Raw genomic sequence first — 57,671 nt, forward strand, 5'->3', positions numbered from 1 at the left:
GCGAGTTGCGTCGGTTAGAGCTGAAAACCGCTGAAATTGCGGGTGCCATTCAAAAGACCTCAACAGAGCTTCGTGGTATTAATTCAGAAATTGAAAAAGCACAACAAGAACTGGAACGCTTACAGGCAGAGCAGCAAAAACAACTCGCCCTGCTTGAAGAGCAAATTGTTTCTGCCTACGTTAATGGCGATAACGACTTCCTGAAAATGCTGCTTAACCAGGGCAGTCCCGCAAAGCTAGAGCGGTTACTCACTTATTATCAGTACATGAATGACGCGCGCGTCGAAGAAATTGAGCAAATCAAGCAGACTCAAGCCGATATTGAACAATTAACAGCAGAACTGACGGATAAAAAAGCTGACGTTGTCTCACTTCGTGAACAGCAGGCAGAGCAACAGCAACAGCTGGAGAGTCAGCAACGAGAACAGGAAGAAACATTAGCAAAACTGCAAGCCGAGCAGCGTAGTGACAAAGCTAAAATAAAACAGCTGGAGCAAAGTCGCGCGCAGTTAGAACAAGTTCTGGCCGCTATTGAGGCGGCTCTTAAGCGTCAGGGCGATGTTCGCTTAGTCGGTTTAAAGCCCATCAAGTCACAGTTAAAATGGCCCAGTGACGGCACAGTCCGTCGCGTTTTTGGCCAGCGCCGCGAAGGCCCGGTTGAATGGAAAGGCGTATTGATAGAAGGCAATAACGGACAGGAAGTACGCTCTATTGCCGATGGCCGCATTGTTTATGCGGACTGGTTGCGCGGTTTTGGTTTAGTCATTGTAGTCGACCATGGTGAAAACTACATGAGCTTATACGGACATAACCAGGCATTGCTTAGAACCGTTGGTGAGAAAGTCAAAAAAGACGAAGAGATAGCACTTATGGGTCAATCCGGCTCTCGCGACAAAGCGTCTCTGTACTTTGAAATTCGTCATCAGGGCAAACCGCAGAACCCAAGTCACTGGATACGTTAATGAAACTCTTTCATGTAATAATCGCACTGGCACTTCTGACTTGCAGCAGCGCACAGGCCGCAAAAATTGCCATTGTCATTGACGATATCGGGAATCACCGAAGTCACCTGGATGCAGCGTTGCTGCCGGGTAAGGTGTCCTTTGCCGTACTACCTTATACGCCTTACGCCCGTTCATTTGCGCTGCGGGCGCACCATCAGCAAAAACAAATTTTACTGCACATGCCAATGGAAGCGGTCGACAACATCTGGTCCGGGCCGGGTGAAATTACCTCAACTATGAGCGCACAACAGATAAAACTGCAATTAACCGATGCCCTGGAGTCTATTCCGTACGTTGCAGGTGTAAATAACCACATGGGCAGCAAGCTAACGCAGTTACCCGTACCTATGCACGCAGTAATGGAAACCCTGTCCTCTCGACAGCTGTTCTTCCTGGACAGCCGCACCTCAGAGTTTAGTGTGGCAGAAGACACCGCCAAATCGGTCGGTGTTAAGTCGAGTCGACGCCATGTATTTCTTGATAACGAAACCGACAAAGCTTATCTCGCCCAACAATTCAAAACTTTGTTACGGCATGCTAGGAAGCACGGCTCTGCCGTTGGTATTGGGCATCCTTACCCAGAAACGTTAGATTTCCTCAAGCAGCATTTACCTCAGTTAGAGGAGCAAGGCATAGAGTTAGTCTTTGCGTCCGAGCTTACTGTTGCACCTAATCGTTCGATGTCGCTTCTTCCAGTGACGTCAGCAAAATAAGCGCTTCTTCGCGGGTATCTTTGCAAATATCGTAGTCCGCCGTAAAAGCTTCACAGACATCTGGACGCTCTGGTTTGCCAAATAGCCGGCACAAATTATTGTCATCGAGTTGAACACAACGAACCCCGGCAGGTTTGCCATTTGGCATACCGGGGATAGGAGAACTAATGGAAGGAGCTATGCAGCAAGCGCCGCAGCCAACGCGGCACTGCATTTAGCTCATAGCGACGCGAAGTTTCTTCATGGCGTTCTGCTCTAACTGGCGAACACGCTCGGCAGAGACTTCATACTTCGCGGCAAGGTCATGTAATGTGGTTTTATCTTCAGACAGCCAGCGTGACTGCACAATGTCCTGACTACGTTCGTCAAGCTCACTCATTGCTGTCAGCAGTTTCTGTTGATTATGAGACTCGTAGTCTTCGGCCTCAACTTCAGCGGCCAAGTCCGAGCGCTTATCTTCCAGGTACATGGCAGGAGAATAAGTGCTGCCTTCTTTTGAGTCATCGTCATCTGAGCTTAGCTCGAAAGCCTGGTCATGGGCGCTCATACGCGCTTCCATTTCCAGCACTTCTTTGGTGCTGACGCCTAACTCTTCAGCAACAGTTTCAACTTCTTTCTGGCTGAACCAACCTAAACGCTTTTTCATTTTGCGCAGGTTAAAGAATAATTTGCGCTGAGCTTTGGTGGTCGCAACTTTTACAACACGCCAGTTACGCAGTACATATTCATGAATTTCTGCTTTAATCCAGTGAACGGCAAAAGAAACCAGACGAACACCGACAGACGGGTTGAAACGCTTCACGGCTTTCATTAAGCCAATGTTACCTTCCTGAATTAAGTCGGCTTGTGGCAGACCGTATCCAGAATAGCTACGGGCGACATGCACCACAAAACGCAGGTGAGACATAATAAGCTCACGCGCTGCATCTAAATCACCTTCTTCATACAGTCGAGTTGCTAAGTCTTTCTCTTTTTCAGCGCTTAGCATAGGAATACGGTTGACTGACTGAATATAACCGTCGAGTCCTCCCCCTTGGGGAACCGATAATGCCATGGTGCTTAATTCAGTGCTCATTTAACAACCTCTAGTAAAAATACCGACAAAATACCGCTTAACCGTCAGTGTCTAAGACCGTTTTTAAGTCTAAAAGTTCCGTTCAGATCATTGGCGATCGGACAAATTAGTATAACTAAGACTATGGCTTTCGCAACTCTAATTTATTCTGGTTCGATACTTTGTATATGACGTCTTACAGCTAAGTAAGAACCTGCCAGACCAAGTCCAATTGCAATAACCCAAATGGCGATTAATTCGCCGAATGTCAGACCGTCTAACTGAAACTGACTATCGTATAAGTTTGTGACGGTTAATACGGCACTTTCAATCCACCAGATCAATAAAAGCGTCACGACCCAGGCGAAAATACCACCTATAAAGCCGTACCAGGCACCGGTATACAAAAATGGACGTTGAATAAACGCATTAGTGGCACCCACCAATTTCATAATGACGATTTCGTCACGCTTCGAGAGTATGTTCAAACGAATGGTGTTACCAACTATCAGAACCACTGATAAACACAGCACTAAGGCTAACGCACCTAAGGTGTCTTCAATTAAGTCGAGTATTGCCTGCAACCGGTTGAGCCATTCAATATCCAGTTTGGCATGCTCTACTTCACGCTTATTCTGGAATTCCAGCAATAACGCCTCGGCCTGCTGAGCGGCTCGGTAGTTTTCGGCCGGTATCACGACCAACACATCGGGCAACGGGTTATTCGACAGATAATCGAGCGTTTCGCCAAAGCCGGACTGCTCTTTAAACTGCTCCAGCCCTTCGTCCTTGGGTACCCAGCGTACCGATTCGACTTTATCAGACAGGCTCGTCTGAGTTTTGAAAGTTTCAATTTCCGAGGTTTTTAGCTCTTTTTTCAAAAACAGCGTAATTTCGGACGCTTGCTGCCAACTGTCAGTAATACTACTGGTGTTTTTGACTAAGACATACAGCGACGACGGCAGCGTTAAGCTTAGACCCAACACGGCCATGGTCATTAACGACGCGAAAGGGTTACGCCACAGCTCACCGAGGCTGGCAACTGCTTGTTGAACATGATGTACCGGCACCATAATAGCGCGCCGCCACCAGGGTAAACGTCCGCGATTACTCGCTCCTTTTTCAACGCTGCGGTTGCGAAATAACAAACTCATAGCTCGTTATCCTCCAAACCGTCGTTTATCATGCGTCCGTCTTTCAATGTCAACGTTCTGTAGCGCAGTCGCGCAATGAGGCCTAAGTCGTGCGTTGCAATAAGCACCGCAACACCCACTTTATTGAATTCCTCAAACAAACGGATAATTTCCATCGACAGCTTAGGGTCGAGGTTACCGGTGGGCTCATCGGCAAGTAGCAATGGCGGTTTCGTGACAATGGCGCGGGCAATTCCAACGCGTTGCTGTTCACCGCCGGACAGCATTTGTGGGTAATGCTTCACTTTGTCGGCTAAGCCAACTTTTTCCAGTGCTGCCAGTACCCGCTTGCGCGCTTCCTGAACGCTGTAGCCTTCAATAATAAGCGGTAAGGCAACATTATCGAAAACCGTTTTATCCATTAGCAGACGATGGTCCTGAAAAATCATGCCAATGTCCCGGCGCACATAAGGCACCTGTGACGGCTTAATTTTTCGTAAGTCATGCCCGTTAATAAGCACGCGACCCGCTGTTGGTCGTTCCATCAAACTAATGAGCTTCAGTAACGTACTTTTCCCCGCCCCCGAGTGACCGGTTAAAAAAGCCATTTCTCCGGGCTTTACGTGGAAGTCGACATGGCTCAGTGCCTGATGACCTCCCGGGTACGTTTTACTGACTTGCTCAAAGCGGATCATGTTAGTTCACCGTTGTGGTTTCTGATGCTTCTACATTACGGTCAAATAACGCCGCAATAAAGTCCTTCGCTACAAATGGGCGTAAATCTTCCAAACTTTCGCCGACACCAATATAGCGAATTGGAATGGCAAACTGGTCAGCAACGGCAAATATAACACCACCTTTGGCGGTACCGTCGAGCTTCGTCATGACAATACCAGACACCCCAACCGCTTCAGTAAACAACTTGGCCTGGCTAATGGCGTTTTGTCCCGTGCCCGCGTCCAGTGTCAGCATAACTTCATGTGGCGCTTCCGGGTCGAGCTTTTTCATCACCCGAACTAACTTTTTAAGCTCTTCCATTAAGTTCGCTTTGTTCTGCAAACGCCCTGCTGTATCTGCAATAAGCACGTCGGTGCCCCGAGCTTTCGCGGCTTCTAAAGCGTCATACAAAACAGAGGCGCTGTCAGCACCGGTATGCTGAGCAATAACGGGGATGTTATTACGCTCTCCCCACACTTCTAATTGCTCGACTGCGGCCGCACGGAAAGTATCGCCGGCTGCCAGCATGACTGACTTACCTTCGGCTTTGAATTGTTTTGCTAACTTACCAATGGTGGTGGTTTTACCCACGCCGTTTACGCCCGTCATAAGAATGACGTATGGCGAGTCAGATTTCGGAATTTCTAGTGGTCTGTCGACAGGCTTTAAAATGTCAGCTAGCTGTTCTTGCAGCAATTCGTAAAGTGCTTCAGCGTCTTTCAATTGCTTGCGGTCAGCTTGCTGTGTCAAGTTGTCGATGATTTTTGTCGTGGTTGCGACACCTAAGTCAGCCATCAGAAGCTGAGTTTCCAACTCTTCGAACAAGTCATCATCGATTTTCTTACCACGGAATACGCCGATAAGGCCAGAACCAATGGAACCAGATGTCTTACGCAGCCCTTGCGTTAAGCGCGCCCAAAAGCCTTTCTTCTCACCTTTTTCCTGAGTTTTTGTGTCGACAGGCTCTGCTTTCGGAGTCTCGGCTTCCGCTGATTCTTTCTCAGGCTCTACTTCTGTTTGCTGCGCTTCATCGGACGCTTCCGGCTCGGCTTGCTGCTCACCGTCAGACGACTCTTGCTCGTCAACAACGGCTTCGTCTTGTACCTTTTCTTCTTCAGACTCTTTTTTATCACGCTTCTTTTTAAACAGCGAAAACATCGACATATAGGTTTCCTTGGAACTGACACGCAGGAATCGTTAAACTTATGGCTTTAGTTTACCATGCTGTTTAGAAACTGACGACGGTCTGAATAAAGGAACTCATTGTGGCCAGAAAGCGTGCAGGAAAGACCCGCCCCTCTCAAACAACCGGCGACTACCGCATTATCGGCGGACAATGGCGCGGGCGACGCTTGCCCATAGCCGACAGTCCCGGATTAAGGCCGACCACGGACCGTGTGCGTGAAACCCTGTTTAACTGGCTGCAGTGGGATATTGCCGACGCTAAGGTATTGGATTTATTTGCCGGCAGTGGCAGCTTAGGGTTTGAAGCGGCGTCACGGGGGGCGGCTCAGATCACGCTTATCGAGGCTGAGAATAAAGTCAGCAAACAATTACAAGACAATGTGTCACTGTTGCACACTAAGGGTATGGAAGTCGTTACTGCGAATGCTCTCGATTGGCTGAAAAAGCCCAGCGACAGCCGCTATGACATTGTGTTTATTGATCCCCCATTTCGTCAGGGGCTCGCTACGTCAGCTATAACTCTGCTCAATGAGCAATCATGGCTGGCACCCGACAATCAGGTGTATTTGGAAACTGAAAAAGACTATGACTTGGCATTGCCCGCAGGTTGGCAGCTTTTAAAAGAGAAGACACATGGGCAAGTGTGTTTTCGTTTACTGACAAAGGACATCGAATGAAAGTTATCATTATTGCCGGCAAAGTCGTGTTTGCCGTAATTTGGCTAGGCTTGTTTGCTATTTTAGGCGGCGCTACTGGTGAGCTGAGCAGTCAGTCCATAGGGCTTTTAAGTGTGTTGCTGGCAGTTCTGGTGATTATGCACTTGCTGCTTCTGGGCGTTTTCGTTGGCACTATGAAGCAGCATTTACCCTGGAAAAAAGGCGACAGTTGGCAAATTCTCGCGTTTGGTATTTTCGCCTGGTTGTCTATTCTTCAGCGTCCAAAGCAAGACCAAGGTTAGACACGCCCTCGTCACTGAGCATCATTTTTAGCTGTTTCACTAGCGCGCTATTTACTGCAGGCTGTTGCTCCAGAAAATTGAGCATGGCCTGCTGAATGGCGATTTCGTACTCCATCAGCTCGTGGTTATCGACGTGCTCTTTTAAGTTTTCAGTACCCACGTCCTCAGCGTCGTTTAATTCAATAAATTTCGCCACACTCGCCTGGGATATTTTTGCAACGTCCAGAAAGTTGCTGGCATTATCGTCCAGTAAGCCCTGGAGTAAGGTACTTATTGCCGTACAGGCGTCCATCGCTGGGTACACACCCAACATGTCATGCCCATGCTCGCTCGGGGTTTGTTCGTCGACCTTTTCCTGCCAACGGGCAAAATTCACTTTGGTTTTCTTCGGATTTACTACCCAGTCCCAACACGCATTGAGCGAGCCGTGCAGCGGTTTACTGTCACCAAAGCCTGTGAGGTGGTGGAAAAAGTCATAGTTGGGCACCATACGTTCGCACAAATAAAGCGCCAGAACAATTTGCTGATCACAAGGCAGCTCGCGAATACGTTGGAACGTATTAAGTTGACTCACGTTGAAACTCCGAAAGTGCGGTCGCTGAAGCGTTTAAGTTGCGAAGATTTGGCTGTCGTCGTTAAAGGTTTTGAACTCCAGCGCATTACCGCAGTAATCGTAGAAGAACATAGTCCCCTGCTCGCCGGGTTTACCTTTAAAACGAATATAAGGTTCAATAACAAACTCGATACCCGCAGCTTTAACTCGCTCAGCCAATGCTTCCCAGTCGTTGCGCAATAGTACCACGCCAAAGTGAGGAACGGGAACTGAATGACCGTCAACGCCGCTATGGTTTTTCATGCCTGCAACGTCGGGTGCTACGTGAGTGACAAATTGGTGACCGAAGAAGTTCCAGTCTATCCAGTCGTCGCTGCTACGACCCTGAGGAAGCCCAAGCACATCGCCGTAAAACGCTCGGGCATTGTCCAACGAACTAACAGGAATGGCTAAATGAAAAGGTCGTACGTTGGTGGTGTCTGACATACTGCTAACTTGCCTTACCGGTTAGTGACTGAGTTTTGCCGCCGCAACTGTATCGGGAGACCGGCGCCACATTCTGACACCAATCGACAATACCAGTAACGCCCAATTTAATGGTGGAATGAAACCGGCGGTAAGCACGGCTAACAAATTCCAAAGAGGCTTTTTCTGGTGTTGGCCCACTAATACGTAAAACAACAATGCGGCTACGAGTCCCTGGAGTACCATTAGGCTCAATAGCATAAGTCTTTCCTTCTCGTTGTGTATGTAACGCTTTTTGCGTTTTTTCTTATTTATCGCCGATGTTTTTCCGGCTGAGATAACTCTACTGAATTATGACGAAAGTGTAAAATTTTGTATAAATTGTTGAATTAAAACGCAAAAAACCGGCTCGAGAGCCGGTTTTATTTATTAAAAGTTATACTTTTAATCGTTCGTGGCGATTAAAATGCGTTGAGCGCCTTGTCTAAATCGGCTTTCAGATCATCCAGATCTTCAATACCAACCGATACGCGAACAAAGTTATCTAAAATGCCTAACTTCTCGCGGTTTTCTTTCGGCACTGACGCATGCGTCATAATAGCCGGGTGTTCAATAAGCGACTCAACGCCACCTAAGCTTTCCGCCAAGGCGAACACTTCTACCGACTCCAAGAATTTGCGCGCCGCTTCTAAATCGCCTTTCAGCAAAATAGAAATCATGCCGCCAAAGCCCTGCATTTGCTTTTTAGCCAGCTCATGCTGCGGGTGGCTTTCAAGCCCCGGGTAAATCACTTTTTCCACTTTCGGATGTTGTTCAAGCCACTTGGCCAGTTCCATTGCCGCTTCGTTGTGGTGACGCATACGCAATGCCAGCGTTTTCACTCCTCGCAACGCCAGGTAAGAGTCAAACGGACCGGCAATAGCACCTGCAGAGTTCTGTAAGAACAGCATGCGCTCAACCAGGTCGTCATTGTCGCCAACAACCGCGATACCGCCGACCATATCAGAGTGACCGTTAAGGTATTTGGTAGCCGAGTGCATCACCATATCTGCGCCCATTTCCAGCGGACGCTGGTTAAATGGCGTAGCGAAGGTGTTGTCCACCACCACAATAATATCCGGATTCTTTTTCTTCGCCAGTTTAACAATGGCTTCAATATCAACCAGCTTCAGCATCGGGTTGCTTGGCGTTTCCACCCAAATCATGCGGGTGTTGTCCTGAATGCTGGCTTCCACTGCGTTTAAATCGGCTAAGTCGACATAAGAGAACTTCAGACCAGCAGAGCGACCACGCACTTTATCGAATAAACGAAAGCTGCCACCGTATAAATCGTCCATAGCAACGATGTGATCGCCGCTGTCTAATAACTCCAGAATGGTCGAGGTTGCTGCCATACCTGACGCAAAAGCCAGACCTTGCTTGCCACCTTCCAAAGAGGCAACAGAACGCTCCCAGGCAAAGCGCGTTGGGTTATGTGAACGAGAATATTCAAAACCTTTGTGCTGACCCGGGCTTTCCTGTGCGTAGGTTGAGCTGGTGAAAATTGGCGGCATAACCGCGCCTGTTAACGGCTCAGGAGACTGCCCGCCATGAATGGCGCGCGTCGCGAATTTCATTGTTTTTTCATTTGCCATGATTCAGGTTCCTTAATTTACAGCAAGGGTTACAGCAAGTTTTGAGAACGCATCCAATCGTCGTTGAACAGCTTGGACAGGTAACGGTTACCCGTATCGCAAGCTAGCGTTACAACGCGTTTAGGTTCGGTTTGTTGTTGGCAATAGCGCAGCGCCGCGGCAATTAAGTAGCCACTTGAAGAGCCCACCATAACACCTTCTTTTTCCAGTAACTTACGCGCGGTTGTCAGACCTTCTTTGTCCGATATAGCAAATGCGGTGTTCGCCAATTTGATGTCACAAATTTTCGGTACAAAGTCTTCACCAATGCCTTCTGCCAGCCAGCTGCCAGCTTCCACTTCTTCGTTGCGGTTCACAAGCGGCTCCAGAATAGAGCCTTCCGGGTCAGCCAGTACCAGATCAACATTGCTGTTTTGCTCACGCAAATAACGGCCAATGCCAGTCAACGTGCCGCCCGAGCCGACACCACAAACAAAGGCGTCTAACTTGCCATCCATTTGCTGCCAAATTTCAGGACCGGTGGTTTTATAATGAGCATCGACGTTTGCCGGGTTCTCAAACTGGTTCACATAGTAGTAACCGTTTTCTTCCGCCATGCGCGCTGCCATGTCCTGATAATATTCTGGGTGGCCTTTTTGCACGTCAGAGCGCGTTTGCACGACTTCGGCGCCCATCGCGCGCAGATTGTTGACTTTCTCCTGGCTCATTTTGTCGGGCATCACAATTTTTAACGGATAACCTTTGCTGGCCGCTACCAGCGCCAACCCAAGTCCGGTATTGCCAGCCGTCGCTTCGATGATGGTATCGCCGGCTTTTAATTTACCGTCGCGCTCAGCAGCGTTTATCATCTCCACCGCGATACGATCTTTTATCGAGCCACCCGGGTTTTGTAGCTCTAATTTTAAATACAACTCACACGGGCCGGTGTCTAAATTATTCACACGCACTAGTGGCGTGTTGCCAATCATTTCCAAAACGTTATCGAAAACTTTCATATGCGGTCGCTTTTTTATTGAGTGTCTGTTTGAATTGTGCTCATTATCCCTATACTTGGCTTGCATAACAACCACAGGCTTAGAATGCTTTGCTTGAGGTTATAACGAATAGACTAATGGAGAGACAGAGTGAAGCGCCTCGATTTACGCAGTGATACCGTAACCCAGCCGACATCCGCAATGCGGGAGGCTATGGCTAATGCCCCGGTTGGTGACGATGTCTATGGAGAAGATCCGTCTATCAATGCACTCGAACGACGGGTTGCTGAAATGCTGGGCAAAGAATCGGCATTACTCTGCGCCTCGGGAACACAAAGTAACTTATGTGGTTTGCTGGCACACTGCCGTAACGGCGAAGAATATATTGTTGGTCAGGAGTACCATACTTATCGTTATGAGGGCGGCGGAGCTGCCGTTGTCGGCGGTATCGTGCCACAACCACTGGAAGTACAGGCAACGGGGACGCTGGATCTAGACTTATTAGTTAGTCGCATCAAACCCGACGACCCGCACTTTCCAATCACGCGGTTATTGGCATTTGAGAATACCCATGCCGGTCAGGTCATCGACCAGGACTACTTGAATAAGGCGCGCCGCATCGCTGATCAACATGGCTTGTCGATGCACTTAGACGGCGCTCGCTTGGTTAACGCAGTGGTAGCGTCCGATCGTAGCTTTAGTGAACTTGCTGCGCCATTCGATAGTGTCTCAATCTGTTGTTCTAAAGGTCTTTGTGCACCAGTTGGGTCGCTACTGGTCGGATCGAACGCATTGATAGCAAAGGCAAGACGCTGGCGCAAAATGTTGGGCGGAGGTATGCGTCAGGCGGGCGTTATCGCAGCTGCTATTGACCATGCGCTGGATAATCACATTGAACGTATTAAGGTCGACCATGATAATGCTGCCTGGCTTGCGGCAGCTCTCGCGGAAATTGGCCAGGCTCACGACTTTTCGGTGCGGCCGGTGCAAACCAACATGGTTTATCTTGATTTGCCCTCTGCAGAAGTCGGCGCTTCATTACAACGCTATATGGCCGCAGAAAATATCATTGTGCCGGCCGGCAAGACGCTGCGATTAGTAACACATATGGATGTCGAACGCGCCGAACTAGAAAAATTCGTGACACATTTGCAAAAATTTTACGCAAACAATTAGGTCAAGCACGCTGCTATTTGCTAAGCTAATTGAGTGAATAGCCATTGTAGCTATTGCCAAAGAGGAATTAACAACATGAGTTACGCAAATAAAACCCTAATTGCATCTGTGGGCGCTGCTATGGCGCTGGGTGCATCCTTACCCGCAACCAGTGCGGAAAATCCTTTTGCTTCCACAGAGTTAACCTCCGGCTATGCGTTTACCGCACAGCAAGAGGGTAAGTGTGGCGAAGGCAAGTGCGGTGAAGCCATGATGTCCGACAAAGCAAAAGAAAAAATGGCGGAAAAAGCCAAAGAAGGAAAATGCGGCGAAGGTAAGTGCGGTGAAGCCATGATGTCTGACAAAGCAAAAGAAAAAATGGCGGAAAAAGCCAAAGAAGGAAAATGCGGTGAAGGTAAGTGCGGTGAAGCCATGATGGCTGACAAAGCAAAGGAAAAAATGTCAGATAAAGCCAAAGAAGCAAAAGAGAAGTCCAAAGAAGGCAAGTGCGGTGCCGCTTAACAGCGATACTGTTGGTTTAGGCTATCGTCGTTCGATGTATCAGGAGCTGATCCAGTGTGATCAGTTCCCCTTCGACTTTCTCGAGATTGCGCCCGAAAACTGGATGAACAGTGGACCGCGCTTACAACACCAATTAAGGGCGCTACGTGAGCGCGTGCCGTTCACTACGCATGGCCTATCGTTATCTATCGGCGGTTTCGCGCCGCTCGATCTTCCTTTTTTGAGGCGCCTGAAAGCCTTTCTGGATGATTACGACATAGAACTGTATTCCGAACACTTAAGCTACTGTTCGGACGAGGGGCATTTGTACGACCTTATGCCAATCCCGTTTACAGCCGATGCAATCGGACACGTGAGCGAGCGTATCCGCACCGTCAGCGACGTATTGGAACGCCCTTTGGTGCTTGAAAATGTCTCTTTTTATGCGATGCCCGACGGAGATATGAACGAGCTTGAGTTTATTAATGCGGTATTGGCTGAAGCCGACTGTGATTTGTTGCTAGACGTAAACAATGTGTATGTTAACAGCATCAACCATCGCTATGACCCGGTTCAGTTTATTACTGGACTGCCCGCTGAACGGATACGCTATATGCATATTGCCGGACACTATCAGCAGCAAGCGGATTTAATTATAGATACCCATGGCGCCGATGTTATCGATCCGGTCTGGCAATTATTAAAGACCAGTTATCAATACGCTGGATGTCATCCGACGTTGCTTGAGCGCGATTTTAATATTCCATCGCTTGATACGCTTAGCAACGAACTTGCAACTATTCGCAAGACGCAGGCAACGCAGCATGCCATCGTTTCGTAATATCCAGCAACAGTTTACTGCCGCGGTCAGAAACCCAAGTGACCATAACACGCTTGGTATTGAACCACGACGGATGAGCGTGTACCAGGAACTGGTTTTTAATAATCTCATCAATTTTACCCGGTCCGCTTTTCCAGTCGCATGCTCAATTATGAGTAGTGATTGGTGGCAGCATGCTGTGCGCCAGTTTCTAATTCACCACCGCAGCCAGTCCCCTTATTTTAATGAGATTGCCGCCGAGTTTTTGTCTTTTCTAAGAGAAAGTGACGCAGTTACCACCACCGAGCCCGACTTTCTGCTCGAACTGATGCATTACGAATGGGTAGAGTTGGCACTAGACAACATTCCACAAGATACCTTAGCGGTGCGACAACAGCTTAGCGATGACCTTGTTAATGGTAAACCGGTGTTATCCGACGCCGCCTGGCTGTTAAGTTACGAATACCCGGTGCATGAGATCAGTATTGAACGGCAGCCCACTTTGCAGGAAAAAAAGGATACACTGGTACTGGTTTATCGTAAGCCTGATCTGAGCATCGGTTTTCGTCTCATGACCCCCATATTTGGTCTGCTTTGGCAGCAATTACAGCAAAAAGACATTAGTTCAGGGCAGGATGCCATCGAGCAATTGGCCATGCAGCTTGGTATAAACGCTGATACCAGCTTCCATCACCACGCACAGCAAGCGCTACAGGAACTGTTCGAATGGGGCGCCATTTTGGGTGCTCATAACGAACGCACTTGATCAATTAGCTGATCCAATGCTCTATAGCCCATCGCTTCGGCTAAATGAGGTTTTTGCACCTTTTTCTGATTATCCAGATCGGCAATACTGCGTGCCAACCGCAATGTTCGGTGATACGCCCGGTGCGACAGTTTTAGTTTTTCAATCGCAGTGATAAGAAACTCGTGGTCAGCGTCAGTTAGCATACAATGAGACACAACTTCGCTTGCTTTTAGCTCGCTGTTAAGACATCCCTGGCGTCGATATTGCTGCTGCCTTGCTGCAATAACCCGTTGCTTCATTTGTTCGCTAGTCTCTCCCGTAACCTGAGTTCCATCTAACCGCAGGCTCGATGTTTCGCGGGGTACCGCCACCTGAATGTCGATACGATCTAACAATGGACCCGACAGCTTATTTAGGTATTTGAGAATTTGGTCGGGTGTAGAGCGGCAATTAGCTAACGAGCCATCGAACTGACCACAGGGGGAAGGGTTCAATGCGCAAACAAGTTGGAAGTTTGCGGGGAATTTAACGTTATGACCCGCACGACTAATCGTAATTTCACCGCTTTCCAATGGTTCGCGCAGACAATCCAATACGTGCCGGCTAAACTCGGGTAACTCGTCAAGGAAAAGCAGCGACCGATTCGCTAATGATATTTCTCCGGGGCAAACAGAATTACCGGTACCCCCACCCACTAAAGCAGCCGCAGTGCACGTATGGTGTGGGCTTCTCACTTCACGCTGAGTTAATGCCTCTGTCCCGTGGTAGTCAAAAGACACCGATTTAACCGCGGCTATTTCCATCGCCTCTTTCTCAGTCAATGACGGCAATAGCCCACTCAAGCGTTGTGCCAGCATGGTTTTGCCTGTGCCTGGCGGACCCACGAATAGCAAATGGTGCTTACCCGCAGCGGACAATAACAAAGCCCGTTTTGCCTGCTCCTGCCCGACTACATCGGCTAAATCGCCTTCATCACTTTCCGCCTGACACGCCCAGTCGACTGGTTTGGACTCTCGAAGCGGCTGATGTTCATGCAAATGCTCATACACACTGACCAAGTCAGCAGCTAACCAACTTTTTTGCTCACGAACTAATCCCGCTTCCTGCTGATTAGCAATTGGGACAAACGCCTGACGCTTTTTCTCACGACAGGCTAACAGTGCAGGAATGAGCCCGTTCACAGCTCGCAGTTCACCAGTTAAAGCTAGCTCTCCATAAAACTCTGCCTGCTCTAAAATGGTATCGGGTATTTGACCTGACGCAGCCAATATACCCACAGCTATGGCCAAATCATAACGAGCCCCTGTTTTGGGTATATCGGCCGGAGCTAAATTCACCGTAATCCGTGTGGCCGGCGGGTATTCAAACCCCGCATTCATCAAGGCGGTTTTGACCCGGTCGCGTGCTTCCTTAACCGTGGTTGCAGGCATACCAACCATAGTAAACCCAGGCATCCCCCGGGCAAGATCCACTTCAACCCGAATTTCCGGCGCATGAATACCTATCAGTGCCCTCGTATAGACTCGCGCTAACGCCATGTGTCTCTCCCTGACTAAACAACGGCGTTACTATAAGTACAAGCTGCGCTGCTGTCTGTAAGCCAAGACCGCCAAGCGTTGACCGACATCGCGCCTTTCCTCTCTTGATTTTACCCCCACTTCTGTCATCATCTTGCCCTAATTAAGAACAAACCGAATAACCAAAGGTCACCAACAACATGTTCCACCAACTGAATCAACAGTGTCGAAAAGGTCGGTATATAGCACCATTGCTATTACTGGTGTTTGCGCTGTGTTGGGGACAAAACCTTGGTTGGCTGGAAGGCTGCCCTAAGCATCAGGGCGCGCCAGCGGCTGAACAGATAGTGGGAAGCCATGCGGACTCAGGCACAAAACACGAAAATGCCAAGGCCGACTGTGACAAAACGGCGCATTTATTACAGCAATTTCAGTCCGACATAACCTACGCGGCACTGTCTTTCTTTATTCTTTTAACTTTGGTGTTGAAAGCTACAGCTCAAAAGCAGGTAGCCCCACCACTTTTTCTCTTTCCCTGTAAAAGGCGACCCCACGCCGTATTTTGTTGTTTTATGGAGTAGCGCTTCCAACGGGTTTTCATCGTTGGAATACTAACTTCAGGAGTAATGTATGAATAAAATTTTACCGTTGTGGCTGCTATCGCTTATTGCTGCGTTGCTGCTTTACAGCGCGCAAAGCCTCGCAGAAACGCCGTCTACCGGTTGGCTGAGTCATGAAGATCATCCGCCGGTATCGGTGAAGCTGGAACTGACCGGCCACTATGAGGCTGAGCGCAACCTACTACCCGCCCTGCTGCATGTTGAGCTGGATGAGGGCTGGAAAACCTACTGGCGCTCGCCGGGGGAAGGCGGCATACCGCCAACCTTTGACTGGTCTGAGTCATCCAATATTGACGATATTGAGTGGCGCTGGGCGGTGCCCTCCCGCTACAGCATTCAGGGTATCGATACCGTGGGGTATCAGGGGTCGTTGCCCTTTCCATTAATGATCCAGCTAAGCCCGGATGCCAGGCAGGCACGCATTAGCGGTACACTGACGATGTCGTCCTGTACCACCGTTTGTGTGTTAACGGACTACCCAATTGACTTGCAAGTTGACCTGGACACCCTGACCGTCGACAGTGATCGTGCCTTTGCCTTTAACCAGGCCATGGGCAAGGTGCCTCGTGAATACGACAGCAATAACGTGAAGCAGGCTATTTGGTCCGACGCCAACCAGCGTGTTCAACTGACCATAGAACGTGACAGCGGCTGGCAAAACCCACAGCTGTTTATACACAGCAACGACGAAGCTCTGGCCGACGCAGAGTTTTCATCACCGAATATTCAGGTGGAAGGAAATACGCTCACGGCGAATATTGAGGTTAGCCACTGGCTGGAACTGCCGGACCTAAGCGGCGCTGAGCTCATAGCAACAGTCAGTGATGAAAAGTTTGCCGCTGAATATAAGGTTCAACTAACCGCAGGCACTATTTCGAATAACACACCGCCGCTGTGGGCCATTTTACTTATGGCGTTAGCGGGTGGGCTTATTTTGAACATTATGCCCTGCGTGTTGCCGGTATTAGGTCTGAAAGTTCAAAGCCTGATGCTGTCTGGTGCACAGCAGCCGAAGGTCGTGCGTAAGCAGTTTTTTGCATCGTCACTGGGTATTATCAGCTCGTTTCTGGTCATTGCCCTGGGGCTTATGGCACTGCGCTGGTCAGGCGGTTCTGTCGGCTGGGGTATTCAATTTCAGAACCCTTACTTCATTGCCGCATTAGTCGCTATTACCTGGGTATTCGCACTGAACTTAATGGGTGCCTTTGAGTTTAAATTGCCGTCTTCTTTGAGTACCAGTGCCGCAACCGCTGGCGATGACAGCTATAAAGGGCATTTCCTGCAAGGCATGCTGGCCACCGTATTGGCAACACCTTGTACAGCGCCTTTTTTAGGTACCGCGGTAGCCTTTGCATTAGCTGCTGAGTCATCGGTTATTCTGCTGATTTTTACCGCTCTTGGGGTTGGCATGGCGCTGCCCTGGTTACTTATAGCCGTGTTCCCGAATACCGCTAAGTTACTGCCCAAACCCGGTCGCTGGATGCACTGGGTGAAACCCGTTTTCGCCATTATGATGCTGGCAACCACGGTCTGGCTGACAACCTTGCTGAAAAACTTTATCAGCAACGAGTTATTCCTGGCGCTAACCGTCGGTTTATCGGTTCTGACATTGGTGATTATTGGCAAAGTGCATGGCCGCAAGGCGCTGTTTTTATCTATTGGCGGCTTTCTAGTTTTAGCTGCCGTTGTCGGTACGACGTTAATTCTTACCGCGGACCGTTGGGTCAACAAACTACCGCAGGACCACCAATGGCAGCCACTAACCCAGCAGCGTATTGATGAAGCCGTTGCCAGTGGCCAAACCGTGTTTGTGGATGTGACCGCAGACTGGTGTGTGACCTGCCAGGCCAATAAAGTCGGCGTATTACTGCAAGACCCGGTATTTACAGCCTTAGGTCAGGAACATGTCACCCGCCTGCGCGGCGACTGGACCAAAGCCAACGAGAGCATCACGCAATACTTAAAGGCCAACAATACCTTTGGTGTGCCCTTTAACAAAGTCTACGGACCCGGCGTTCCTGACGGCATAACGCTGCCCGTAGTGCTCAGTAAAGACAAAGTCATGGACGCGCTGGAGGATGCTCGTGAGCAATAACAAAGCGAAACCGTCGTGGGCAAAGCGGATACGAACCGCAGCGCTTTATATTGTGCTGTTCTCGGCAGTGGCGTTCGTGGTCGATGCCTTTCGTAATAGTGACGTGCCGGAGTCTGTTCCGGCGGAACTGTCGTCACTAACGGACATAAACGGCGAGCAATACAACTTACGCGAGATGAGCAAGGACAGCCCGGTTGTGCTGTATTTCTGGGCAACCTGGTGCCCTGTTTGCCCGGCGGTCTCGCCGACGGTTGATTACATTGGCAACCACTACCCGACCATTAGCGTGGCATTGCGCTCCGGCGACAACGACAAACTCACGCGCTACGCGCAGGCGAAAGGGTATGAATTTCCTATTGTTAACGACAACCTCAACCGCGTATCAAACGGCTGGCAGGTATCTGCCACGCCAACCATCATCATTATTGAAAACGGTGACATTGTTTCAGCGACAACCGGAGTCACAACGCCTCCGGGTTTGTTTATTCGCCTTTGGTTTCACCAGTTTTTTTGAAGTAACTCATTTTTAAGTAGGAAAGTTGTATGAATTTTATCTATAAAACGTTTTTCATCGTTGCTTTTATCTTTAGCAGCAACGTATTTGCGCAAGATTTAAACCCACAACAAGAAGAAGACTTGGAGAAAGTCGAACAGCTATTGCGTGAAAACCCGCAGCTAATTCCAAACATTCACCGAGGCTTACAGCGCTTTTTAGAACAGCAAAGTGAGCAAAAAAACGCCTTCGCTAACCATCAGGAGTGGCTGTATCAGTCGGCGGCACATCCAATTTTAGGTGACCAAGATGCGCCGCATAAAATAATTGTGTTTACCGATTACAACTGTCCGTTTTGCAAAAAGTTAGAGCCCGGCCTGCATAAGCTGGTTGAGGAATACCCGTCTATTCAGGTTGTGAACATTTTTGTGCCTTTACGCCAACAACAGGTTGATGGGCTCAAAACCAATTCCGCACTTTATGGGCTGAATCTGTGGCGCAATGACCCTAAGGCATTCTTTGAAGCCCACAACTTAATGATGAAAAAGTCAGGCATGCACACCGCCGATTCACTGCAAAGCGTTGCGCAAGTCACGGGTACCGAGGCCTTTTTGTCACCGTCCAGCGAAAGCGAAGCGGTTATTCGCAAAAATATGTCGGCGTTTCGCGACTTGGGCTTTCGCGGCACACCGACCATTATCATTGGTCAGCAGGTAACGCCCGGTTACATCCCTTATGACAAGCTGGAAGAAATAGCGACAACACAGTTCGATCTGAATTAATCAGTGTCGTTTTATCACTAGCCTTGTGTGAAACCTCAAGGAGAAAGGGTTAACCATCTGAAATTAACTCTGCTATAATTCATGCGCATGGTTAATGCGCATGAATTACGCATTTTTAATAACAGGTGATAAAATGGCTGCTTACACAACCTCATCTGCTTCAAAGAAGCCGACAAATGTCAGTATTAACGCTGAACTTCTAGCAAAAGCAAAGTCGCTTGATATCAATTTATCGGCGACACTTGAATCTGCATTGAAGGAACAAATTCGTTTGAAAGAACAAGCGCATTGGCTGAAGGAAAACTCTGACGCAATGGAAGCGTATAACCAATTTGTAGAGCGCAACGGAACATTCAGCGAGAGCGTGCGAAAATTCTGATGGCTCAATTCACCGTCTACGCTAATAACAATACAGCGACACGCACAACCTACCCCTATCTTATTGATGTGCAGAGTGACCTGCTGTCAGCCTTATCGACAACCTTAGTGATACCTTTGATACCCGCTGCGCTGGCTGAATCCTTTCAACTAACCAAGCTGAACCCGGATGTTACCGTTGAGGGAAAGACATTCGCATTGATGACACAAGATATGGCCAGTATTTCAAGAACTCAGCTTACTCACGTGGTCGACGACTTATCCCACGACAGAGATAGAATCACCGCAGCTATTGATCTGCTATTTTTTGGAATATAACGAAGACTAAGCTTTACCAATAGTTCTCAGAGGTCACATTACCGGGCTTACGGCGGGTGTTTTTGGCAAGCCCTAACTCAGCCAGCGCGGCGCGTGACTCTTTTATCATGTCGGGGTTACCACAGAGCATGACTTGTGCGCGGCTATCTAGCGGTGTGCCGAGTGCATCGCTTAATTGACCTGAACCAATCAGTTCAGGAATGCGAGCAGAAAAAGCCCCCGGAATGTTTTCACGGGTTATAACCGGCTGATAGCCCAACTGGCCGGGGTATTCTTGTTGCCACTGCTCTATTTGTCCCTGATAAACCAGGTCTTCTGCCACACGAACACCGTGTACCAGATTAATGCGTTTGAATCGTTCCCACGGCTTTTCGGTTCTTAGCATAGAAATAAACGGGCCAATGCCGGTTCCCGTAGAAAGCATCCACAAGCTGTCGCCGTCCGGCACTTCGTCCAGTGTAAAAAAGCCACCGGCGGGCTGGGTGATGTCGACACTGTCGCCCGGCTGCAACTGAGCTAGCTTGGTGCTGACCTCGCCGCCTTCCACTTCGGCTATGACAAAATCCAGTATGGCTTCGCCCGGCGCACTGGCCAGTGAGTAGGCACGCAATAGCTGCTCGCCACCCACATTCAGGCCTAAACGGACAAACTGTCCCGCCTTAAAATCAAACGGCTCGGCCACAATTCTCAAACTGAAAACACCAGCACTCCAACGGTAATTCTCGACAACTTTTCCACTAATCCATTGGATCATACGTCTGACTTAGTCCTTGTTTTGGTTTTTGGTCGCTTCCAGTTCTTTTTCTAACAGCTCAACGCGCTCACGCAGGCGCAGTAACATTTGCTGCTGTACGTCCAGCTCTTCGCGGGTGACTAAATCCAGTTTAGACAGCTGTGACTGCAGTGTTTGTTTAACACGTTGCTCCATATTACCGGCCAGTTCTTTAACACCGGCTGGCATACTGTCGTTAATTTGGCGAGCAATATTCTCTATTGTTTTGTTGTCCATAAATCTCTCTTTGTGTAAATCGTTGCTTATTCATTTAGCTTAGCAGGAGATTCAGGTAAAATCCGAGCTTCTTATCGGCTTTTTCACGAATCAGGAACTCCGCGGCGCCCATGCTGAACGATCGCCAGAACCAGGCTGTACATTATACTCAAGGACCTTTATTGGTACTGGCCGGTGCCGGTAGCGGTAAAACTCGTGTTATTACCGAGAAAATTGCCTACCTTATTCGTCAGCAAATTTACACGGCACGCCAAATTGGCGCGGTGACTTTTACCAATAAAGCCGCCAAAGAAATGAAAGAGCGTATTGCGCAAACCTTGCCGAAAGCGCAGCTGCGCGGTTTAACCGTGTGTACCTTTCATACTCTGGGGCTGAATATTATTCGGCGCGAGCTCAGCACTCTGGGGTTTAAGCCCGGTTTTTCATTGTTTGACGACCAGGACACCTACGCCCTGCTTAACGCCCTGACTGAAGATGTATTTGAGGGCGATAAAGCGCTGATTCAAGCCTGTCAGCATCAGATAGGACACTGGAAGAACGCCATGCTCTCGCCCGAGCAGGCTTTGCAGAAAGCTGGGAACGATCAGGAAAATGCCTTTGCTCAGGTTTATCAGCAATACCAAAATAACCTGAGCGCCTGTAATGCCGTCGACTTTGATGACCTTATTCGTCTGCCGACCTTATTGCTGGCGACCAACGAAAACGCCCGCGCGCGCTGGCAGAAAAAGTTTCAGTACCTATTGGTGGACGAGTATCAGGATACCAACACCAGTCAGTACCAGCTGGTTAAATTACTGGTGGGCGAGCGTGCCGGTTTTACCGTAGTGGGTGACGACGACCAGTCCATTTATTCTTGGCGGGGAGCGCAGCCAAAGAACCTGGCACTATTAAAACAGGACTTTCCGCAGCTGGAAGTGGTGAAACTGGAACAGAATTATCGGTCCCACGGACGCATTCTGAAGGCAGCCAACATTCTTATTGAAAATAACCCACACGTCTTTGAGAAAAAGTTGTTTTCTGAGATGGAATACGGCGAGCCGCTGAGTGTTATCTTTGGCCGAAATGAAGAGCACGAAGCAGAGCGTGTGGTGGCCGAGATTGTGAAGCACCGTTTTTTACGTAAAACGCCGTATCACCATTTTGCCATTTTATACCGGGGTAACCATCAGTCTCGCTTGTTTGAGAAGGCCCTGATGAACAACCGCATTCCGTATAAAATTACCGGTGGTCAGTCATTCTTTGCTCGGGCTGAAGTGAAAGACATTATGGCTTACCTGCGGTTGTTGGTGAATCCATCCGACGACACCGCCTTTCTGCGTATTATTAACACGCCGCGCCGTGGCATTGGTCCGCAAACCGTGGAACGTATTGGTCGTTTGTCGCAGGAATTAGGCTGCAGCTTATTTGAAGCCTGCCAGTCACCGCATTTAAAAACGCAGCTCAGCACCGGTATTTTTCAGCATGTAGACGTGTTCCGTAATATGATAGATACCCTCGCCCGTCAGGCTGATCATCAGGAAAGTGCGGGAGATGCCGTACGGCAACTGCTGAGCGATATCGGCTACGAGGACTGGTTGTTTGAACAAAGTCCCAGTGCCAAAGCCGCTGAGATGCGCGTTAAAAACGTGTACGAGCTGCATCGCTGGGTATCCGATATGCTAAAAGGCGATGCCGAACATGAGCCTATGGAACTGCATCAGGTCGTCAGCCGTTTATCTCTGCGCGATATGATGTCCCGTAACGAAGACGACGAGCAGTTTGAGCAGGTACAGTTAATGACCCTGCATGCATCCAAAGGACTGGAGTTTCCTTACGTGTTTTTGGTGGGTATGGAAGAAGGCTTACTGCCGCATCAAAGCAGTATTGATGAAAACAATATTGAAGAAGAGCGTCGGCTGGCTTATGTGGGCATAACCCGGGCACAGCATAAGTTAGTCTTCACTATGGCGAAAGAGCGCCGCCAGTTTGGGGAAAAGCTTGAGCCGCAGCCCAGTCGTTTCCTGCTAGAGCTCCCTCAGGATGACTTAGAGTGGGAACACCGCAAGCAGAAATCAGATGAAGAGCGGGAAGAACAAAGAAGTCAGGGGCTGGAAATGCTAAAGAATGCGCTGAAGAAGTCTTAAGCGCAGACGAAGTTACTGCCGTCGTCTTTTTTCAGTTCCACTTCATAGTTAGCATTAATATAACTGCCCTGGCCTATGACAACCCCCTGTTCTTCGACATCCTGCTTTTGACCTTCGGTTTCTAAGCCGTCAGCATAAACCTGAATATCAAGCTCGTGGCAAAGCGTCACAATATGTTTAAGCATGGCCTGCGCACGCGAATTGCTACCCAGGCGTGCTATGTAGTGATGGTCCAGTTTTAAAATACTGAACGGGAAGTTATATAAGAACTGTAATGGCCCTGAGCCGCTGCCAAAGTTATCTATTGCCAACGTAAAGCCAAACTCGGATAAACGCCTCAGGCTGGCCAGCACACGGCGACCGTCCTGCACTAATGAGGTTTCATCAAACTCCAACGCCACCTGCTCTGGTTTAACACCGTTATCCAGAACAATGTTAACCAGCTCGTTCAAATGACTTGTTTTAAGCAAATGACGCACGGACAAATTCACATGCAGCAAAACGTCTTGCGGAAGACCTTTGTTCGCAACCCACTGACACGCGGTTTTGAGTGCATAACGGTCGAGCTTCACAATAAGCCCGGTGCGCTCTGCAAGCGGTAGCAGTTCACTGCTGTCGAATGAATAACGCGGGTCTTGCCACTCAATACGCGCTTCAATACCTCTGACCTCGCCTGTATCGAGTTGCATAATAGGCTGATAATTTACCGCAAAGTCTTGCTCAACTTTCGCATGTCGCAACGCCGTTTCTTTTCTGACGCTATCCACCAGAGACTCGTGCATACTGTCATCGAATAGTACATAGCGGCCACGGCCCATGCCTTTGGCTTGATACATAGCGGCATCAGCGTCACGCAGCAGACGCTCCGCAGAATCTGTTTTTTCCAGGCATTCAGCGATACCAATACTGGCACCGGAATAGTGCTCTTGTCCGTTAAGCTGAAACGGCTCGTTCATCTGCTGAATAATGCGCTTCGCGACGTCTTTTGCGTCTTCAATAGTGGTAATGGTATCCAGTAAAATCACGAACTCATCACCACCTAAACGAGCAACCATATCATTGTCTCTGACACAGCTACCAATACGCTTACTGACTTCCAACAGGAACTCGTCACCCGCTGAGTGGCCCAGGGTATCGTTGATGTTTTTAAAGCGATCTAAGTCGACAAACAACACCGCAAAATGGTGCTCAGGATGCCGGCGCTTATGAACAACCGCTTGCTTCAGTCGCTCGTTGAATAAAATTCTGTTCGGCAGGCCGGTTAAATTGTCATGGTGCGCAGCGTGGAACAGGTTCGACTCAGTTTTCTTGCGTCGTTCAATTTCCGAGACTAGCTCTTCGGTGCGCTCTGCGACTTTCTTTTCAAGGAATTGGTTTACGCGTTGTATTTCTTCAGCCGAGCGTTTGCGGTCAATTGCCACTGCAACATGCTGTGATACAAAGTTCAGCAGTTCCAGGTCGTCACTATGGTACAAAAACTCACCATCGTAGGTTTGCACCGCAATAACACCAAACACCTGCCCGTTCATCATTAACGGACTACCCAGCCATTGCTTGGCCAGCTTCATGCCACCATAACCAAGCTCAATTTCGTTGGCCTTAAGCAACTGCTGACGTTTGCCTGAATCAATAAAAGCAGGTTCCCGCTTTTTAATGACGTACTCGGTTAAGCCTTTACCCACCCGCCTTTTCTCTGCTTTATTACCGGTTTCATCAACGTGGTAAGGGAAGTGAATGAATTTCTTATCGTCAGACAGTAGCGCAACATAGAAGTTATCGGCGTGAATGAGTTTGCCAATTTGTCGGTGCAGCTGCCGGTAAAACGCACCCATGTCGTCTGACGTATTGGTTAATTCCGAAATGGCAAAAAGTACCGAGGTCTGCTGCTCCGCGCGTTCGCGAATGGTAATTTCGCTCATCAGACTTTCGTTAACGTGGCGTAGCTCAGCCGTTTGATGCTCAATTTCACTTTGCATTAAGTCGCGTTGCTTCAAACGTTCGAGCGCATTAACAACATGCTGAGACACGAACATTAATAAATCCTCGTCGGCACTGTCATAACGCACGTCTTCGTTGTAGCTTTGCACAACCATAATGCCGATGGTGGCTTCACCATGTTTAAGCGGTACACCCAGCCAGTCTTTATGCTCCGCACCGAGCCCTTCAATTTCACCTTGTTCAATTAAACGCTGATAGACCTCTGGCGGGCAGCGCAGTGACTGACCTTTCCTTAGCACATAACCAGTTAGACCTTTGCTTAGCTGGTCAATAGGTACTTGTTCAAACAGGGTGTCCTGGTCCACTTCATCGACAAAGTAAACAAAGTCGACAGTTTCGTCTTTCGCGTCATACAAACTGATGTAGAAATTACGCGCATACATCAGCTCGCCAATAATTTCATGCAGGGAACGGTAGAAATTATCCATCTCGCGCGCAGAAGCCGCCAGTTCCGAAATACGAAACAGCGCCTTTTGAACCACTTCAGCGGATCGGTATTTTTGGGTCAGGCCTTTAAGCCTATCAACGACCTTTTGTAAGCGCTCATTTTCAGTCTGTAATTGCTGAATTTGCGCATTACTTACCTTTCCTTTTGTCATTTCTGCTTACCTTTAAGCACGACTCTCCCTGCCAAGTACACTTAATCAACAGATGTTAACTTTTTTAACAGGTAAGTAGTATAGACAGTAGTCAGACGTTTGGAAAGATTTTGCTAAAAAATTTGAATATTTTAGGAAGAAATACTAAGAGGTTCACGTCAATTGACGTTAAAAGGGCCGCTGAATGCGGCCCTTTATAACATTTATAAGAAATTTAATGCTACTTAAATGTCTTTAATCATGTAATCGATAGCGGCCTGAATCTCTTCTTCAGAACAGTCGCTACAAGTGCCTTTTGGCGGCATTGCATTGAAACCTTCAACGGCGTGTTTCAATACTGTGTCCATACCTTGCGCCAGACGCTCTTCCCAGTCTGCTGCATTGTTAATTTTCGGTGCACCCATAACACCACTGGTATGACAGGCAGTACAGAACTTATCATACACCTGCTGACCTGAGCGCGGGCCGCTGCTTTCTTCCGCAGCACTGCTCTCACCAGCCACATAATGTTTACCAATAGGCTTAATGCGCTCAGCAATCGCTTCGCGAGACATGTCATCTTGCACAGACGCTGCACTGACAGACAGCGTAAACAACAAAGATAAAGTACCTAAAACACTTTTTACAAAGAATGAATTCATAACTCTCACTGGTTTCTCCTAAAATGGCTGGTGTTCTTGCACGCCCAGTTAGTGGATGCGATTATAACCACAAATGCGCAAAGGATAAACACTTGGCTGAAATTGCCCGAAAAATTGCTCTTCTGGATCTGGATGCTTTCTTCGCATCGGCAGAAGAATTGCGTAACCCAGCGCTTAAACACCGCCCGTTTGCGGTCGGTGGCGGCGGCGAGCGGGGTGTGGTTGCCACAGCGAATTACCTGGCACGTCAATACGGCGTTCGCAGTGCCATGCCCGGCAGTCAGGCACGAAAACTGTGTCCTCAACTGACCTTCGTCAAACCCGATGGTGCGTATTACCGGGAATTGTCCAATCAAGTGCTCGATGTTCTTTATAAAGTAACACACCGGGTAGAGCCAGCCTCTATTGACGAATTCTATTTAGACCTTACTCACAACGAACTGTACCGCGGCAGTGCAACATTAACCATGAGTGCAGTAAGAGAGCGGATACAGTCATTAGGAATAACCGGCTCGGCAGGCATCTCCAATCAAAAAATGGTCGCAAAAATCGCTAGTGAAGAACGCAAACCGGATGGTCAGTTTGTCGTACCTCCTGACGACGTATTGAGTTACATAGCCAAACTTAATCTCAAGCAAATACCCGGCGTTGGCCCTAAGAGTCAGCAAGTACTTACTAACTATGGCTTAATGACAGGTAAGGACATTCAGAGCATAGAACTGCAACAACTTCAGGAGATACTCGGCGAAAAAGCGGGTTATGTTTTGTTTGAGCGCTGCCATGGTCGCGACAAGCGGGAAGTAGTTACTGAACGTATCCGCAAAAGCGTTGGTGTGGAGCAGACATTAACGTCTGACATGAAGCTAGAGTCCACCGCACAAACTTACGTTCAGGAAAACTTACTGCCAAAACTTCGTGAACGCATGAAAGTAAAACACTGGCGCGAACAACCCATACGAAGCCAGACGCTAAAACTGAAGTTCTCAGACTTTACTCAAACGACAGTATCAAGAAGCACTCAGTTTGTGTCACCCAGTTTGTTTTATGAGTTGCTGAGCGAAGCCTGGCAACGGGGGAAAGGGAAAGGGGTAAGACTGTTAGGGATCAGTGCTGCATTACCTGATCCCAGTGAACAGCTGCAACTTGAGCTCGAGCTCGATTAGTCGTCTTTAACGGTAATGGTGATTTTCTTAGACACTACCGCAGGGTCATGTGGTACGTGGTTTTTGTCACCCAGGATAAGCTGCAAAGTATGCTCGCCCGGCTCCAAGGTCACCATAGTTTCTGTTTGGCCGCCACCAAAGTGGATAACGTCACCACCCATAGGTTTGTCCATAGCTGGCAGTTCATCTTTATCGATTAATAAATGGTGATGCCCGGTATGCTTAACATCAACACCCGCTGGAGCAACTCCCATACCGTTCAAGCCAAATTTCACTTTAAAGGTTTTGCCAACCACTTCACCGTCTTGGGGTGAAATAATATAAGCCTGTGCATTCGCTGACGCTTCCGTTCTTTCCATTTGAGCGGCTTCAGCGGTTGCCAGTACCGGCGTACCTATAAGCGCAACTGCGCCAATCATCCAAGCCTTCTTCATATAAAACTCCGTTATTTGAGATGTATCAATTCAGTTTAAACTGTGTCACCAATTCTTCCAAGCGTTCAAATGCACGGCTTAACTCGCCACACGCTTGCTGGGTATTATCCAGATTAGCAACACTTTGCTCGTTCATACTACTGATATCCATAATGTCTTTATCGAGCGTTTGGATCACTGAGGTTTGCTGCTCCGTTGCCGACGCAACCGAGTGGTTCACCTCGTCAATTTGCGAAATAATGGCGTCAATTTCACTCATGTGCTCAGCAGACTCCTCAGCACTTTGTACACAAGCGTCACTAATTTCACGACTTTCTTCAATGACGCTTACTGCTGACTTGGTACCCTGCCGCACTTTCTCAATCATGTTCTCTACTTCAGCCGCTGAGTCTGAGGTCCGTTGTGCCAGGTTTCGAACTTCGTCCGCGACAACCGCGAAGCCTCTGCCCGCTTCACCCGCTCGTGCAGCTTCAATCGCCGCGTTAAGTGCCAGCAAGTTTGTTTGCTCGGTAATGCCTTTAATCACTTCAATAATCTGACCAATGTTTTGCGTGTCTTCGTCGAGTTTCCCAATCGCCTGCCCTGATGCGTCCATTCGTTCAGACAAGTGCTGAATTTGCTGACGATTGTGTTGCAACGCCTGTTGAGCCGCAGTGGTTTTTTCACTACCGGTGCTAGCCTGCGCAGACGCCTTCGCCGCACTGTCGGCAATTTCAGTTGCACTCGCGCCAAGCTCGTTGATGGCCGTAGCCACAGAGTTCGCTTTGTTCGCTTGCTCATGACCTATGTGCATCGAATCGTCGCTGGCCTTAGTCATACTCTGAATGTTTTGCTCAACCTGCTTCGCAGCGTTTGTCACTTCTTGTAAGGCATTTTGAATACGCTCAATAAACTCATTCATCCGTTGTGAGACAACACCAAATTCGTCATCAGATTCCACTGGCAATCGCTGCGTTAAATCGCCTTCACCGCGGGCAATATCAGTTACCGCTTCATTCAGTCGGTTAAGTGGTTTTAGTAGCAGTCGTAATAGCCAGCTCATGGACACAACAACCGCGACAATACCCAGCACTAGATACACAATAGCTGTCCAACCAAAGGTAGACACATCGGCATAAGCTTTCGTGCGGTCAATGACGACTCCTAAATACCAGTCGACGCCTTGAATGCCTTTAATTTTATGGAAAGACACCAAGCTGTCCTGATCATCGACCTCGTATTCTTTAAAAGTCGGGGAAAACGACACCGAACTGTCTATGTAGTCATTCAGAGAAGTTTCTATGCGGTCATTGTTCGGATGAACCAGAATATTCCGGCTGTCGCTGACCAGAAACGCCTGCCCCATTCCCATAAAATCAATGTCATTAATAATGGCGGAAATATCGTCCAGCATCATGTCGCCACCGGCAACACCCACTAAACGACCATTGCGTTCCATTGGGACTACGGCAGTAATAGTAAGCTCATTAGTGGTTACATCAATATAGGGGGTAGTGTAAGTCGGCTGTCCCTCATCGACCGCCAGCTGATACCAGGGGCGTGTGCGGGCATCGTAGTCGTCAGGCAAGTCAATGTTGGTGTCATCGAGCAAGAAGGTCCCGTCAATTAACCCGTAATACACGTTTTTAAAATTGCCTGCCGCTTTTGACTGTTGCACACGCTCCAGTGCACGCTCGGTTGAATCAGCGGTTTTATAAGCATCGGCAGTGGCCTGCACGATACTCATGCGGTCGTTAAACCATTGTGAGATATTGTTCGACACCGAGTCCGACAATGCCTGCATTTGCTGCTGAAGCTCCGTCCGAGTTTGCGTCGACATTTGCAAAAAATTAGTCAAGGTAAAAATACCTAAGACCAACACCAGTATCGCCGATGCAGCGACAATGACTTTTTGAGTGAACTTCAGTTTCTTCAGCATGATTTTTAATCGCTTTTTATTATAAGTTTTGCTTAGCCAACCTGAATATCGGTTTCAGGGAAACGTATGTGTCGTTTACGCGGCGTCGCTAAAAAATAGGCCAATGTCAGTGGCCCAACACGGCCGGCAAACATTAAAAATACTAATACTACCTGACTTGCGGCAGTAACATCGGCAGTAATGCCACGAGAAAGTCCCACTGTTGCCGACGCAGATAAAACTTCAAAGGTTATATCTATAAACGGCAGCGGATTCAAAATCATTAGGATAAATATGCCAAGGAACATTAAAGTGAGCGTAACTAAGGTCACCGCCAGCGCTTTCATCACAATTTCCTGTGGCACAGTTCGGTTCAACAAAGTCACGTGTTCGCGGCGTCTTAAAAAAGCGTAGGTTGCCACTAACAGCACAATAAAGGTGCCTAACTTAATACCGCCCGCAGTACTCATTGAGCCGCCTCCAATCAGCATGAGCAATAGCGTGAATACGGCACTGGCTTCTGTCATAGCGCCGGTATCAACCGTATTAAAACCTGCCGAACGGGGGGTTGTTGCCTGGAACCAGGCCGCCATTGCCTGATCCCCAATACTCAAATTAGCAAAGGTGGCCGGGTTGTTCATTTCTAACAACCAAATAATGGCCACAGAGAGCACATTAATAATTAGCGTGGCGATTAAAATCGCGCGGGTATACACCGAAAAGTCATGCCAACGCCGCTTCTCCGCAATGTTAGTAATAACCGAGAAGCCCAAGCCACCAATGACAAATAAAATGCTGACAATAAGGTTCACTGGAATACTGCTAGCGTAATCGACTAAACCATTAGGCGAGAGCACAAAGCCGGCGCTGTTAAAGGCAGAAATGGCATAAAATACCGCTTCCGATAAGGCGTCTACAAAGCCTTTATCACCCCACCAGGTGAGTGTTAAACCCACTACGGCAACGGCCTCAACCGTCAGTGCCAAAGACACCACTGCTTTAGCCGTACGACCAATATTGGCAAGACTGGTTTGATGCATGGCTTCTTTAGCCATTAACTGATGCTGAAGTCCGACATGGCCACCAAGCGACATAGCGGCCAACACCGCGAAGGTCATAAAACCTAAGCCGCCCGCCTGTATCAACACAGCCAACACAGTCAGCCCAAATACGCTGTACGTTGCGCCGGTATCCACTACCACCAACCCGGTTACAGTTACGGCCGACGTTGCAGTAAACAGGCTTTCCAACCAAGTGATAGGCTGCTCCGTGGCTCCCGGAATTTTCAGCAACAAAGTACCCAATAGAATCAGGCAGGCAAAGCCTCCTGACAAAATGACCGGCGGGCTGGCTTTAAAAGCCCGACGCTTGCGCCGGCCGGGCTTTCTGTATAACCAAGCTAACGAGGGAACCCACTGTTTCATGAAGGCTCTTTCAGTTTAGGTGCAATGGACTTCAGAGCTTTTAAACTACCTGCCATTACCAAAGTTTCATTACCTTCCAACTCCATATCCATTGACGGATTAGTTGTCACCTCATCACGCTTTTTCAGCAGCAACATGTGAAAAAATTCAGAGTCTTCAGAGGAAACATCGCGCAATTTTTTACCTTTTAAATACTCACCAATACTGATTTCCACACAAAACCAGTTATGCCCAAGCGACATGTATTCATTCACCATGGGGTAATTCAGTGACTGCGCTACACGAATGCCCATTTCCTCTTCCGGATGAATAATGCGGCTTACGCCCAGTTTGGAGAGAATCTGATGGTGTGACTTAGACGTGGCTTTGGCCCAAATTTCTTTTACACCAATGCTTTTCAGGTGCAAAACACAGAGTAAGCTGGCTTGAAGATCTTCGCCAATAGCCACTAAGACGACTTCGCAATTGGCTAAATCGAGCTCTTGTAGTGCTTTTTCATCGGTCACATCGGCTATGGCCGAATGCGTCAGCACTTCCGCCATGGCTTCAACAGCTTTTTCATCTGAGTCGACACCAATGACGTGGTGTCCAAGGTCTAAAAGCTCCATTGAAGTCCGGGCGCCGAAACGCCCTAAACCAATAACGCCAAATTCAGCCATAGTTCTACTCCTATTGCGCTTTCGCTGGTGCCAAAAATAGCGCATTCATTAATAAGGTATTCAAGCCATCCATGTATGCGCGATAGGTTGGCTCCTGGGTAAAGCTAATCACCATACCTTTTCCGCTGGGTTGCCATATTAGCAACGGCTTATAAGGTAGCTGCTTAGCAATATCATCCCATAAGAAACCGCTTGCCAACATAGTGTCTGCGTCGGCAAACCAGGCAATGTTGCGACCATGGTTAATGTCGATAGGGGTCAGCACGTCGTTGCCATTATAAATGCTAACAACCTGCGGTTTTACACCAGCACTTAACCAATGGTCTGTATCGACTTGCGCATTTAACAACGCCCCCGGCACCCAGTCTGGATCAGCGCCGTGCGGTTTTATTTCCGTTAAGAATTGTTCGCGGCTTTCAATTACCTTGCCGTCAATTTTCAGCTCTTCCGCTGGCTTTTCCACACCTTCTTCCGGCACTTTGCGCTCCAGTTTGGTATTTAACAGCCCTGCGTCAACCGCCCAGGCCGATGCACCACCTAAGGTCAATAGTACACCGCCGTCTGACACCCACTGCTTCAGTTTTTCAATAGTGCCATCGGTAAACACGCCGTCATACCCGCCTTCCGGTAAAATCAGTACATCTAAGCCGTCCAGGTCATTCTGAATAAGCTGCATAGTGCGAATGGCCGTAACTGGATAGCCCATTTGACGTTCAATCACAAAGCGGGTGTGGCCAGCGCTATACGCACTCACCGGTTCGTCCCAGGCAATGGCAATGTTCGGCGCTTCTAACTGACTGACATTATGAGAGCCAAAGTTTGGACCTTCAGTCATCCAGCTCGTATCCACACCTTCCACTGTCGCGCCGGACTCTTCCGCCAATTTTTTCAGGGTTTGTGGCAGAGTCTGACTGTTGTCTGCAACCGTAAGAATCAGTGAACCACTTGGGAACTGGCCCGCTTTTTCATGAGTAAATGCTAATTCACTTTGGCGTACACTCAGGCCTTTGCGAAGCGCAGAGGTTAAGAAGCGCCCCGCGTTCATGTCCCCCCAGCGCACTAAAAAGGCAACGTCTGCATCCGGGTTAATCACTTTACCCGGTGTAATGCGACCTTCTTCAACCATAGCGGTTCTCACGTCAGGCAAGTCGTCACAGCTGTGGCTGTCCACGTTAAACATCAATGGCAACGACCAGCCAGTTACGTCATAAATTTGGTCTGGCAGGTTGTTCTTACGGCGTTGCTCCTGCTCTTTTAAGAAGTCGTCCGCCATGTCGACTTGTTCGTCCATCAGTGTGCGAATAAGACGATGCGACGGTTGTGCCATATCAACGATACAAGCCCCCGGTTGGTAGTCAACGTCGCAAACTTCAAAGGCCTGCTCAGCCTGCTTCACTTCGACCCCCTGTTCAACCAGCAAAGACGCTAGTTTACGTGCGCCAGCCGGGTCATCTGTTGCCGGTAAAATCAACGATCGAACATCGCCGTCTTCACCCGCTTCAACAGCGGACTTACGATAATTCCAGAATTTCTGTAGTAACGCTTCACGACGTTCTGACACTGTTTGAATGGTCGAAATAGACGCAATAAAGTGCTGCTGAACCCCGTCGGCATAGGTCAGTACGTCACCGTCTTTACGGTTAAACAAATGCCCGCGAGCCGACGCCATTTCGTACGTCATTGCCACCGAACCATAATAGAGCGGCCAGCTGGCACCGTAGCCCGGGTAAAACGCATCGAAAATTTCGCGCGTGAAGTAGTCGAACCCCTTTTTGTCGAACCACTGGCCGTTATTTTTGCCTATCCAGTTCAGACTTTCGCGCTGAGACTCTGTAATTAACGGGTTATAAGGACGGGCTTCCGGCGTAAAGTAGTAGGTCGAATCACCGCCCATTTCATGCAGGTCTACAAACACCAACGGGTAGTATTTCAGCAAGGCATCAATTTGACCGCTAATTTCTGGTTGCGTCAGAGCAATCCAGTCTCGGTTCATATCGAATAAATAATGGTTTGTGCGCCCGTTTGGCCAGGGCTCGTTATGTTCCGCACTGCGGCGATCACCCGAATGTTCCATGCCAACACTCATGTAGTAGCGGTCAACAAAACGTGCTCGTCCGTCCGGATTTTGCAGTGGGTCAATAAAGACCATGGTGTTGTCTAACCAGCGCTGCGTTTGCTCGCGTTGGTCATGCAACAAATGATACGCCGTCATCATAGAGGCTTCCGGCGACGAAATTTCATTGCCATGAACACCATACGACAGCCAAATACTACCCGGCAGTTCGTTAATTAGCTTTTCTGCTTCACTTCGGCTGGTCTTGCGCGGATCCGCGAGTGACTGCATACCCTGCATAAAGCCGTCAAAGTCGGCAATATTTTCTTCGCTGGAAATAATCGCATAATACAATGTGCGACCTTCCCAGCTTTCGCCGTACTCCAAAAGCTTCACCTGCTTAGGGTACGCCGCTTTCAGCGCCTCAAAATAGCGACTCATATCCGCCGGGCTGGTTATTTTGGTGCCGAGTGGATACCCAAGCACCTGCTCTACCGTCACTTCAGAATCGGCATAGTTAGCTTCAGGTAGTAGTGAGCTTTCTCCAGCCAGTTGCTGAGCTTGTGAGGGAAAAACAAACCAAGAAGCGGCTACAAGAGCCGCAATTTTGAGACTGCGCATGGTCATTCCTGTTGTTCAATACACTTTTTAATAGTGTTTAGGGTTTCTTTTTATGTTCCCCTAATGTAAAAGCTTGAACAAGGGAAGTGAAGCTCAATTTAGGCGCTATGAATAAAAAGACTCAATTAACCACGCTGCTGGCGGCTATAGCCACAATGTTAGTGTTGGCCGGATGCCAAATAACACCTAATAACGTAAAACGCGTGATCAATTCCGGCGTGCTTAGCGGTAACGACCCAACCGCCGTAGTGGAATCTATGGCACGTGAACGTTTGCAAAGCTACCGCAACAACCCACAACTGCTTATTACCGACATTGAGGACTTACGCGAGGCTTTGAGCAACCTGCGTGCCGTTGCTGAGGCCATATGGGGTGACGAGGAAGACACGGTTCCCAGCGCGAAAAAGTACGTTAAATACAGCGATAACTTTCATGCTAAAGCTGTGGTCGACTTTGAGCAGGGGTTACTCACTGTTGCGACTCTACATGACAGCGCCACCAAAACTCAGACCCGACAAAAGCTGCAAGCGGCAATCGTGCGTACATTACTAACACCGTCAGATTTAACAGCAGTCGATATATTTACGGCCAAAGAGTCACAGGCCTCGGGCAAACCATTTTTAAGCGGGCAAGTCGTCGACCATGATGGTGTCGTGGTTGAATACCAATGGCGAGCGAATCGTTTTGCGGAATATTTAGTAAAGAATAAGCTTCGGGTTCGTCAGGCCAAGGAGACAGATGTTTACGAGGTAACAATCCCACTTGTCGACGAGCATAAGTCACTACGCAAGCACCAATATTCAGACTACGTTATAGCCGCTGCTAACCGGTATAACATTGAGCCTGAACTGATTTACGCCATTATTGAAACGGAAAGCAGTTTTAACCCTTATGCGGTAAGTCATGCAAATGCCTATGGTTTAATGCAAGTTGTCCCCTCTACCGCCGGTCGTGACGTGTTCGAGCGTATTCGAAAAATACCAGGACAGCCCACTTCTCAACAACTGTTTGATCCTGCACAAAATATCGACATTGGCAGCGCGTACCTGCATATATTAAAAACTCAGTATTTAAAGGGTGTTTCAGACCCGAGTAGCCGAGAGTATGCTATTGTTTCAGCCTACAACGGCGGCGCCGGTAATGTATTAAAAACATTTTCCAGCAACCGCAACCAAGCTTTACAAATAATAAACCGAAGCCAGCCCGGGCTTGTGTACCGGGACTTAACATCGAAACACCCGTTGGCAGAAAGTCGTCGTTATTTAGAAAAAGTAATGTACTTTAAGCAGGGCTACTGATTACCCCTAAACATGCATATTTAATCGGAAAAGAAGTAATGACCCGAGAGCTATTCATTAAGATACTTTGGCGATCACTTGCTGCATTTTTTGTTTTGCTGGGGTTAATTGGAATCGCGTTGCCGGTTATGCCGACTGTTCCGTTTCTCATTGCTGCGCTGTGGGCGGCAAGTAAAGGCTGGCCAAGACTCGAGTCATGGTTAATCAACCACCCTAAGTACGGCCCGGATATTCAGGTATGGCGGGAGTATCGCGTCATTAAACGACGCTCTAAAGTCTATGCCCTAATCATGATGGCTTGTGGTTATATAGTCCTGTGGCTATTTATTCCTCAAGTCGCAAGTTGGCTAAAAGTAACCGTAGGGCTCATTTTACTTACCGTCGGAAGTTGGTTAGCTAGTCGCCCAGAGTCCCCACCTAAAACAAAAACTAATTCTCCTTAAATTAATAAAAGGAATAACTTTGATCTAAGTCACCTGCTTCGGAACTGTATAAGTGGCGCAGTGTTAAGATACACAGAGGTTAGTCTGAATTTGAGGTTCATATGTCAGTTATTAAGTGGGACAAAAAATTAATTGCTAAATACAATATTAATGGCCCCAGATACACATCGTATCCAACGGCATTAATGTTGTCTGAACAGTTTTCTCAAGATCGCATTGCCAATGCACTGAAAACCGCCGGCGATGAGCTGTGCTTATACCTGCACTTACCTTTTTGCCATAAACTCTGCTATTACTGCGGCTGCAACAAGGTCATTACCCGCCATCAGCATAAAGCGGACAAATATTTAGACTACCTCGCACAAGAGATGGCGATGTATCAGCCATTAGTTAAAGACAAGAAAATTCGTCAAATTCACTTGGGTGGGGGAACGCCCACCTTTTTGACCGAAGAACAGCTGACACGACTGATGGACTTGGTTCATCAGCACTTTACCTTTGCCGAAAACCCAGAGGTGAGCATTGAGATAGACCCGCGCAGCTGCAGCGATGAAAAACTACGTCACTTGCGCGAACTCGGCTTTAACCGTGTTAGTTATGGCGTACAAGATTTTGATAGAAAAGTACAAATTGCCATTAACCGCGTGCAGGATGTCGACTTTATTGCACATCAGTTAAAACTCAGCAAAGAGCTGGGCTTTGACTCAATTAACCTCGACTTAATTTATGGCCTGCCGTACCAGCGTCCGGAAACCTTTAAGAAGTCGATAGAGCAAGTCATTGAAATGGATCCCGATCGCATTTCCGTATTCAGCTACGCGCATTTACCACAGCGCTTCGCCGGGCAGAAGAAAATACCGGAAGAGTCCATTCCACAGCCGTCAGTTAAGTTGAGCTTGCTCGAACAAGCCATTACTCAGCTCAACGACGCCGGCTATCAGTTTATTGGCATGGACCACTTTGCGAAAAAAGGCGACGGCTTAGCCATTGCCCAACGCGAAGGTCGCTTACAGCGTAACTTCCAGGGTTACACCACAGACGGTCAGGACGCATTACTAGGCTTAGGCGTGTCCTCTATTAGCCAGGTTAACGGTGTGCTATGGCAGCATGAAAAAGAGCTGCCGGCTTACTACAAAATGATAGATAGCGGACAAAAGCCCATTGTTAAAGGCATGGCATTAACCGACGAAGACAAAGTGCGTGCAGCACTTATTTCACAAGTCATCTGCCACTTTGAGCTCGATATAGAAGCCTTTAAAGCCGAGTGGAATATCGACGATTTCTGGGCACACTTTGCTGAAGCCATACCGTTGCTAAAACCCTTTATTGAAGACGGCTTAGTCGACGTGTCCGACAAAAAACTCCGCGTCACAGAATTAGGCCGCCTCTGGGTCCGCAGCATTTGCGCCTGTTTCGACGAATATCTGGACCACGGCCAGAATAGGTACTCCAAAGTGGTTTAGCGGACAGCAGGGAAACGCTCTCTCCGGGCCGGGTATCTGTTACCAGAGAGACGCCGTTAACCCATCCGTGGGGGGCTTGCGTGGCGCCATCCTTGGCGCCACACACTCTCTGATAACAGATACCCAACCCGTCGACGCTTTTTCCCCTCCTAAATATTGAAGGTTGCTTCGTTCAGCCACAAGTGCAGCAATATACTGGCTATGTAGCCTAGTGCAATAACGGGTGTCCATTTTAGGTGTGAGGCAAAGGTGTAGTAGCCGCGCGCCTGACCCATTAAGGCAACACCGGCGGCGGAACCAATGGAGAGCAAGCTACCACCGGTACCTGCAGTTAGAGTAATGAGCAGCCACTGCCCGTGTGACATGTCGGGTTCCATAGAAAGCACAGCGAACATAACAGGAATATTATCGATAACCGCTGACACTACCCCCAAAATACTGTTTGCCAGGGTGGCGCTCATTCCGCCATATAATGATTCAGACAACAAGCTTAAGTAGCCCATAAAACCTAAACCGCCAACGCAAAGCACAATGCCGTAGAAGAACAGCAAGGTATCCCACTCGGCTCGAGAGACACGACTGAATACGTCAAAAGGTACTACCCCACCTAGTTGCTCCAGGCGCTTTTGGTCGCCTTCTCGCTCCGCCATAGCACGTTTACGCGCTAGTGAGCCTGGTAAGGTCATACGCAGGAAGTAGCCGAAGAACTGTAAGTAGCCCAGACCCATCATCATGCCCAATACCGGTGGCAAATGCAGCCAAATATGGCAGATAACGGCGGTTGCTACGGTCAGTAAAAATAATGAAGTAATACGCAGTGCGCCACGCTTCAACTCAACTTCTGTATGCAGTGTGCTGGGTTTCTTGTTTTCAATAAAGAAACTCATCACAAGCGCTGGTATTAAGTAGTTAGCCACTGACGGCAGGAACAGCCTCAAGAACTCGGTAAAAGTAACCTGTCCGGCTTGCCAAACCATAAGCGTGGTAATGTCACCAAAGGGACTGAACGCGCCACCTGCGTTGGCGGCAATGACAATACTGACACAACATAAAGCGACGAATTTTTTGTCGTCTTGCGCCACTTTCATAACCACGGCACACATCAATAATGCGGTTGTCAGGTTGTCGGCAACGGGCGAAATAAAGAAGGCTAAAATGCCCGTTATCCAAAACAATTTGCGGTAGCTGAAGCCTTTTTTCAAAAGCCAGGCACGCAAGGCGTCGAATAGGCGCCGCTCTTCCATCGCATTGATATAAGTCATCGCCACTAGCAAGAAGAGCATCAGCTCAGCGAATTCCAGCAGGTTATGGCGAAACGCCGACTCGGCTAAAGCAGCATGCTCGCCTGTATAAACAACACCAATGAGAATCCAGATAAGACCGGCGGCGACCAGCACCGGCTTGGATTTTCTCATGTGAAGTTTTTCTTCGCCCATTACCAGAATGTATGCGAGAGCGAAAATAATCAGGGCGGCGTAGCCAACGGTGGAGGAGGTTAAATCGATACGGTCAGCAGAGGGCTCTGCTGCCAGTACTGATACCGAAAATAACAGGGAAATGACGGTAAGCAGTAATTTTGTCATGGCGCTTATTGAGCGCAAGCTATGCCGGACTACATAACTTGCACCAACTCTCCTTGTCGGTTAATGGTTAAAAAGTGTTTGATCATGCCAGTCTGAACTTGAAATGCGAACGGAGAATACCACAAAACCACTTTTTTACAGCATTAAAAAAGTGGAAGTTAAATTTTCTCTTTGTAGGTAGATATGTCAAGTTACCTACCTTATGTCACTGGCTATTACGTGAGTTGGTAAACTTGCTCTGTCACCGGGTTATCTTCGGGCTTCTCGCCATTGACGATACCTTCGTCGGCCTCTAACTGCTCAATGCTAAAACGCTGACCAAAACCGGATTCCACTTCGCCTTCACTGACAGAAAACGGTGGTCCTTCCCGATAACCGGCAGGATACTGCAACGTTATCAATAGCCCCTGAGCGCGTTCAGGCAACTGCTCGCTTAACTGCTTCACATAGCGGGTACGCATTTCCGGCGGTAACGCCACCATGGCAGCGCGGTCATACCAAGCGTCAACGTCAGTCATGTCGGCTCCGGTTAGCTCAAAAAAGTCTCCCACCCAAATGACCAGTTCATCCAGTGCGTACTCCTTAAACTTACCTTTTTGCGTCACTGTCGGCGTTAACTCGTTGTCACTGAAAAACTGCTGTACCGCAATATCGCTCAGCTCTATACCGAACACCCGGTAACCGTTGTCTAATAACCACAGCATATCGTTTGATTTACCGCACAGCGGCACAAATACCGTCGCACCCGGCCTGGCGACTTTCTTAAAATAGCGCCGCAGCATCTCGTGAGCTTCCGGGCGGTGAAAGCCAATTTGCTGATTTTCCCATCGTTCATGCCAAAAGCTGGCTTCCATGGTGACTCCTTAAATCAAAAACGATTACTACCAATAAAAAAGCACCCACGAAGGGTGCCTTTAAATACATTAAAAATCCAGTAGTACTGAGCCCTACTGTAACAGCGGCGACCCGGTACTGACAAAATCAAAACCTTTAATGTCCGCTTCTTATTCTAAGGCTCAACGCTCAAAATCAGCTACTGCTAACCCTCAGCTAAGATAAGCGAACCAAATTTACCAATTATTGTTTCAAGACCCACTGTTGCTATATCATTGAACTGTTAGTAACAGAACGCTGGTTATTTATGCTGAGCAATGCGTCAATTATCAATGTCTTTCGAATATCTCTTGCGATTATTGTGGTTGCCGCCAGCGCATCCTCTTTATCTGCTTTCTGTCTGCTAGAAAGTTCAGCGAAAGATACCAAGCTTATTAATACTACTACCGCCATACGCACTAACACCCATAAGTTCACCACCGAGTTTATAAGTAACCAAAAAGAACAAGCTCAAGCGACCGCAGAAAAGATTCAACGGCTTTGGGGGAGTCCCGCTCTGAGATCTCTTACATTAGAGGCCGATGCAGAGATTAAGAATTACGCAGCTCGTATAAATCGGGAATGGCAAAGCATTGTTGAGGAAGTTCAAAACAGAGGTTTTACTCAACTATCTAGTAGCGACCTACAACGAATTGACTCATACGTCGACGACCTAAACGAGCTTATAAAGGTTCTGCAGGCTCAGACAGAACAAAGAATACTCACTGTGCGCATTGCTTTAGTGCTGGCGTCGCTTGTTATTGCCCTGGTGGTCTTTTTTCTATTAACCGTACTGAAGCGCAAAATTGATGAGCCGCTCACGCACTTAATGTCTGTTTCTAAGCAGTTAGGTCGCGGTGACTTTACCGCCAAATCTAAGCTTAATAATAACGATGAAATTGGTCAGCTGGCACAAACGCTGAATGAAATGTCAGACACCGCCAGCTACTTTTACGGCGGTCTGGAACGCCGTGTCAAACAGCAGACCGAAGAACTTTCTCGTAAAAACAAAGTATTGTCGTTCTTGTATGACACCGCCCGCTCTATCATCGAATACGGTTACGATTACAGCAATTATCAGGAAGTTGTTGAAAGGCTTTACGAAGTGGGCGAAGTTGAAGACATTGAGCTGTGTCTGCTGACCGAAGAAGGTAACCGCCCGTTCTTGCAATTGCAGCCACGCCCAAATTCTCATGAGCCCTGTGAAGCTGGCGACTGCGCTACCTGTATAAAAGCCGGCCCGGGCGCGTCGGTTATTGAGGACAAAATGGTCTATCGCTTTGTGTTAAAACGGGAAGATCAAAACTACGGCGTATTAATAGTACGCTGTGACCCAACAGAACCACTGGCGACTTGGCAGCAACAGCTTATGAGCTCAACCGCCGACCAACTGGCCTTGTCGCAAAGTCTCAAGTCAGAAGAAGAGCAAGTGCGCCGTCTGGCACTGATGCACGAACGTACCGTTATTGCGCGTGAGCTCCATGACTCGCTAGCGCAGGCATTGTCGTACTTAAAAATTCAGGTAACACGGCTGCACAAAGCCATCGATAAAGACGACCGTGACACCATAGACGACGTAAGCAACGAACTGCGTGAAGGCCTGAACGCAGCCTACCGCCAGTTGCGTGAACTGCTGACTACCTTCCGCCTGAAAGTCGACGGCTCTGGCCTATACAACGCGCTGCAAACCACAGTGAAACAGTTCTCAGAACAAAGCGACATGGCCATTAACTTGGATTATCGCTTAAACAATATTCCACTAGCACCGCACGAAGAAATTCACCTGCTACAGATTATTCGTGAAGCCAGCCAAAACGCCATAAACCACAGCGAAGGCAGCGAAGTCAGCATTACCCTGTCGCAACCAAGCGGACAAGACGTTGAGCTAAGCATTCGCGACAACGGCATTGGCCTGCCTGAAAATGCCGAGAAAATTAACCACTACGGCCTGGCAATTATGCAAGAGCGCAGCCGCAACCTGGGCGGCGACATTCGTCTGAATCGATTGGAAGAAGGTGGCACCGAAGTGTTCTTTACCTTTACCCCGGATTATTTGTTGCAGTAAAGGGCTGCTTTAAAATCACCAACCAAGTGACGGAACCACTGTACTTTACAAAAGTCCAAATGAGTTCCAGCTTTCTCTCGCAAGGTAATTAAAAAGGAATTTATCGTGCTAAAAAGGAACCGTTACATTGTTGTCGCTTTATTATGCATTCTCATCCCTCTACTAGAAACTTTAGGAGAAGGCACTCTTTGGGGGTTACATTACGAATCGCCCAGAGCAATGGATACACTCGGCGATATCGTTCGCTTAGTTAAATTATTGAGCGTCGTTGCTGGCCTTTATTTGCTGGTTAAAAATCGCTCTATAATTGCTGAGGCTTTCCATTCAAAAGTATTAAAAATCACATTCTTCAGTGTTTTTTATTTACTTTCATGGGTTCAAATTCCTACGCTCCTATTGGGGAATTTATTCTTTGGAATAATGGCTCCGAAGGATTACATCCACTATGAACAGAGCGCGGGTCAAGATTCATTTTACGTATACACCGCTGACCCCGGTGCTATGGGGACGGCTTATCACCACGTGTATTTAAAATGCCCACTCCCCTTTAACCGATACGAATTAATCAAGGTAGGAAAAACACGTTGGCTTAAAGTTTTTGATATAAAGCGAGGCGACAACAGCGTAGCTTTGATCTCGAAAGGTACCACTGATGGGTCTCATAAGGTTTATCGCTTATCGATGGAGAATGTAAGTTGCGGGGAATAATGTCAGATAAGGTTTTCCAATGACAAACAGTATTGAGATTTACCAAGCTAATGACGGCAAACTCGGGCGAGGTTCAGCGTGTGCAAAACTTGTACGCACTGCTGAGCGGTGAAACCATCTGGCTAACGCAAGATCGAATGGCGGTAGTTTTTGGGTTAGCGTTCCCGCTATACCCAAGCATTTAAAGAATATTTTTGAGAGTGGCGAACTAAAGCCAGAAGTGGTTATTTCCATTTTGGAAACAACCACTGAACCCCTTACCAGTAAAAGGCAAGTTACAAGCGTTGAGCGACTTTGCTCTTTCAAACAGCGAGTGGACTCGCTTTGTTGAGACTTATGTCGATAAACCAAGCGATGGCATTAGCGACGGTAGAGCATTTTATTTTGCTAAAACCTCTCAAGCACTAAAAAATGACACGGTTCCAAATTAAACACCTTGCTTTATTTTCGAATATTGCGAATAATAAAGATAATTAAAAAGAGGGTACTGCCATGAAAGACTATCAACATAACTTGCCAACAGAATCAGATTCGGCGCTTGCCAAGCTATGCGGACAAGAATTGGCAGCTGTCTTGGAAACAAAAGGTTCAGCTCAGTCGCTGACCATCAATTCGTCCAGCGGCGAAGCTAAGCAAATCGAAATTCCGGTATCGGCATTACGGTTAATGGTCGATGTGTTAACTGAGTTAGGTGAAGGGAATGCCGTCAAGCTAATGCCTATTCACATGGAGCTGACAACCCAAGAAGCTGCTGACTTACTCAATATATCTCGACCCACCTTGATAAAGCTTCTCGATGAGCAAGCAATTCCGTATCATCGAGTCGGTAATCGACGAAAGGTTAAATTCACTGATATTCGTGCGTATCAGGATAAGCTGCGAGAAGAGCGCCTTAAAAGCCTTGATGAGCTGTCTCAACTTGATCAAGAGTTGAGGCTGGGTTACGAATGAGTTCAAATTACACCGTAATATTTGATGCAAATGAAGAGGCTTTCGTAACCCCAAAATGCGTCCTAGACTGATGGTACAAGTCATTAGTTTAAAACGCATTTATGGGACAAGTTTCAGGCATCCGTTTTGCGCTGACAGGCGCCACACTTATTGCCATAAGCTTTGGGCTGGCTCGTTTCGCCTTTGGTTTGTTTGTCCCGCAAATACGTGCTGACCTAGAAATTAGCGCTAACACAATTGGTGTTATCGCCGCACTCCCCCTTATCAGTTTCGTTTTTATCAGTTTAGTGGCTCCGTTAGTCACCAAGTATTTTGGTGCGCGTAACACGACAGTGCTATCTGCTTTGTTTGGTGTTTTCGGTCTGGCTTTAGTGAGTCAGTTAAGCTCGACAATGGTGGCGTTTATTAAAGTTGTCCTTATTTGCCTTCGCCATGGGCTTTATAGCCTCAGCTTATTGGACGTTTGGGCCGGACTTAGTCACCAATTTGGGCTCTCTGTCGTCTCAGCAAAGTGGTTGGTTATGGTTGGCCCTAGGTATTGCCTGTTTGGGTGGTGCTATTGTCAGTGACTTAGCCGACAGAAATAACCCGGCGATAACCCACGCGTTAATGCTAATGATGCTGACAACCAGTTTAACTCTATTAGCCGCCAGCCCAAGCCAGATCTATCTTGCTGTGTTTTCAGCATTGATTTTCGGCTTGGCTTACATGAGCCTAACCGGGTTGTACTTAATGACAGGCATTCGTTTATTACCCGGACGCCTTTCAATGGGACCAGTGTTGCCCTTTGTGGCCTGTGCTCTCGGTCAGGCAGCAGGGTCCCCCATTATTGGCTTATTAGTTGGTGAATTTGGCTACGCCGAAAGCTTTTCTATTTTTGCGGCAGTGGGCGTTTTTATTGCCCTTATATCGCCTTTCTACCCCGGCCATAATGAACATGAGGGTGAAGTTCCTGAAGAAGAGACAGGTCTCCAGGCAGCGTACGATAATCAGCTGCAAGATGAAGAAGGCGAACCTTTAGAAAATGCGAGTACTGAACAGTGATAGTGCCAGCTGTCTTACCATAGTAAAAGAAAGTCTTGTACTATTTGGGAGCTTTCAGATAAGTCTTCCAATGCTCTCGCTTATACTCAGGGGACATCTCGAAAAATAAGTTCAAAAGACTAATATACCCTGCTCCAAAGATGACCAAAATAGACAATTAGAATTGTTTGCAGTGAATTTTCACGCGACCTATGCCAAACTAGCAACAGTTTGTTATTTAGGGAGAAAATAATGACAACCGAAGCCGCGAGTATCATGCTGGTGGACGACCACCCACTGTTACGGAAGGGCCTTAAACAACTGATTGCGATGGAAGACGACATGAAAGTTGTCGCTGAGGCAAGCAGTGGCCTCGATGCATTGAAGCTCGCCGAAGAATATGACCCTGACTTGATTGTTCTCGATTTAAACATGCAAGGTATGGATGGTATTCAAACGCTCAAAAGGCTACGTGACAAAGGCGTTAGTTCTCGTATTATTATACTGACGGTTAGCGACGCGGACGATGATGTAGTAGCGGCTATAACAAATGGCGCCGACGGCTACCTGTTAAAAGATATGGAGCCAGAGCTCTTACTTGAACAAATACACCGAGCGGTAACGGGGAAGATGGTACTAAGCGAGGCCATTACTGAAATTTTAGCCACCGCTTTACGACAGCCAAAATCAGTAAACTCGCCGCTAAGCTCGTTGACTAATCGCGAATACGAAATTTTAAGCCTGATTGCTCAAGGCATGAGCAACAAGATGATAGCTCGGGAGTTGGATATTTCAGACGGTACAGTGAAGGTACACGTTAAGCACTTACTGAAAAAACTCGGGCTGCGCTCTCGTGTCGAAGCAGCAGTTTGGATGGTTAACCAACAAGACCAATAAGAAAAAGTAATACCCTGATTCCCCCAGCCATAGATTTTGATTCATATCAAATTGAGCGCCCGTGAAATTTGCTAACCTTTGCCGCCAATTTGGTCATACAGGTGTTTTATGTCTGCGTCAGCCGCTAATTTCCGCCCTGAACTGCTTTGCCCTGCCGGTAGCCCCGAAGCTATGCGTATGGCCTTTGCCTATGGTGCGGATGCCGTTTATGCCGGCGAGCCACGCTACAGCCTGCGTGTGCGAAACAACTCTTTCACGCTGGACAATTTAGGCGACTGCATTGAAGAAGCCCACGAACGGGGTAAGCGTTTCTATGTGGTCGTAAACATTGCTCCGCACAATACAAAATTAACGCGCTTTGTCGAACACATGCGCACTATTGTCGACATGCAGCCCGATGCGTTAATTGTATCGGACCCCGGTGTGGTGATGTTGCTGCAGGAGCACTTCCCCGAGCAGCCGCTGCACTTGTCCGTTCAGGCCAACACCATTAACTGGGCGGCGCTGAAGTTCTGGCAAAAGCAAGGCATTGAGCGGGTCATTCTGTCACGCGAACTGGGTTTAAAAGAAATTGCCGAAATGCGCCAGCAGGTGCCCGACATTGAAGTCGAAGTGTTCGTACACGGCGCTCTTTGTATGGCGTATTCCGGCCGCTGTCTGCTATCGGGCTACATGAATAAGCGCGACCCGAACCAAGGCGCCTGCACCAATGCCTGTCGCTGGGGCTATGAAGTGCACGAAGCCAAAGAAAATGCCGTCGGGCAGTACGACCCGGTGCTACTTGGTGATCCGAAACGTCCGCAGGACTTAATGTTGCTTGATGAAGACCAACACGGCTCTTACATCATGAATTCAAAGGACTTGCGCGCCGTTGAATACGTTAATGATTTGGTGCAAATGGGTGTGCATTCGCTGAAAATCGAAGGTCGAACTAAGTCCGACTATTACATTGCCCGCACCGCCCAGGTATACCGTCAAGCCATTGATGATGCGGTTGCCGGTAAGCCCTTTGACCCAACGTTGCTGAACGACTTAGAAGGTATGGCCAATCGCGGTTTTACCGCTGGTTTTTTGCAACGCCATACACCGCACGACTTACAAAACTACGAACGCTCACATAGCGAAGGGCAACACTTATTAGTTGGTCAGCTTTGTGATGCGCACGGTGACGGTCGTTACCAAGTGTCCGTAAAAAATGGTTTTGCCATTGGCGACGAACTTCTGTTGATGACACCGAACGGTAATCATCGCTTTCAACTGGCGGATATGACCTCAACACGAGACGAAGCCATGATTCGCGCGCCCGGTTCTGGTTATACCGTGGTGTTAAACACCCCAGTCACCATTGATGAAAAAGACATCCCCTACTGTTTCTTGGTCAAAGAAAACCTTGCGAGGAAGGCGGCATGATCAAAATAAACGACGGTTGCATTAACTGCGATATGTGTGAGCCCGAATGCCCTACAGAAGCCATTGCGATGGGCGACGACATTTACGAAATAAATCAGTACAAGTGTGTTGAATGCGAGGGGTATTACGACACGCCTAACTGTTATGCGGTTTGCCCGGTAGAGGCAGTCGATATTTTATAAGCAAAGGGGTACGTCCCCCCTCTCTTTAGAGGTACATAAATCAATTGGAGGGTTTTGTATAGTGAGCCAGGTCAATAATACAGTCGATGAGATGACTATGCGTACTCCAATTCAATGTAATCAATGCAGCATGCAATCTATTTGTGTACCTGCGGGGCTTATTCCCAGCGATGTCGAAATTCTCGATAAAAGCAGCCGCGAGCCGCACTTATACAATAAACGCAGTGTGGTGTTTAGCGAAGGCGAAGCGCTGAACTCCGTTTTTGCGATAAAGAGCGGCTCGGTGAAGTGCTACACCATAGACAGCAATGGCAAGCAGCAAATTACCAGCTTCCACATGGTGGGCGACATTGTCGGGCTTGAGTCTCTTGCCAATGGCAACGCCAGCACTTATTGCGAAACACTGGAAACCTCCATGCTTTGCGAAATTAAGCTGGGCAAGCTGTTTGCACAAGAGTTGCCTAAAGTGGAAGGTAACCTAATGCGCCTAATGAGCCGGCGCCTGGGTAATAACAGCAAGCATTACTTAAACATTGTGAACACCAGCGCCGAGCAAAAAGTGGTGTCGTTTTTACTTTCAATAAGCACGCACATGCAGCAACATGGTCTGTCTCGCAGTGAATTCCGACTGCCCATGACACGTACCGACATTGCCAACTATCTGGGTTTGGCAGTTGAAACGGTCAGCCGTATATTTACTGCATTGAAAGAGCAAGAGCTCATTCAAACCAAACAGTCCATTTTAACAATTAATGATTTAAGCGCATTGGAGCGTCGCGTCGCTTAAGCGCTAAGCAGGAGGTTACATGTCATCCGCTGGGTTTAACTGGTCCGATCCACTCAACTGGCAAAACGCACTCATTGATGAAGAGAAAATGATTCAGGAAAGTGCGCATCAGTACGCGCAAGAAAAGCTAATGCCGCGTGTACTGGAAGCCAACCGAAACGAAAATTTTGATCGCGACATAATGAGCGAGCTGGGTGAGATGGGTCTTTTGGGCTCGACGTTACCGGAAGAATACGGCGGCAGCGGTGTAAACCACGTTAGCTACGGCCTTATTGCCCGCGAAATTGAGCGCGTTGACAGCGGCTACCGCAGTGCCATGAGTGTGCAGTCTTCCCTAGTCATGCACCCTATTTATACCTTTGGTACTGAAGCACAACGTAAAAAGTATTTGCCGAAGCTAGCCAGCGGCGAATGGGTCGGCTGCTTTGGTCTGACCGAGCCTGACTCGGGCTCTGACCCTGCCAGTATGCGTACGGTCGCGAAGCGCACTGACAACGGTTATGTGCTGTCCGGCTCGAAAATGTGGATAACCAACTCGCCTATCGCAGACGTATTTGTGGTGTGGGCAAAGCTGGACGGAGACATTCGCGGTTTTGTGCTGGAAAAAGGCATGAAAGGTCTGAGCGCTCCTAAAATTGACGGAAAATTCTCATTACGTGCGTCTATCACCGGCGAAATTGTTATGGATGGTGTTGAAGTCTCTGAAGACCATATTTTCCCGGAAGTGAAAGGCTTGAAAGGTCCGTTTAGCTGTCTCAACAAAGCGCGTTACGGCATTGCCTGGGGTTCGCTGGGTGCCGCGGAGTTCTGCTGGCACGCTGCACGTCAATACACGTTAGAACGCAGTCAATTTGGCCGCCCACTGGCAGCAAACCAGTTAATACAGAAAAAACTGGCGGACATGCAAACGGAAATTAGCTTAGGTCTATTGGGCTGTCTGCAAGCCGGCCGTGAGCTCGATAACGGCACCTTAAACCCAACTGCCATTTCACTGATTAAGCGCAACAGCTGTGGTAAAGCACTGGATATTGCTCGCCAGTCTCGCGATATGCACGGCGGTAACGGTATTGCCGACGAGTATCATGTTATTCGTCATGTCATGAACTTAGAGGCTGTAAATACCTACGAAGGTACCCACGACATTCACGCATTAATTCTCGGTCGGGCTCAAACCGACATCCCTGCATTTTAAAAACGCATCCCCAGTAATTAGCCTGGGGCTGTAAGTTCCTATAAAAGTTAGTGAATGCCTTTGCCGTTTAAGTGGCTTTTGTACGCCATATCGCTTTTCATAATATGGTTCATTAGCCACGCTTTCACAAAGTCCAACAGCTCATCAATCACGTCTTCATGGTTATCGACGCGGTGTTTAAAGCGCATAACATCTTGCACCAGCTCCTTGTGCTTCACTTTGTGGTTTTCTAAATCCGGATAGCCGTTTCGCTCCATGAGCAGCTCTTCGTAATTAAAGTGCGTGGCCGTGTAGTTGATTAACGAGTCCACCAAGCGTTGCAGGGCGTGTTGGTCGCCGTCACGCAACTTCAGTCGATACAGCTCGTTAGCAATATAAATTAGGCGCTGATGCTGACGGTTAATTTCTTCAATGCCCACGTCGAGCTTAGACGACCATTCGATGAGCACATCCTGCTCTTGCAGACGTTTTTCAATAACTGCATTTTCAATGTAGTAACGGTCACCCAGCGACTTAATTTCGCCGCCCAGGGTGGTTAATTGCGCGGAGCTTTCCAACGCCTCCTGAGAGCGCTCATCTATCACTTTCGCGCTTTCTGACAGCGAGTTAACGTTTTCCTGAATGTTCATGGTGACGGCGGACTGCTCTTCGGCCGCAGAAGCAATTTGCGTATTCAGATCGTTAATCACACCCACGTTTTCGACAATGTCGGTCAGTGACATCGACGCTTTATTCGCGTGCTCAACGTTCTCGCCAGCCAGCGCTTTGTTCCGCTCCATGGTATGAACGGCGTTCTCGGTGTTACTTTCCAAACGCCCAATAACGCTCTGAATTTCACCCGTCGATGCCTGCACGCGCTGCGCCAGTTGGCGAACTTCATCAGCAACCACTGCAAAGCCTCTGCCCGACTCGCCGGCACGCGCCGCCTCAATAGCTGCGTTCAGTGCTAACAAGTTGGTCTGGTCGGCAATATCGTTAATAGTCAGAAGAATTTTCGAAATGGCCTGGCTGTCTTCCGATAAGGTTTTTATGACCTGTTGAGACTCAGACACTTCCTGCTCAAGCCGCTGAATAGCCTCGACCATAGTATTGACCACCTGCTGACCGTTTTGCGCAGAGGTCATGGTATTGTCGGCCTCGGTGGCAGCTCGTTGTGTCGACTCGGACACTTCGCTAATGGCGGCAGTCATTTGCTCTACCGCTGCCGCCGCGCTTTGCATTTGCGCCGCCTGTTCTTTCGCTCGCTCCGCTAGGGCTTTTATCGCCTGGTAGTTGCCGTCACCCAGGTGATCCATACCGTCGCTGGACTTACGAATAGCATCAACCGAGTAGCTGGTTTCTATGGCAACGGAATTCAGATAGTCGGTAATTTTAGACAGCTCATCTTTACCCTCGGCAACGCCCAGGCTGTTCAAATCACCGTTGGCTAATTGTTTGGCCATGTTGATGTTAGCCGCTATGGCCCGGTAAATGCCTAAATACAAACTCGTAAACAGCAACAATTGCAGCAGCAACACAAGCGCCAGCAGAATAATATTTTTCCAGATAACGCTGTCCAGTTTCGCCAGGCGTGCGTCAAGGCGTTGCTTATACACCGGAATAACGGCATCGTAAAAACCCAGCAAGGTGCCTATGGCTGCCGACCCTTCACGGAAAAAGTCGTCAGCCGGCATGGTGCGCTGCGCTAAGAGCTCGGCGGCAGAGTCACTGAACATTGATAACTGCTGCTCAGCCGCCTTAGCATGACTCATTAAGGTCTCGTCGTTACTATTGTCGGTAAGCGCTTCAACCGCCTGAACGAATTGTTCCACTTCACTTGCAAGGACGTAGCTTAAGGTCATGACCTGCTGCTGCGAGGCAGTACCAGAAGTGTTCAACCACTGGGCTCCCAGGCCTCGTAACTGTCCGCTTAGCTCAACCAGCTGCGGTAATGACTCGGTGCTTAAACGCGCCAGTTGCAGACTGACCAAGTCGTCTTCCAATAACAGTTTGGCGTCAGTGCTGAGTTGTTTTAACGCTTGGTGCAGCTGTGCAATAAGCTGCGAATGTGAGTCAAACTTACCGGTAGATCCTTTCAACTGCTGCCAGCTGCGTTTAAACGCACTAACTCGGCTTTCAGATAGGCTTTCATAGCGGCTGGCTAAATCCGCTAACGTGTTTAAATGTTTATCAACGTGCTGTGCAGAACGCTGTATTTCTGTCGAAAAAGCACGGCGCTGCTCTGCCGTTCCAGTCATACCCCGGTGCTTGGCGACATGTTCGAACAAGCCTTTAAACTCAGGCCAGTACATCGCCACTTGCTGCTTTTCTTCCAGCGCATCGCTTTTATTAAGGGAGTCACTTACGGTCAGTGCGCTTAGTACAATAACCGGTAAAAATAACAGAAACCCAATAAGGCTGAACTTTTGGCGAAAGCTCAGCACATTAAACAACTTTTGAATCGGTCGCGTTAGCCTATCCAACCACTTCATAACCACTCCACTTCATGTGAATATATTGAGCGACAAACTCGCTATTGTGCCTAATCATCGGCATTAGTCACATGAAATATAGGGTTATAACTTAATAGGTAACGGTTAGTTGATCTCGGTCAAAAAAGTACGTCAGTTTAATAAATAACCGTACTTTCTAAGACCATTTCGGTCATGTCGTTAAAAGCGGTTTGACGTTCCAGCGCTGACAGACCTCGCCCGGTTTGCAGCTCGTCGGACACGGTCATTACAGCCAACGCCTGACGCTTATGAACCGCAGCAGCGGCATATAAGGCTGCCGCTTCCATATCTAAAGCTAAGGCCCCCATTGCTTCGGCTTTTTGGTTCAGTTTTTTATCCGGGTGATAAAAACTGTCGGTAGAGAACACATTACCCACGGCAATGCGCTGATGGTTTGCTTCGCATTGGTTAACAAAGCGACTAAGGAGGTTGTAGTCAGCAATAGGTGCAAAGTCGTAGTCACCAAAGGTATGGCGATTCATAGCAGAGTCAGTACAAGCGCCCTGAGCCACGACAATGTCACCAAGCGTTAACTGTGGTGCTACCGAGCCACAGCTGCCCACCCGAATCAGCTGCTGCACACCGTAATGTTGAAACAACTCCTGCGCGTATAACATACAAGAAGGCATGCCCATACCGGAGCCCATCACCGAAACCGGAACACCGCGATAGCTGCCGGTAAACGCCAGCATATTGCGGGTATCACTAATGAGTACCGCATCACTTAAGTGTGTCCCGGCAATGTGCTTGGCGCGTAACGGATCGCCCGGGAAGAGACAAAGTTCGGCAAAAGCGCCTGACTGTGCAGCAATATGAGGTGTTGTCATAGCAATTACTCTGATAGTTTTTTAACCAAAATAGATGACAAAATGAAAAAGATCGACTATATTTCGTATTTATCTAAATTAGTAAATACGGAAATAATATGATCGATGTCATTATGAAATTGGCGACAGGGTACCGCAGAAGCGTGTTTTGGTTATTGACGCTGATCACGCTTGGCGTTGCTGCTTTTATCCCCTCAATTACCATTGATACCGATCCTGAGAACATGCTGCCGGACGACAACACGCAGCGTGTTTTCCATAACGAGGTCAAAGAAACCTTTGCTATGCATGACATGATTGTCGTTGGCGTAGTGAATGAGAACAGCGTTTATAATCAACAGACATTAACCGACCTGCATACCGTGTCGAATTACGCTGAGTCTTTGGACGGAGTTGTTAGTGACGACCTGATGTCGCTGGCTAACGTTGACAATATTACTCAGGAAGGCCCCGGCACCATTCGCTTTGAATGGATGATGAAGCAACCTCCGGAAAATAACGCTGAAGCTCGCTACATTCAGCAGCAAGTTGAAGACCTGCCACTGCTTTATAACACCATTGTCTCCGGCGATAACAAAGCCGCCGCTATTTATGTGCCTATTGAAAGTAAAGACGAGAGCTATGCGCTGGCGGAGCAACTGCGTGACAAAATAAGTACCTTAGAGAGCGTCGACGACTGGCACATTACCGGCTTACCGGTGGCTGAAGACCAGTTCGGCTTTGAAATGTTTGTGCAAATGGGCATTTCGGCGCCATTAGCAGCCGCTGTTATTTTCGCATTGCTTTGGGTCTTTTTCCGCAATGTCCGCTTCATAAGTGCCGCCATGATAGTCGCGATGTCGACCGTACTCATCACCATGGGCGCGCTCATTGCGTTTGGCTTTACCGTACACATTATGTCGTCGATGATAGCCATTTTCCTAATGCCGATTGCGGTGGTTGACTCGGTACATATTATGTCTGAGTTCTCTGACCGCTACCGTGAAAAAGGGAACGCGAAAGACACGATTAAAGATGTGTTGGGGCACTTATTTACCCCCATGCTGTTTACCTCAGTTACATCGGCCATTGGCTTTTACTCGTTAATGCTAACGCCGATTCCGCCGGTACAAATATTTGGCGCTTTCGTTGGTTCCGGTATTCTTTTGGCGTTCTTAATTACCGTTATTTTCGTGCCTGCCTATTTGTGTGCACTGAAACCATCAACGCTGGAAAGCTTTGCTCAAGTTACTCACGAGGAGCACAAAGATGGTTGGTTACAAAGACTCGGCGCTGTTGCAGCTCGTCATGCGAAGCTGTGGATAGCCTTTTTCCTGGCGGTTTTGGCTTTTGCCTGGTTCGGTATTCAGCAAATAAACATTAACGACAACCCGGTGCGTTGGTTTAAACCTGACCACGAGGTTCGTATTGCTGACGAAGTATTAAACGACCACTTTGCCGGGACGTACAACGCGTATGTAGTATTTGAAAATACCCTAGATGCGACCGAAAAAGCTCGCTCAGCGGTTCGTGACGCCCTGAATAACGACGCGCTGTCTGAAGAGTCGCGCGATACTTTAAGCGCTCTGCTTGAGCAAGAGCAAGTGAACTTTAACCAGTGGATTATCGCTATTGATGACTTGCTCTTCAGCGTCGGCTCTGACCAATTAGAGCCGTTAGAGCGCTTAATGACTGAGCTCGAGCAACTGAATACCGCCAGCAAGGCGTTCCAAAGCCCCGAGTTACTGGCTTACATGAGCGAGATGCAAGCTTACCTGCAAACGACAGGCTTGGTGGGCAAGTCAAACAGTCTGTCCGACGTGGTTAAGACGGTGAACCGCGAGTTACGCTCGGGCGAAGAGAAAGACTACGAGCTGCCGGACAATGCCAACGGTGTTGCGCAAACCCTGTTGCAATACCAGTCATCGCACCGTCCGCAGGACCTCTGGCACTTTGTTACACCGGACTACAAACGCAGCTTAATGTGGCTGCAGCTGACCAGTGGTGACAACCAGCACGTAACTAAAGTCGTCAACGCTGTCGATAACTACATTCAGGACAATCCATTGCCCGCCAACATTGAAATAGACTGGGCTGGTAAAGCTTACCTGAACGTGGTGTGGCAGGAAGCCATGGTCGAAGGCATGCTGGACAGCTTAATCAGCGCCTTTGTGGTGGTGTTTATTATGATGGTACTGCTGTTCCGCTCGGTGGTCTTCGGTGTGTTGGCTATGCTACCACTAAGTCTAACCATTGCCTTTATTTATGGCCTTATTGGCTGGGTCGGTAAAGACTACGACATGCCTATTGCGGTGTTGTCGTCGCTGACACTTGGGCTGTCGGTGGACTTTGCCATTCACTTCATTGAACGCACCCGCGCTACCTTCAAGCAAACCGGTAACTGGCAAGACACGCTGGCGGTTATGTTTGACGAGCCCGCGCGTGCCATTTCCCACAATGCCATTGTCATTGCCATTGGTTTTACGCCACTGCTGTTCGCACCGTTAGTGCCCTACATTACAGTGGGTGTATTCCTGGCCAGCATTATGGCGATATCCGCCATAGTGACACTTATTATGCTCCCGGCGGTAATGACTGCCTTTAGCCGCCTGATATTCCGTGGAGGTCAATCATGAAAGCTTTATTTTTAACCGCGTTATCCACCGCCGTTTTATTTGTTAGTAGCCAGGCTATTAGCGCTGAAAAAAGCGCTCGTGACATTGTCGAACAAGCCGAGTTAAACGCCTATTACTCGGGCGATGACGGTCGCAGTGCCGCGCGCATGATCATTACCGATAATCAGGGCCGCCAACAAATGCGCCAATTCACCATTTTGCGTAAAGACCAGCAGGACGGCGGCGTACAAGACATGATGATATTTTTCTCACGCCCTGCCGACGTGCGCGACACGGTGTTCCGTGTGGTCAAACAAGTCAACGACGACGATGACCGTTGGTTGTATTTACCTGATCTCGATTTAGTAAAACGTATATCCGCTGGCGATAAGCGCACCTCTTTTGTGGGGTCACACTTTTTTTATGAAGACGTTTCCGGCCGCAATACAGCGCTGGATAACTACGAGCTTATTTCTGAAAATGAAGACAGTTACGTACTAAAAGGTACGCCGAAACACCCTGACAACGTCGAGTTCAGCTACTACGAAGTCGTTATTGATAAAGAGCACATGCTGCCGATAGAAAGCACTTTCTATAACGACAGCGGCGAGGCCTACCGAAAAATGGAAGTCCTGAAAGTGGAAACGGTACAGGGCTACCCAACCGTAACTCATTCACGCATGTCTGACTTAACTAATGGCGGACAAACTGAAATGCAGTTTCGCTTTATGAAGTACAACATCGGTTTGCCTGACAGCATTTTCAGCGAGCGTAGCCTGCGTAACCCGCCGGCAGAATGGCTGCAACTGAGAGATTAGTCATGACATATCGTGCTTTTTCCCTCTTTACCGTTCTTTTCACTTTGGCTCAGGCCGCGTCAGCGCAAGACTCCTGGGGCGATGAGCAATGGGACAGTGACTGGGGAACGGAACAAGACCAGAGTATTAATGTCTATGGTTTCGTTGAGGCGGCAATAGGCGGACGGTTTGAATCCTCCCCCTATCACAAGCGTTTGTCTATTGCCGAACCTCGACTTCAGCTCGGTTTTGACGAGCGCTGGCAGGACATTACCTGGACAGCAAAAGCCGACGGCTGGTACGACGGTTTCGATGAAACCTGGCATGGCCAAATTCGCGAGCTGAATGCCCAGTTCACGGTTTTCGATAATACCGATATAAAAGTTGGCCGTCAGGTACTCACCTGGGGCACCGGCGACTACCTATTTCTGAACGACCTGTTCCCGAAAGACTGGCAGTCCTTCTTTGTCGGGCGTGACCAGGAGTACTTAAAAGCACCTTCTGATGCATTGCGAATTACCAGCTATTTCGACTGGTTTAATATCGACTTTGTCTGGTCACCGGAGTTTGATCACGATAACTACATTCGCGGTGAGCGCCTCTCCTATTTTAACCCACTCACCGGGCAATTAACCGGTGATGACCCATCTATTCAGTTTATAGAGCCTACGCGCGACGAGTACGCAGTGCGCCTGTTCCGTAATTACGATGGTGTGGAATACGCTGTTTATGGTTACGACGGCTTCACCAAAAGCCCCGAAGCCGTTACTGAAAACTTTCAGCCTACCTTTGGCCGTTTAACTGTGGTTGGGGCGTCAGTGCGAATGACCTTTGGCCCAGGCCTGGTTAACACCGAGGTGGCCAATTACAACCGTCACAACGCAGCAGACCACTGGCGTGCACTGGTTGGCTATGAGCAAGAGCTGTGGACACGATTTACCGGCGGCTTTCAAGCCTACATTGAGAAAGGCGACACCCAAACACGTACAGTACTCACCACCCGCTTAACTTGGCGCGACGAGCGTGATGACCTGAATCTATCACTGTTTGCTTTTGTGTCGCCGAATCAAAACGACGGCTACTTGCGCCCCACATTTGACTACCGCATTGACGACAACTGGTCATTCAGCGGTGGTTTTAACCTGTTCTTCCGCGAGACTCCGAATACCTTTTTCGGTCAGTTTACAGAGAATAACAATGCGTATCTGCGTATGAGATACGCCTTTTAATGCGAGAAACTGAAGGAGTTTTACGATGAGCGTAGAAAGAGCTTTAACCGCATTTGCCGGCTTTATGGTATTGTTATCCGTGGCCTTAACCTACTGGGTTCACCCGAATTGGATGTGGCTAACTGTGTTTGTTGGTGCTAACTTATTCCAACAGTCCTTTACCGGGTTTTGTCCAGCCAGCATGTTTATGAAAAAAGCATTCGGACTTAAAACTGAACGCGAGTTAGAAAAAGCAGGAAAATAAAGACACCATGAGTGCAACTGAATCACAAGAGATGCTTCAGGAAGAAGCGCAGAACGCGGCAAGCTTTCTGCGCTCGCTGGGCAACCCCCATCGTTTACAAATCTTATGCCGCCTGGCATTAGGAGAACAAAGTGTTGGTGAATTACACCAACATTTTGATTTAAGTGCGTCTGCT

The 57,671-nt window shown here is 48.4% G+C and carries 56 protein-coding genes and 1 pseudogene (2 of these 57 only partly in view); 33 read left to right on the forward strand and 24 right to left on the reverse strand.

What is annotated here, in order from left to right; all coding sequences use genetic code 11:
* Both B3850_RS06360 and B3850_RS06365 read left to right on the forward strand, forming a co-directional pair.
* A protein-coding gene (locus tag B3850_RS06360; protein WP_286873567.1) for a murein hydrolase activator EnvC family protein crosses the window boundary here: on the forward strand, positions 1 to 962 show its 3' portion. 187 nt of this gene lie to the left of the window's left edge; only the last 962 of its 1,149 coding nucleotides appear in the window; the start codon falls outside the window, past its left edge; its stop codon occupies positions 960 to 962.
* A complete protein-coding gene (locus B3850_RS06365) occupies positions 962 to 1,717 on the forward strand; it encodes a divergent polysaccharide deacetylase family protein (protein WP_053953209.1) in 756 nt (251 codons plus the stop codon). Before B3850_RS06360 ends, B3850_RS06365 begins: the two co-directional genes overlap by 1 nt.
* Here the strand turns inward: B3850_RS06365 and B3850_RS06370 are convergent.
* The 5 genes from B3850_RS06370 to ftsY all read right to left on the reverse strand — a co-directional run bounded on the left by B3850_RS06370 (position 1,674) and on the right by ftsY (position 5,785).
* Complete coding sequence (locus B3850_RS06370; RefSeq protein WP_074668899.1) at positions 1,674 to 1,931, reverse strand: YkgJ family cysteine cluster protein; 258 nt, start codon at positions 1,929 to 1,931, stop codon at positions 1,674 to 1,676. The two genes, B3850_RS06365 and B3850_RS06370, sit on opposite strands and share 44 nt — an antisense overlap.
* Entirely contained in the window at positions 1,932 to 2,792 is an 861-nt protein-coding gene (rpoH, locus tag B3850_RS06375) for an RNA polymerase sigma factor RpoH (protein WP_286873575.1), read from the reverse strand.
* Positions 2,793 to 2,935: 143 nt separating this feature from the next.
* Positions 2,936 to 3,925, reverse strand: a complete 990-nt coding sequence (gene ftsX, locus B3850_RS06380; protein WP_286873578.1) for a permease-like cell division protein FtsX — start codon at positions 3,923 to 3,925, stop codon at positions 2,936 to 2,938.
* A complete protein-coding gene (ftsE, locus tag B3850_RS06385; protein ID WP_053953212.1) occupies positions 3,922 to 4,599 on the reverse strand; it encodes a cell division ATP-binding protein FtsE in 678 nt (225 codons plus the stop codon). The genes ftsX and ftsE overlap by 4 nt, the downstream gene beginning before the upstream one ends.
* A 1-nt stretch (position 4,600) precedes the next feature.
* Positions 4,601 to 5,785 carry a signal recognition particle-docking protein FtsY gene (gene ftsY, locus B3850_RS06390; RefSeq protein WP_286873582.1) on the reverse strand — a complete coding sequence of 395 codons (1,185 nt, stop codon included), beginning with the start codon at positions 5,783 to 5,785 and terminating at the stop codon, positions 4,601 to 4,603.
* Positions 5,786 to 5,886: 101 nt separating this feature from the next.
* Here ftsY and rsmD point away from each other — a divergent pair, with 101 nt between their 5' ends.
* Together rsmD and B3850_RS06400 are read left to right on the forward strand one after the other, a co-directional pair.
* The gene (gene rsmD, locus B3850_RS06395) at positions 5,887 to 6,483 is read left to right on the forward strand and encodes a 16S rRNA (guanine(966)-N(2))-methyltransferase RsmD (protein WP_286911548.1); all 597 of its coding nucleotides are present in this window, start codon (positions 5,887 to 5,889) and stop codon (positions 6,481 to 6,483) included.
* Positions 6,480 to 6,764 (forward strand): hypothetical protein, encoded by a 285-nt coding sequence (locus B3850_RS06400; RefSeq protein ID WP_053953215.1) that lies wholly within the window; start codon positions 6,480 to 6,482, stop codon positions 6,762 to 6,764. Before rsmD ends, B3850_RS06400 begins: the two co-directional genes overlap by 4 nt.
* On the opposite strand, the gene B3850_RS06405 is transcribed toward B3850_RS06400, so the two are convergent.
* The 5 genes from B3850_RS06405 to B3850_RS06425 all read right to left on the reverse strand — a co-directional run bounded on the left by B3850_RS06405 (position 6,730) and on the right by B3850_RS06425 (position 10,411).
* A complete protein-coding gene (locus B3850_RS06405; RefSeq protein WP_286873588.1) occupies positions 6,730 to 7,338 on the reverse strand; it encodes a YjaG family protein in 609 nt (202 codons plus the stop codon). The two genes, B3850_RS06400 and B3850_RS06405, sit on opposite strands and share 35 nt — an antisense overlap.
* Positions 7,339 to 7,371: 33 nt before the next feature.
* Positions 7,372 to 7,803 carry a VOC family protein gene (locus tag B3850_RS06410; RefSeq protein ID WP_126752238.1) on the reverse strand — a complete coding sequence of 144 codons (432 nt, stop codon included), beginning with the start codon at positions 7,801 to 7,803 and terminating at the stop codon, positions 7,372 to 7,374.
* Positions 7,804 to 7,824: 21 nt separating this feature from the next.
* Positions 7,825 to 8,043 (reverse strand): hypothetical protein, encoded by a 219-nt coding sequence (locus tag B3850_RS06415; RefSeq protein WP_053953218.1) that lies wholly within the window; start codon positions 8,041 to 8,043, stop codon positions 7,825 to 7,827.
* Between the two features lie 200 nt (positions 8,044 to 8,243).
* The gene (locus tag B3850_RS06420; protein ID WP_286911550.1) at positions 8,244 to 9,416 is read right to left on the reverse strand and encodes a cystathionine gamma-synthase; all 1,173 of its coding nucleotides are present in this window, start codon (positions 9,414 to 9,416) and stop codon (positions 8,244 to 8,246) included.
* Between the two features lie 29 nt (positions 9,417 to 9,445).
* A complete protein-coding gene (locus tag B3850_RS06425) occupies positions 9,446 to 10,411 on the reverse strand; it encodes a cysteine synthase A (protein WP_286873599.1) in 966 nt (321 codons plus the stop codon).
* 180 nt (positions 10,412 to 10,591) lie between these two features.
* Between B3850_RS06425 and ltaE the strand changes: the two genes are divergently transcribed.
* The 4 genes from ltaE to B3850_RS06445 all read left to right on the forward strand — a co-directional run bounded on the left by ltaE (position 10,592) and on the right by B3850_RS06445 (position 13,632).
* Positions 10,592 to 11,566 carry a low-specificity L-threonine aldolase gene (gene ltaE, locus B3850_RS06430; RefSeq protein ID WP_414654233.1) on the forward strand — a complete coding sequence of 325 codons (975 nt, stop codon included), beginning with the start codon at positions 10,592 to 10,594 and terminating at the stop codon, positions 11,564 to 11,566.
* A gap of 75 nt (positions 11,567 to 11,641) precedes the next feature.
* On the forward strand, positions 11,642 to 12,067 hold the full coding sequence (locus tag B3850_RS06435; protein WP_053953221.1) for a hypothetical protein: 426 nt from the start codon (positions 11,642 to 11,644) through the stop codon (positions 12,065 to 12,067).
* On the forward strand, positions 12,057 to 12,887 hold the full coding sequence (locus B3850_RS06440; protein ID WP_286873605.1) for a DUF692 domain-containing protein: 831 nt from the start codon (positions 12,057 to 12,059) through the stop codon (positions 12,885 to 12,887). The genes B3850_RS06435 and B3850_RS06440 overlap by 11 nt, the downstream gene beginning before the upstream one ends.
* Entirely contained in the window at positions 12,871 to 13,632 is a 762-nt protein-coding gene (locus B3850_RS06445; RefSeq protein ID WP_053953222.1) for a DNA-binding domain-containing protein, read from the forward strand. The genes B3850_RS06440 and B3850_RS06445 overlap by 17 nt, the downstream gene beginning before the upstream one ends.
* Here the strand turns inward: B3850_RS06445 and B3850_RS06450 are convergent.
* Entirely contained in the window at positions 13,614 to 15,152 is a 1,539-nt protein-coding gene (locus tag B3850_RS06450; protein WP_286873607.1) for a YifB family Mg chelatase-like AAA ATPase, read from the reverse strand. The genes B3850_RS06445 and B3850_RS06450 overlap by 19 nt on opposite strands.
* A gap of 609 nt (positions 15,153 to 15,761) precedes the next feature.
* On the opposite strand from B3850_RS06450, the gene B3850_RS06455 reads away from it, so the two are divergent.
* The 5 genes from B3850_RS06455 (at position 15,762) to B3850_RS06475 (ending at position 19,817) form a co-directional block, all read left to right on the forward strand.
* Positions 15,762 to 17,846: a protein-disulfide reductase DsbD family protein gene (locus tag B3850_RS06455; protein ID WP_286873610.1), complete on the forward strand. Its 2,085-nt coding sequence runs from the start codon at positions 15,762 to 15,764 to the stop codon at positions 17,844 to 17,846.
* Positions 17,830 to 18,360, forward strand: a complete 531-nt coding sequence (locus B3850_RS06460) for a protein disulfide oxidoreductase (RefSeq protein WP_286873613.1) — start codon at positions 17,830 to 17,832, stop codon at positions 18,358 to 18,360. The genes B3850_RS06455 and B3850_RS06460 overlap by 17 nt, the downstream gene beginning before the upstream one ends.
* Before the next feature lie 29 nt (positions 18,361 to 18,389).
* The gene (locus B3850_RS06465; RefSeq protein ID WP_053953227.1) at positions 18,390 to 19,121 is read left to right on the forward strand and encodes a DsbA family protein; all 732 of its coding nucleotides are present in this window, start codon (positions 18,390 to 18,392) and stop codon (positions 19,119 to 19,121) included.
* 133 nt (positions 19,122 to 19,254) lie between these two features.
* On the forward strand, positions 19,255 to 19,500 hold the full coding sequence (locus B3850_RS06470; RefSeq protein WP_058576591.1) for a type II toxin-antitoxin system CcdA family antitoxin: 246 nt from the start codon (positions 19,255 to 19,257) through the stop codon (positions 19,498 to 19,500).
* Positions 19,500 to 19,817 (forward strand): CcdB family protein, encoded by a 318-nt coding sequence (locus B3850_RS06475; protein ID WP_273267708.1) that lies wholly within the window; start codon positions 19,500 to 19,502, stop codon positions 19,815 to 19,817. The genes B3850_RS06470 and B3850_RS06475 overlap by 1 nt, the downstream gene beginning before the upstream one ends.
* A 13-nt stretch (positions 19,818 to 19,830) precedes the next feature.
* Here the strand turns inward: B3850_RS06475 and B3850_RS06480 are convergent, their stop codons facing one another.
* Positions 19,831 to 20,571 (reverse strand): ferredoxin--NADP reductase, encoded by a 741-nt coding sequence (locus B3850_RS06480; RefSeq protein ID WP_273267707.1) that lies wholly within the window; start codon positions 20,569 to 20,571, stop codon positions 19,831 to 19,833.
* Between the two features lie 9 nt (positions 20,572 to 20,580).
* Positions 20,581 to 20,826, reverse strand: a complete 246-nt coding sequence (locus B3850_RS06485) for an accessory factor UbiK family protein (protein WP_011233471.1) — start codon at positions 20,824 to 20,826, stop codon at positions 20,581 to 20,583.
* A gap of 110 nt (positions 20,827 to 20,936) precedes the next feature.
* Between B3850_RS06485 and rep the strand changes: the two genes are divergently transcribed.
* Entirely contained in the window at positions 20,937 to 22,949 is a 2,013-nt protein-coding gene (gene rep, locus B3850_RS06490) for a DNA helicase Rep (protein ID WP_286873619.1), read from the forward strand.
* Here rep and B3850_RS06495 read toward each other — a convergent pair.
* Both B3850_RS06495 and B3850_RS06500 read right to left on the reverse strand, forming a co-directional pair.
* On the reverse strand, positions 22,946 to 25,546 hold the full coding sequence (locus tag B3850_RS06495) for a sensor domain-containing phosphodiesterase (protein WP_286911552.1): 2,601 nt from the start codon (positions 25,544 to 25,546) through the stop codon (positions 22,946 to 22,948). The genes rep and B3850_RS06495 overlap by 4 nt on opposite strands.
* Before the next feature lie 224 nt (positions 25,547 to 25,770).
* Positions 25,771 to 26,196: a c-type cytochrome gene (locus B3850_RS06500; RefSeq protein ID WP_286875587.1), complete on the reverse strand. Its 426-nt coding sequence runs from the start codon at positions 26,194 to 26,196 to the stop codon at positions 25,771 to 25,773.
* An 83-nt stretch (positions 26,197 to 26,279) separates the two neighbouring features.
* Between B3850_RS06500 and dinB the strand changes: the two genes are divergently transcribed.
* Positions 26,280 to 27,350: a DNA polymerase IV gene (dinB, locus tag B3850_RS06505; protein ID WP_286875585.1), complete on the forward strand. Its 1,071-nt coding sequence runs from the start codon at positions 26,280 to 26,282 to the stop codon at positions 27,348 to 27,350.
* On the opposite strand, the gene B3850_RS06510 is transcribed toward dinB, so the two are convergent.
* Genes B3850_RS06510 through B3850_RS06530 form a run of 5 tightly spaced genes read right to left on the reverse strand, consistent with a single transcriptional unit; the run spans position 27,347 to position 34,438 of the window.
* Positions 27,347 to 27,784 carry a DUF4399 domain-containing protein gene (locus B3850_RS06510; protein WP_058576584.1) on the reverse strand — a complete coding sequence of 146 codons (438 nt, stop codon included), beginning with the start codon at positions 27,782 to 27,784 and terminating at the stop codon, positions 27,347 to 27,349. The two genes, dinB and B3850_RS06510, sit on opposite strands and share 4 nt — an antisense overlap.
* A 25-nt stretch (positions 27,785 to 27,809) precedes the next feature.
* A complete protein-coding gene (locus B3850_RS06515; protein WP_286911553.1) occupies positions 27,810 to 29,702 on the reverse strand; it encodes a methyl-accepting chemotaxis protein in 1,893 nt (630 codons plus the stop codon).
* A gap of 32 nt (positions 29,703 to 29,734) precedes the next feature.
* On the reverse strand, positions 29,735 to 31,105 hold the full coding sequence (locus B3850_RS06520) for a TrkH family potassium uptake protein (RefSeq protein WP_053953235.1): 1,371 nt from the start codon (positions 31,103 to 31,105) through the stop codon (positions 29,735 to 29,737).
* Positions 31,102 to 31,764: a potassium channel family protein gene (locus B3850_RS06525; protein ID WP_058576582.1), complete on the reverse strand. Its 663-nt coding sequence runs from the start codon at positions 31,762 to 31,764 to the stop codon at positions 31,102 to 31,104. Before B3850_RS06525 ends, B3850_RS06520 begins: the two co-directional genes overlap by 4 nt.
* A gap of 10 nt (positions 31,765 to 31,774) precedes the next feature.
* Complete coding sequence (locus B3850_RS06530) at positions 31,775 to 34,438, reverse strand: M14 family zinc carboxypeptidase (RefSeq protein ID WP_286875580.1); 2,664 nt, start codon at positions 34,436 to 34,438, stop codon at positions 31,775 to 31,777.
* 107 nt (positions 34,439 to 34,545) lie between these two features.
* On the opposite strand from B3850_RS06530, the gene B3850_RS06535 reads away from it, so the two are divergent.
* The 3 genes from B3850_RS06535 to hemN all read left to right on the forward strand — a co-directional run bounded on the left by B3850_RS06535 (position 34,546) and on the right by hemN (position 37,642).
* Positions 34,546 to 35,736 carry a murein transglycosylase domain-containing protein gene (locus B3850_RS06535; RefSeq protein WP_286911554.1) on the forward strand — a complete coding sequence of 397 codons (1,191 nt, stop codon included), beginning with the start codon at positions 34,546 to 34,548 and terminating at the stop codon, positions 35,734 to 35,736.
* A gap of 38 nt (positions 35,737 to 35,774) precedes the next feature.
* Complete coding sequence (locus B3850_RS06540; RefSeq protein ID WP_286875576.1) at positions 35,775 to 36,179, forward strand: YbaN family protein; 405 nt, start codon at positions 35,775 to 35,777, stop codon at positions 36,177 to 36,179.
* Between the two features lie 101 nt (positions 36,180 to 36,280).
* A complete protein-coding gene (hemN, locus tag B3850_RS06545; RefSeq protein ID WP_286875574.1) occupies positions 36,281 to 37,642 on the forward strand; it encodes an oxygen-independent coproporphyrinogen III oxidase in 1,362 nt (453 codons plus the stop codon).
* A 149-nt stretch (positions 37,643 to 37,791) separates the two neighbouring features.
* Here hemN and nhaD read toward each other — a convergent pair whose 3' ends face one another.
* Positions 37,792 to 39,225 (reverse strand): sodium:proton antiporter NhaD, encoded by a 1,434-nt coding sequence (nhaD, locus tag B3850_RS06550; RefSeq protein WP_058576676.1) that lies wholly within the window; start codon positions 39,223 to 39,225, stop codon positions 37,792 to 37,794.
* 215 nt (positions 39,226 to 39,440) lie between these two features.
* Positions 39,441 to 40,079 carry a thiopurine S-methyltransferase gene (gene tmpT / locus B3850_RS06555; protein WP_286875571.1) on the reverse strand — a complete coding sequence of 213 codons (639 nt, stop codon included), beginning with the start codon at positions 40,077 to 40,079 and terminating at the stop codon, positions 39,441 to 39,443.
* A 287-nt stretch (positions 40,080 to 40,366) separates the two neighbouring features.
* Between tmpT and B3850_RS06560 the strand changes: the two genes are divergently transcribed.
* From B3850_RS06560 to B3850_RS06600, 10 genes and pseudogenes are all read left to right on the forward strand, one after another.
* The gene (locus B3850_RS06560; protein ID WP_286875569.1) at positions 40,367 to 42,163 is read left to right on the forward strand and encodes an ATP-binding protein; all 1,797 of its coding nucleotides are present in this window, start codon (positions 40,367 to 40,369) and stop codon (positions 42,161 to 42,163) included.
* Between the two features lie 105 nt (positions 42,164 to 42,268).
* Entirely contained in the window at positions 42,269 to 42,871 is a 603-nt protein-coding gene (locus tag B3850_RS06565; RefSeq protein ID WP_053954293.1) for a hypothetical protein, read from the forward strand.
* Between the two features lie 492 nt (positions 42,872 to 43,363).
* Positions 43,364 to 43,822 (forward strand): helix-turn-helix domain-containing protein, encoded by a 459-nt coding sequence (locus tag B3850_RS06570; protein WP_286875567.1) that lies wholly within the window; start codon positions 43,364 to 43,366, stop codon positions 43,820 to 43,822.
* Positions 43,823 to 43,923: 101 nt separating this feature from the next.
* Positions 43,924 to 44,391: a hypothetical protein gene (locus B3850_RS11975; protein WP_414654222.1), complete on the forward strand. Its 468-nt coding sequence runs from the start codon at positions 43,924 to 43,926 to the stop codon at positions 44,389 to 44,391.
* Positions 44,348 to 44,866: a hypothetical protein gene (locus tag B3850_RS06575; RefSeq protein WP_414654223.1), complete on the forward strand. Its 519-nt coding sequence runs from the start codon at positions 44,348 to 44,350 to the stop codon at positions 44,864 to 44,866. Before B3850_RS11975 ends, B3850_RS06575 begins: the two co-directional genes overlap by 44 nt.
* A 231-nt stretch (positions 44,867 to 45,097) precedes the next feature.
* Positions 45,098 to 45,742, forward strand: coding sequence for a two-component system response regulator NarL (gene narL, locus B3850_RS06580; RefSeq protein WP_053954291.1), 645 nt, complete (start codon positions 45,098 to 45,100; stop codon positions 45,740 to 45,742).
* Between the two features lie 108 nt (positions 45,743 to 45,850).
* On the forward strand, positions 45,851 to 47,152 hold the full coding sequence (locus tag B3850_RS06585; RefSeq protein ID WP_286875565.1) for a peptidase U32 family protein: 1,302 nt from the start codon (positions 45,851 to 45,853) through the stop codon (positions 47,150 to 47,152).
* Positions 47,149 to 47,325, forward strand: a pseudogene (locus tag B3850_RS06590) (4Fe-4S dicluster domain-containing protein); the annotation flags it as partial. The gene B3850_RS06585 and the pseudogene B3850_RS06590, both read left to right, overlap by 4 nt.
* Before the next feature lie 106 nt (positions 47,326 to 47,431).
* Positions 47,432 to 48,121, forward strand: coding sequence for a helix-turn-helix domain-containing protein (locus tag B3850_RS06595; RefSeq protein WP_286875562.1), 690 nt, complete (start codon positions 47,432 to 47,434; stop codon positions 48,119 to 48,121).
* 19 nt (positions 48,122 to 48,140) lie between these two features.
* Positions 48,141 to 49,313, forward strand: coding sequence for an acyl-CoA dehydrogenase (locus B3850_RS06600; RefSeq protein ID WP_286911555.1), 1,173 nt, complete (start codon positions 48,141 to 48,143; stop codon positions 49,311 to 49,313).
* Positions 49,314 to 49,360: 47 nt separating this feature from the next.
* Here B3850_RS06600 and B3850_RS06605 read toward each other — a convergent pair whose 3' ends face one another.
* Positions 49,361 to 51,784: a bacteriohemerythrin gene (locus B3850_RS06605; RefSeq protein ID WP_286875022.1), complete on the reverse strand. Its 2,424-nt coding sequence runs from the start codon at positions 51,782 to 51,784 to the stop codon at positions 49,361 to 49,363.
* 137 nt (positions 51,785 to 51,921) lie between these two features.
* Positions 51,922 to 52,632: a purine-nucleoside phosphorylase gene (gene deoD / locus B3850_RS06610; RefSeq protein WP_286875020.1), complete on the reverse strand. Its 711-nt coding sequence runs from the start codon at positions 52,630 to 52,632 to the stop codon at positions 51,922 to 51,924.
* A 98-nt stretch (positions 52,633 to 52,730) separates the two neighbouring features.
* Here deoD and B3850_RS06615 point away from each other — a divergent pair, with 98 nt between their 5' ends.
* The 5 genes in view from B3850_RS06615 to B3850_RS06635 are tightly spaced (at most 25 nt apart) and all read left to right on the forward strand, a layout consistent with a single transcriptional unit that may run on beyond the window.
* Positions 52,731 to 55,247, forward strand: a complete 2,517-nt coding sequence (locus B3850_RS06615) for an efflux RND transporter permease subunit (RefSeq protein WP_286875018.1) — start codon at positions 52,731 to 52,733, stop codon at positions 55,245 to 55,247.
* Positions 55,244 to 56,044 (forward strand): outer membrane lipoprotein-sorting protein, encoded by an 801-nt coding sequence (locus B3850_RS06620; protein WP_053954283.1) that lies wholly within the window; start codon positions 55,244 to 55,246, stop codon positions 56,042 to 56,044. Before B3850_RS06615 ends, B3850_RS06620 begins: the two co-directional genes overlap by 4 nt.
* A gap of 2 nt (positions 56,045 to 56,046) precedes the next feature.
* Complete coding sequence (locus tag B3850_RS06625) at positions 56,047 to 57,252, forward strand: hypothetical protein (RefSeq protein WP_053954282.1); 1,206 nt, start codon at positions 56,047 to 56,049, stop codon at positions 57,250 to 57,252.
* Between the two features lie 25 nt (positions 57,253 to 57,277).
* Complete coding sequence (locus tag B3850_RS06630) at positions 57,278 to 57,496, forward strand: YgaP family membrane protein (RefSeq protein ID WP_053954281.1); 219 nt, start codon at positions 57,278 to 57,280, stop codon at positions 57,494 to 57,496.
* Positions 57,497 to 57,503: 7 nt separating this feature from the next.
* Positions 57,504 to 57,671, forward strand: partial view of an ArsR/SmtB family transcription factor gene (locus tag B3850_RS06635; protein WP_053954280.1) — the 5' portion only. It continues 144 nt past the right edge of the window; only the first 168 of its 312 coding nucleotides appear in the window; its start codon is at positions 57,504 to 57,506; its stop codon lies off the right edge, out of view.

This window comes from Idiomarina sp. UBA4520 (genome assembly GCF_002388365.1).
In the GTDB taxonomy this organism is placed as follows: Bacteria; Pseudomonadota; Gammaproteobacteria; order Enterobacterales; family Alteromonadaceae; genus Idiomarina; species Idiomarina zobellii.

Bases quoted from the DNA above. Each gene is read 5' to 3' on its own strand.
- B3850_RS06520 (WP_053953235.1), bottom strand. From the start codon at position 31,105: ATGAAACAGTGGGTTCCCTCGTTAGCTTGGTTATACAGAAAGCCCGGC.
- B3850_RS06515 (WP_286911553.1), bottom strand. From the start codon at position 29,702: ATGCTGAAGAAACTGAAGTTCACTCAAAAAGTCATTGTCGCTGCATCG.
- B3850_RS06625 (WP_053954282.1), top strand. From the start codon at position 56,047: ATGACATATCGTGCTTTTTCCCTCTTTACCGTTCTTTTCACTTTGGCT.
- B3850_RS06445 (WP_053953222.1), top strand. From the start codon at position 12,871: ATGCCATCGTTTCGTAATATCCAGCAACAGTTTACTGCCGCGGTCAGA.
- B3850_RS06630 (WP_053954281.1), top strand. From the start codon at position 57,278: ATGAGCGTAGAAAGAGCTTTAACCGCATTTGCCGGCTTTATGGTATTG.
- ltaE (WP_414654233.1), top strand. From the start codon at position 10,592: ATGCGGGAGGCTATGGCTAATGCCCCGGTTGGTGACGATGTCTATGGA.
- ftsE (WP_053953212.1), bottom strand. From the start codon at position 4,599: ATGATCCGCTTTGAGCAAGTCAGTAAAACGTACCCGGGAGGTCATCAG.
- B3850_RS06485 (WP_011233471.1), bottom strand. From the start codon at position 20,826: ATGGACAACAAAACAATAGAGAATATTGCTCGCCAAATTAACGACAGT.
- B3850_RS06600 (WP_286911555.1), top strand. From the start codon at position 48,141: ATGTCATCCGCTGGGTTTAACTGGTCCGATCCACTCAACTGGCAAAAC.
- ftsY (WP_286873582.1), bottom strand. From the start codon at position 5,785: ATGTCGATGTTTTCGCTGTTTAAAAAGAAGCGTGATAAAAAAGAGTCT.
- B3850_RS06435 (WP_053953221.1), top strand. From the start codon at position 11,642: ATGAGTTACGCAAATAAAACCCTAATTGCATCTGTGGGCGCTGCTATG.
- rep (WP_286873619.1), top strand. From the start codon at position 20,937: ATGCTGAACGATCGCCAGAACCAGGCTGTACATTATACTCAAGGACCT.
- B3850_RS06495 (WP_286911552.1), bottom strand. From the start codon at position 25,546: ATGACAAAAGGAAAGGTAAGTAATGCGCAAATTCAGCAATTACAGACT.
- B3850_RS06540 (WP_286875576.1), top strand. From the start codon at position 35,775: ATGACCCGAGAGCTATTCATTAAGATACTTTGGCGATCACTTGCTGCA.
- B3850_RS06585 (WP_286875565.1), top strand. From the start codon at position 45,851: ATGTCTGCGTCAGCCGCTAATTTCCGCCCTGAACTGCTTTGCCCTGCC.
- B3850_RS06425 (WP_286873599.1), bottom strand. From the start codon at position 10,411: ATGAAAGTTTTCGATAACGTTTTGGAAATGATTGGCAACACGCCACTA.
- B3850_RS06450 (WP_286873607.1), bottom strand. From the start codon at position 15,152: ATGGCGTTAGCGCGAGTCTATACGAGGGCACTGATAGGTATTCATGCG.
- hemN (WP_286875574.1), top strand. From the start codon at position 36,281: ATGTCAGTTATTAAGTGGGACAAAAAATTAATTGCTAAATACAATATT.
- B3850_RS06455 (WP_286873610.1), top strand. From the start codon at position 15,762: ATGAATAAAATTTTACCGTTGTGGCTGCTATCGCTTATTGCTGCGTTG.
- B3850_RS06400 (WP_053953215.1), top strand. From the start codon at position 6,480: ATGAAAGTTATCATTATTGCCGGCAAAGTCGTGTTTGCCGTAATTTGG.
- B3850_RS06615 (WP_286875018.1), top strand. From the start codon at position 52,731: ATGATCGATGTCATTATGAAATTGGCGACAGGGTACCGCAGAAGCGTG.
- tmpT (WP_286875571.1), bottom strand. From the start codon at position 40,079: ATGGAAGCCAGCTTTTGGCATGAACGATGGGAAAATCAGCAAATTGGC.
- B3850_RS06605 (WP_286875022.1), bottom strand. From the start codon at position 51,784: ATGAAGTGGTTGGATAGGCTAACGCGACCGATTCAAAAGTTGTTTAAT.
- B3850_RS06570 (WP_286875567.1), top strand. From the start codon at position 43,364: ATGAAAGACTATCAACATAACTTGCCAACAGAATCAGATTCGGCGCTT.
- B3850_RS06415 (WP_053953218.1), bottom strand. From the start codon at position 8,043: ATGCTATTGAGCCTAATGGTACTCCAGGGACTCGTAGCCGCATTGTTG.
- nhaD (WP_058576676.1), bottom strand. From the start codon at position 39,225: ATGACAAAATTACTGCTTACCGTCATTTCCCTGTTATTTTCGGTATCA.
- B3850_RS06460 (WP_286873613.1), top strand. From the start codon at position 17,830: ATGCTCGTGAGCAATAACAAAGCGAAACCGTCGTGGGCAAAGCGGATA.
- B3850_RS11975 (WP_414654222.1), top strand. From the start codon at position 43,924: ATGGGACAAGTTTCAGGCATCCGTTTTGCGCTGACAGGCGCCACACTT.
- narL (WP_053954291.1), top strand. From the start codon at position 45,098: ATGACAACCGAAGCCGCGAGTATCATGCTGGTGGACGACCACCCACTG.
- B3850_RS06410 (WP_126752238.1), bottom strand. From the start codon at position 7,803: ATGTCAGACACCACCAACGTACGACCTTTTCATTTAGCCATTCCTGTT.
- B3850_RS06475 (WP_273267708.1), top strand. From the start codon at position 19,500: ATGGCTCAATTCACCGTCTACGCTAATAACAATACAGCGACACGCACA.
- B3850_RS06525 (WP_058576582.1), bottom strand. From the start codon at position 31,764: ATGGCTGAATTTGGCGTTATTGGTTTAGGGCGTTTCGGCGCCCGGACT.
- B3850_RS06560 (WP_286875569.1), top strand. From the start codon at position 40,367: ATGCTGAGCAATGCGTCAATTATCAATGTCTTTCGAATATCTCTTGCG.
- B3850_RS06365 (WP_053953209.1), top strand. From the start codon at position 962: ATGAAACTCTTTCATGTAATAATCGCACTGGCACTTCTGACTTGCAGC.
- B3850_RS06535 (WP_286911554.1), top strand. From the start codon at position 34,546: ATGAATAAAAAGACTCAATTAACCACGCTGCTGGCGGCTATAGCCACA.
- B3850_RS06620 (WP_053954283.1), top strand. From the start codon at position 55,244: ATGAAAGCTTTATTTTTAACCGCGTTATCCACCGCCGTTTTATTTGTT.
- B3850_RS06480 (WP_273267707.1), bottom strand. From the start codon at position 20,571: ATGATCCAATGGATTAGTGGAAAAGTTGTCGAGAATTACCGTTGGAGT.
- B3850_RS06465 (WP_053953227.1), top strand. From the start codon at position 18,390: ATGAATTTTATCTATAAAACGTTTTTCATCGTTGCTTTTATCTTTAGC.
- B3850_RS06370 (WP_074668899.1), bottom strand. From the start codon at position 1,931: ATGCAGTGCCGCGTTGGCTGCGGCGCTTGCTGCATAGCTCCTTCCATT.
- B3850_RS06470 (WP_058576591.1), top strand. From the start codon at position 19,255: ATGGCTGCTTACACAACCTCATCTGCTTCAAAGAAGCCGACAAATGTC.
- B3850_RS06530 (WP_286875580.1), bottom strand. From the start codon at position 34,438: ATGCGCAGTCTCAAAATTGCGGCTCTTGTAGCCGCTTCTTGGTTTGTT.
- B3850_RS06510 (WP_058576584.1), bottom strand. From the start codon at position 27,784: ATGAAGAAGGCTTGGATGATTGGCGCAGTTGCGCTTATAGGTACGCCG.
- B3850_RS06595 (WP_286875562.1), top strand. From the start codon at position 47,432: ATGCGTACTCCAATTCAATGTAATCAATGCAGCATGCAATCTATTTGT.
- rpoH (WP_286873575.1), bottom strand. From the start codon at position 2,792: ATGAGCACTGAATTAAGCACCATGGCATTATCGGTTCCCCAAGGGGGA.
- ftsX (WP_286873578.1), bottom strand. From the start codon at position 3,925: ATGAGTTTGTTATTTCGCAACCGCAGCGTTGAAAAAGGAGCGAGTAAT.
- deoD (WP_286875020.1), bottom strand. From the start codon at position 52,632: ATGACAACACCTCATATTGCTGCACAGTCAGGCGCTTTTGCCGAACTT.
- B3850_RS06420 (WP_286911550.1), bottom strand. From the start codon at position 9,416: ATGGCAAATGAAAAAACAATGAAATTCGCGACGCGCGCCATTCATGGC.